51 protein-coding genes and 1 pseudogene (1 of these 52 running past the window's edge) are annotated in these 57,461 nt (G+C 57.4%); 31 read left to right on the top strand and 21 right to left on the bottom strand.

The window, feature by feature from the left end:
* The 7 genes and pseudogenes from PMI28_RS04360 to metC form a co-directional block, all read left to right on the top strand.
* Positions 1 to 77, top strand: the 3' end of a protein-coding gene (locus PMI28_RS04360; protein WP_007991118.1) for an aminotransferase class I/II-fold pyridoxal phosphate-dependent enzyme. It extends 1,135 nt beyond the left edge of the window; only the last 77 of its 1,212 coding nucleotides appear in the window; its start codon lies off the left edge, out of view; it ends in the stop codon at positions 75 to 77.
* Complete coding sequence (locus PMI28_RS04365) at positions 74 to 808, top strand: amino acid ABC transporter permease (protein ID WP_007991116.1); 735 nt, start codon at positions 74 to 76, stop codon at positions 806 to 808. Before PMI28_RS04360 ends, PMI28_RS04365 begins: the two co-directional genes overlap by 4 nt.
* The gene (locus PMI28_RS04370) at positions 798 to 1,586 is read left to right on the top strand and encodes an amino acid ABC transporter permease (protein ID WP_007991115.1); all 789 of its coding nucleotides are present in this window, start codon (positions 798 to 800) and stop codon (positions 1,584 to 1,586) included. The genes PMI28_RS04365 and PMI28_RS04370 overlap by 11 nt, the downstream gene beginning before the upstream one ends.
* A complete protein-coding gene (locus tag PMI28_RS04375; protein WP_007991114.1) occupies positions 1,573 to 2,409 on the top strand; it encodes an amino acid ABC transporter ATP-binding protein in 837 nt (278 codons plus the stop codon). The genes PMI28_RS04370 and PMI28_RS04375 overlap by 14 nt, the downstream gene beginning before the upstream one ends.
* Positions 2,410 to 2,426: 17 nt before the next feature.
* Entirely contained in the window at positions 2,427 to 3,023 is a 597-nt protein-coding gene (locus PMI28_RS04380; protein ID WP_007991113.1) for a hypothetical protein, read from the top strand.
* A gap of 12 nt (positions 3,024 to 3,035) precedes the next feature.
* Positions 3,036 to 3,134 (top strand): annotated as a pseudogene (locus tag PMI28_RS31475) (thiol:disulfide oxidoreductase); the annotation flags it as partial.
* A gap of 22 nt (positions 3,135 to 3,156) precedes the next feature.
* Positions 3,157 to 5,976, top strand: a complete 2,820-nt coding sequence (metC, locus tag PMI28_RS04385) for a cystathionine beta-lyase (protein ID WP_007991112.1) — start codon at positions 3,157 to 3,159, stop codon at positions 5,974 to 5,976.
* Positions 5,977 to 6,030: 54 nt separating this feature from the next.
* Here metC and PMI28_RS04390 read toward each other — a convergent pair whose 3' ends face one another.
* Positions 6,031 to 7,854 carry an NAD(P)/FAD-dependent oxidoreductase gene (locus tag PMI28_RS04390; RefSeq protein WP_007991111.1) on the bottom strand — a complete coding sequence of 608 codons (1,824 nt, stop codon included), beginning with the start codon at positions 7,852 to 7,854 and terminating at the stop codon, positions 6,031 to 6,033.
* 245 nt (positions 7,855 to 8,099) lie between these two features.
* Between PMI28_RS04390 and PMI28_RS04395 the strand changes: the two genes are divergently transcribed.
* Positions 8,100 to 9,995: a sigma-54-dependent Fis family transcriptional regulator gene (locus PMI28_RS04395; RefSeq protein ID WP_007991110.1), complete on the top strand. Its 1,896-nt coding sequence runs from the start codon at positions 8,100 to 8,102 to the stop codon at positions 9,993 to 9,995.
* A gap of 203 nt (positions 9,996 to 10,198) precedes the next feature.
* Here the strand turns inward: PMI28_RS04395 and PMI28_RS04400 are convergent, their stop codons facing one another.
* Complete coding sequence (locus PMI28_RS04400) at positions 10,199 to 11,065, bottom strand: patatin-like phospholipase family protein (RefSeq protein WP_007991109.1); 867 nt, start codon at positions 11,063 to 11,065, stop codon at positions 10,199 to 10,201.
* Positions 11,066 to 11,360: 295 nt separating this feature from the next.
* Between PMI28_RS04400 and PMI28_RS04405 the strand changes: the two genes are divergently transcribed.
* A complete protein-coding gene (locus PMI28_RS04405) occupies positions 11,361 to 11,576 on the top strand; it encodes a hypothetical protein (RefSeq protein WP_007991108.1) in 216 nt (71 codons plus the stop codon).
* Positions 11,577 to 11,623: 47 nt separating this feature from the next.
* Here PMI28_RS04405 and PMI28_RS04410 read toward each other — a convergent pair whose 3' ends face one another.
* The 6 genes from PMI28_RS04410 to PMI28_RS04435 form a co-directional block, all read right to left on the bottom strand.
* Positions 11,624 to 12,616, bottom strand: coding sequence for a LacI family DNA-binding transcriptional regulator (locus tag PMI28_RS04410; protein ID WP_007991107.1), 993 nt, complete (start codon positions 12,614 to 12,616; stop codon positions 11,624 to 11,626).
* 92 nt (positions 12,617 to 12,708) lie between these two features.
* Complete coding sequence (locus tag PMI28_RS04415) at positions 12,709 to 14,211, bottom strand: glycoside hydrolase family 32 protein (RefSeq protein ID WP_007991106.1); 1,503 nt, start codon at positions 14,209 to 14,211, stop codon at positions 12,709 to 12,711.
* Positions 14,208 to 15,353, bottom strand: coding sequence for an ABC transporter ATP-binding protein (locus tag PMI28_RS04420; RefSeq protein ID WP_007991105.1), 1,146 nt, complete (start codon positions 15,351 to 15,353; stop codon positions 14,208 to 14,210). Before PMI28_RS04420 ends, PMI28_RS04415 begins: the two co-directional genes overlap by 4 nt.
* A gap of 27 nt (positions 15,354 to 15,380) precedes the next feature.
* Positions 15,381 to 16,223, bottom strand: coding sequence for a carbohydrate ABC transporter permease (locus PMI28_RS04425; protein ID WP_007991104.1), 843 nt, complete (start codon positions 16,221 to 16,223; stop codon positions 15,381 to 15,383).
* The gene (locus PMI28_RS04430) at positions 16,220 to 17,182 is read right to left on the bottom strand and encodes a carbohydrate ABC transporter permease (protein ID WP_007991103.1); all 963 of its coding nucleotides are present in this window, start codon (positions 17,180 to 17,182) and stop codon (positions 16,220 to 16,222) included. Before PMI28_RS04430 ends, PMI28_RS04425 begins: the two co-directional genes overlap by 4 nt.
* Before the next feature lie 21 nt (positions 17,183 to 17,203).
* Positions 17,204 to 18,478: an ABC transporter substrate-binding protein gene (locus PMI28_RS04435; RefSeq protein WP_007991101.1), complete on the bottom strand. Its 1,275-nt coding sequence runs from the start codon at positions 18,476 to 18,478 to the stop codon at positions 17,204 to 17,206.
* Between the two features lie 166 nt (positions 18,479 to 18,644).
* Between PMI28_RS04435 and PMI28_RS04440 the strand changes: the two genes are divergently transcribed.
* From PMI28_RS04440 to PMI28_RS04460, 5 genes are all read left to right on the top strand, one after another.
* A complete protein-coding gene (locus tag PMI28_RS04440; protein WP_007991099.1) occupies positions 18,645 to 20,210 on the top strand; it encodes a carbohydrate porin in 1,566 nt (521 codons plus the stop codon).
* Between the two features lie 151 nt (positions 20,211 to 20,361).
* On the top strand, positions 20,362 to 21,270 hold the full coding sequence (locus PMI28_RS04445) for a carbohydrate kinase family protein (RefSeq protein ID WP_007991097.1): 909 nt from the start codon (positions 20,362 to 20,364) through the stop codon (positions 21,268 to 21,270).
* 481 nt (positions 21,271 to 21,751) lie between these two features.
* Positions 21,752 to 22,456 (top strand): transporter substrate-binding domain-containing protein, encoded by a 705-nt coding sequence (locus PMI28_RS04450; RefSeq protein ID WP_443200739.1) that lies wholly within the window; start codon positions 21,752 to 21,754, stop codon positions 22,454 to 22,456.
* Positions 22,453 to 23,298 carry an amino acid ABC transporter permease gene (locus PMI28_RS04455; RefSeq protein WP_007991092.1) on the top strand — a complete coding sequence of 282 codons (846 nt, stop codon included), beginning with the start codon at positions 22,453 to 22,455 and terminating at the stop codon, positions 23,296 to 23,298. Before PMI28_RS04450 ends, PMI28_RS04455 begins: the two co-directional genes overlap by 4 nt.
* A 37-nt stretch (positions 23,299 to 23,335) precedes the next feature.
* Positions 23,336 to 24,718 (top strand): LLM class flavin-dependent oxidoreductase, encoded by a 1,383-nt coding sequence (locus PMI28_RS04460; RefSeq protein WP_007991090.1) that lies wholly within the window; start codon positions 23,336 to 23,338, stop codon positions 24,716 to 24,718.
* Between the two features lie 579 nt (positions 24,719 to 25,297).
* On the opposite strand, the gene PMI28_RS30595 is transcribed toward PMI28_RS04460, so the two are convergent.
* Positions 25,298 to 26,335 (bottom strand): hypothetical protein, encoded by a 1,038-nt coding sequence (locus PMI28_RS30595; RefSeq protein ID WP_157395788.1) that lies wholly within the window; start codon positions 26,333 to 26,335, stop codon positions 25,298 to 25,300.
* A 253-nt stretch (positions 26,336 to 26,588) separates the two neighbouring features.
* On the opposite strand from PMI28_RS30595, the gene PMI28_RS04470 reads away from it, so the two are divergent.
* Genes PMI28_RS04470 through PMI28_RS04485 form a run of 4 tightly spaced genes read left to right on the top strand, consistent with a single transcriptional unit; the run spans position 26,589 to position 31,366 of the window.
* Positions 26,589 to 27,200, top strand: a complete 612-nt coding sequence (locus PMI28_RS04470) for a hypothetical protein (RefSeq protein ID WP_157395787.1) — start codon at positions 26,589 to 26,591, stop codon at positions 27,198 to 27,200.
* Positions 27,197 to 29,107 carry a hypothetical protein gene (locus tag PMI28_RS04475; RefSeq protein WP_007991084.1) on the top strand — a complete coding sequence of 637 codons (1,911 nt, stop codon included), beginning with the start codon at positions 27,197 to 27,199 and terminating at the stop codon, positions 29,105 to 29,107. Before PMI28_RS04470 ends, PMI28_RS04475 begins: the two co-directional genes overlap by 4 nt.
* Positions 29,104 to 30,024: an ATP-binding protein gene (locus tag PMI28_RS04480; protein ID WP_007991082.1), complete on the top strand. Its 921-nt coding sequence runs from the start codon at positions 29,104 to 29,106 to the stop codon at positions 30,022 to 30,024. The genes PMI28_RS04475 and PMI28_RS04480 overlap by 4 nt, the downstream gene beginning before the upstream one ends.
* Positions 30,014 to 31,366, top strand: a complete 1,353-nt coding sequence (locus tag PMI28_RS04485) for a hypothetical protein (RefSeq protein WP_007991079.1) — start codon at positions 30,014 to 30,016, stop codon at positions 31,364 to 31,366. Before PMI28_RS04480 ends, PMI28_RS04485 begins: the two co-directional genes overlap by 11 nt.
* 238 nt (positions 31,367 to 31,604) lie before the next feature.
* Here the strand turns inward: PMI28_RS04485 and PMI28_RS04490 are convergent, their stop codons facing one another.
* Positions 31,605 to 32,795 (bottom strand): site-specific integrase, encoded by a 1,191-nt coding sequence (locus tag PMI28_RS04490; RefSeq protein ID WP_007991077.1) that lies wholly within the window; start codon positions 32,793 to 32,795, stop codon positions 31,605 to 31,607.
* Between the two features lie 78 nt (positions 32,796 to 32,873).
* On the opposite strand from PMI28_RS04490, the gene PMI28_RS04495 reads away from it, so the two are divergent.
* A complete protein-coding gene (locus PMI28_RS04495; protein ID WP_007991075.1) occupies positions 32,874 to 33,746 on the top strand; it encodes a DNA-binding protein in 873 nt (290 codons plus the stop codon).
* Positions 33,747 to 34,302: 556 nt separating this feature from the next.
* Here PMI28_RS04495 and PMI28_RS0128895 read toward each other — a convergent pair.
* From PMI28_RS0128895 to PMI28_RS04505, 3 genes are all read right to left on the bottom strand, one after another.
* On the bottom strand, positions 34,303 to 34,554 hold the full coding sequence (locus PMI28_RS0128895) for a transcriptional regulator (protein WP_033063575.1): 252 nt from the start codon (positions 34,552 to 34,554) through the stop codon (positions 34,303 to 34,305).
* 23 nt (positions 34,555 to 34,577) lie between these two features.
* Positions 34,578 to 35,996, bottom strand: coding sequence for an amino acid permease (locus PMI28_RS04500; RefSeq protein ID WP_007991071.1), 1,419 nt, complete (start codon positions 35,994 to 35,996; stop codon positions 34,578 to 34,580).
* Between the two features lie 364 nt (positions 35,997 to 36,360).
* On the bottom strand, positions 36,361 to 36,783 hold the full coding sequence (locus PMI28_RS04505; RefSeq protein ID WP_007991069.1) for an Lrp/AsnC family transcriptional regulator: 423 nt from the start codon (positions 36,781 to 36,783) through the stop codon (positions 36,361 to 36,363).
* Between the two features lie 185 nt (positions 36,784 to 36,968).
* Between PMI28_RS04505 and PMI28_RS04510 the strand changes: the two genes are divergently transcribed.
* The 4 genes from PMI28_RS04510 (at position 36,969) to PMI28_RS04525 (ending at position 40,847) form a co-directional block, all read left to right on the top strand.
* Positions 36,969 to 38,021, top strand: coding sequence for an ornithine cyclodeaminase (locus tag PMI28_RS04510; RefSeq protein ID WP_007991068.1), 1,053 nt, complete (start codon positions 36,969 to 36,971; stop codon positions 38,019 to 38,021).
* 34 nt (positions 38,022 to 38,055) lie between these two features.
* Positions 38,056 to 38,994: a citrulline utilization hydrolase CtlX gene (gene ctlX, locus PMI28_RS04515; RefSeq protein WP_050548708.1), complete on the top strand. Its 939-nt coding sequence runs from the start codon at positions 38,056 to 38,058 to the stop codon at positions 38,992 to 38,994.
* 83 nt (positions 38,995 to 39,077) lie between these two features.
* A complete protein-coding gene (locus tag PMI28_RS04520; protein ID WP_007991066.1) occupies positions 39,078 to 39,305 on the top strand; it encodes a hypothetical protein in 228 nt (75 codons plus the stop codon).
* A 324-nt stretch (positions 39,306 to 39,629) separates the two neighbouring features.
* The gene (locus PMI28_RS04525; protein WP_007991065.1) at positions 39,630 to 40,847 is read left to right on the top strand and encodes a DUF3422 domain-containing protein; all 1,218 of its coding nucleotides are present in this window, start codon (positions 39,630 to 39,632) and stop codon (positions 40,845 to 40,847) included.
* Between the two features lie 349 nt (positions 40,848 to 41,196).
* Here PMI28_RS04525 and PMI28_RS04530 read toward each other — a convergent pair whose 3' ends face one another.
* The 7 genes from PMI28_RS04530 to PMI28_RS04560 form a co-directional block, all read right to left on the bottom strand.
* Positions 41,197 to 41,814, bottom strand: coding sequence for an RraA family protein (locus PMI28_RS04530; RefSeq protein WP_007991064.1), 618 nt, complete (start codon positions 41,812 to 41,814; stop codon positions 41,197 to 41,199).
* A gap of 3 nt (positions 41,815 to 41,817) precedes the next feature.
* A complete protein-coding gene (locus PMI28_RS04535; protein ID WP_007991063.1) occupies positions 41,818 to 42,207 on the bottom strand; it encodes a RidA family protein in 390 nt (129 codons plus the stop codon).
* A 59-nt stretch (positions 42,208 to 42,266) separates the two neighbouring features.
* Entirely contained in the window at positions 42,267 to 43,592 is a 1,326-nt protein-coding gene (locus PMI28_RS04540) for an OprD family porin (RefSeq protein WP_007991062.1), read from the bottom strand.
* 80 nt (positions 43,593 to 43,672) lie between these two features.
* On the bottom strand, positions 43,673 to 45,001 hold the full coding sequence (locus PMI28_RS04545; RefSeq protein WP_007991061.1) for an MFS transporter: 1,329 nt from the start codon (positions 44,999 to 45,001) through the stop codon (positions 43,673 to 43,675).
* Between the two features lie 176 nt (positions 45,002 to 45,177).
* On the bottom strand, positions 45,178 to 46,416 hold the full coding sequence (locus tag PMI28_RS04550) for a Zn-dependent hydrolase (protein ID WP_007991060.1): 1,239 nt from the start codon (positions 46,414 to 46,416) through the stop codon (positions 45,178 to 45,180).
* A gap of 22 nt (positions 46,417 to 46,438) precedes the next feature.
* The gene (locus PMI28_RS04555) at positions 46,439 to 47,368 is read right to left on the bottom strand and encodes a 2-hydroxyacid dehydrogenase (RefSeq protein ID WP_007991059.1); all 930 of its coding nucleotides are present in this window, start codon (positions 47,366 to 47,368) and stop codon (positions 46,439 to 46,441) included.
* The gene (locus PMI28_RS04560; RefSeq protein ID WP_007991058.1) at positions 47,365 to 48,120 is read right to left on the bottom strand and encodes a class II aldolase/adducin family protein; all 756 of its coding nucleotides are present in this window, start codon (positions 48,118 to 48,120) and stop codon (positions 47,365 to 47,367) included. Before PMI28_RS04560 ends, PMI28_RS04555 begins: the two co-directional genes overlap by 4 nt.
* Positions 48,121 to 48,319: 199 nt before the next feature.
* Between PMI28_RS04560 and PMI28_RS04565 the strand changes: the two genes are divergently transcribed.
* The 7 genes from PMI28_RS04565 to PMI28_RS04595 all read left to right on the top strand — a co-directional run bounded on the left by PMI28_RS04565 (position 48,320) and on the right by PMI28_RS04595 (position 55,534).
* Complete coding sequence (locus PMI28_RS04565) at positions 48,320 to 49,318, top strand: LysR family transcriptional regulator (RefSeq protein WP_007991056.1); 999 nt, start codon at positions 48,320 to 48,322, stop codon at positions 49,316 to 49,318.
* 193 nt (positions 49,319 to 49,511) lie between these two features.
* Positions 49,512 to 50,534 carry an amino acid ABC transporter substrate-binding protein gene (locus PMI28_RS04570; protein ID WP_007991054.1) on the top strand — a complete coding sequence of 341 codons (1,023 nt, stop codon included), beginning with the start codon at positions 49,512 to 49,514 and terminating at the stop codon, positions 50,532 to 50,534.
* A gap of 62 nt (positions 50,535 to 50,596) precedes the next feature.
* A complete protein-coding gene (locus tag PMI28_RS04575; protein ID WP_007991052.1) occupies positions 50,597 to 51,733 on the top strand; it encodes an ABC transporter permease subunit in 1,137 nt (378 codons plus the stop codon).
* On the top strand, positions 51,723 to 52,814 hold the full coding sequence (locus PMI28_RS04580; RefSeq protein WP_007991050.1) for an amino acid ABC transporter permease: 1,092 nt from the start codon (positions 51,723 to 51,725) through the stop codon (positions 52,812 to 52,814). Before PMI28_RS04575 ends, PMI28_RS04580 begins: the two co-directional genes overlap by 11 nt.
* Before the next feature lie 11 nt (positions 52,815 to 52,825).
* Positions 52,826 to 53,215 carry a RidA family protein gene (locus PMI28_RS04585; RefSeq protein ID WP_007991048.1) on the top strand — a complete coding sequence of 130 codons (390 nt, stop codon included), beginning with the start codon at positions 52,826 to 52,828 and terminating at the stop codon, positions 53,213 to 53,215.
* 160 nt (positions 53,216 to 53,375) lie between these two features.
* Positions 53,376 to 54,332, top strand: a complete 957-nt coding sequence (locus PMI28_RS04590) for an ornithine cyclodeaminase family protein (RefSeq protein ID WP_007991046.1) — start codon at positions 53,376 to 53,378, stop codon at positions 54,330 to 54,332.
* 89 nt (positions 54,333 to 54,421) lie between these two features.
* Complete coding sequence (locus PMI28_RS04595) at positions 54,422 to 55,534, top strand: CapA family protein (RefSeq protein ID WP_007991044.1); 1,113 nt, start codon at positions 54,422 to 54,424, stop codon at positions 55,532 to 55,534.
* Between the two features lie 22 nt (positions 55,535 to 55,556).
* Here PMI28_RS04595 and PMI28_RS04600 read toward each other — a convergent pair whose 3' ends face one another.
* Positions 55,557 to 56,291, bottom strand: a complete 735-nt coding sequence (locus PMI28_RS04600; RefSeq protein ID WP_007991043.1) for an amino acid ABC transporter ATP-binding protein — start codon at positions 56,289 to 56,291, stop codon at positions 55,557 to 55,559.
* A gap of 325 nt (positions 56,292 to 56,616) precedes the next feature.
* Here PMI28_RS04600 and PMI28_RS04605 point away from each other — a divergent pair, with 325 nt between their 5' ends.
* Positions 56,617 to 57,309, top strand: a complete 693-nt coding sequence (locus tag PMI28_RS04605; RefSeq protein ID WP_007991041.1) for a GntR family transcriptional regulator — start codon at positions 56,617 to 56,619, stop codon at positions 57,307 to 57,309.
* The last annotated feature ends 152 nt before the right edge of the window (positions 57,310 to 57,461 follow it).

Genomic DNA, 57,461 nt, shown 5'->3' with positions numbered 1-57,461 from the left:
CCACCGCGACCGACAGCGTCGGCGAAGCCGGGCGTCGCATTGCCCGGGCCTGCACGCAATTGCGGGGAGAAGCATGAGTCATTGGCTGGAGCTTTTCGTCCACTGGGCCGCCGGAATCGGCCTGAACTACAACTTTCTGCTGGATGCTTATCAGCGCGGTTCCCTGGTGCAGGGCGCGTTGACTACGGTGTGGTTGTGCCTGTTTACCATCGTCGGCAGTTTGCTCGCGGGGATCGGCCTGGCGGCGATGCTGACGTCGGGCAATCCGTGGCTGGCAAAACCAGCGCGGGTATTCGTCGAAGTCACTCGCAACACGCCGACACTGGTGCAGCTGTATTGCGCGTTCCTCGTATTGAACATGTTACTCACTCAAGCCATTGGTGCGGCGAACCCACTGACACCATTTGCCTGGGTGGTGATCGTGATCTCGTTGCACAAGGGCGCTTTCCATGCCGAGGCCTTGCGCGCCGGCATAGAGGCCGTGCCGGCAGTGACGCTGGAGGCGGCCAGTTCGCTGGCATTCAGCAATCGCCAGTTGTTGTGGAGCGTGCAGTTGCCACTGGCCCTGCGCTTCGCTTTGCCGTCGCTGATCAACAACCTGATCGACCTGGTAAAGATGACTGCCGTCGCTTCGGCGATTGCCGTCGGCGACATCACCTACGCGTCGATCATGATCTGGACGCAGAGCGATAACGTTCTGGAACTAATGATCCTGATCCTGAGCTTTTTCGGTCTGCTGAGCTTTATCGTCAATTGTGTGGGGCGCTACCTTGAAGCGCACCTGAGGATGCCTGGCTATGGCCATTGAATCGTCCGTCACCGTACCGGTGGCCTGGCCGCGTCGGCATGTCGGCAAACTTCTGCTGTTGGTCTGCATCGTGCTCTGGTTGGTGTGGTTCGACCCGCAAAGTCCGGTGTTAAAGGCGTTGCTGCAATGGTCTCCGGCCCTGGCCGCAGGCTTTGGTCAGAATATTCTGATCAGTCTGGTAGCCATCGCCCTGGGTTCGTTGCTGGGGTTGTTGGTGGGTGCGCTGGCGCTGTCGCCGCTGCGTCTGCTGCGCTTGCCGGCACGGATTTGGGTGCAAATTTTCCGCAATGCACCATGGCTGGTACTGATCTATTTCACTACCTATGTATTCCCCTTCGAGATCCAAATCGGCAGCGCTTACTTGTCGTTTCCGGATTGGGTCAAGGTGACGATCGGCCTGGCCTTGCCGGCGAGTGCCAACGTTGCGGAGATCTTTCGTGGCGCCATTGCGTCGATCCCGAGTACGCAGTGGGAGGCGGCACGCTCGCTGGCTTTTACTCGGGGTCAGATCTTTAGCTCGATCATCCTGCCGCAGTGCTTCAAGCGCATGTTGCCACCATGGATGAACCTGTATGCGGTGATCACCATGGGCACCGCACTGGCCTCGCTGGTCGGTGTGCACGACGTAATCGATACCGCCCAGATCGCCAGCAACACCGTGAACATCACCGGTTTCACCGTGGTGATTTACCTGAGCCTGCTGGTGCTGTTCTTCGCTTACTGCTACCCGATTTCCCGTCTTACCCAACGCCTGGAGCGACGTTATGCATTCTATTGAAACCGTCGTCGAGCCGCTGGTGAGCCTGCGCGATCTGCACCTGTCGTTCGCCAGTAACCCGGTGCTCAACGGCATCGACCTCGACGTGCATCGGGGGCAGGCGGTGTCGATCATCGGCCCGTCGGGCTCTGGCAAGTCGACCATCCTGCGCTGCATCACCGGGCTGTTGCAGCCCCAGCGCGGCAGCATCCGTGTCGGCACGACCGAAGTTCACACATTGGCGCAGGAAGCCCAGCGCATCGAGTTGCGCAAGCGCGTGGGGTTTGTCTTTCAGCAGTACAACCTGTTTCCGCACCTGTCGGTATTGGAGAACCTGGTCATTGCACCGCGCAAGGTGCTGGGACGCAGCCGGGCCGAGGCCGAAAAAGAGGCGCGTGCCTTGTTGGCCAAAGTGCGTATGGAGCACAAGGCCGATGCCTATCCGGGACAGCTGTCCGGCGGTCAGCAACAGCGCGTGGCGATTGCCCGGGCGCTGGCGATGCGCCCGGAACTGATTCTGTTCGATGAAGTGACCTCGGCCCTTGACCCGGAAACCGTCGGCGAGGTGCTGACGGTAATCCGCGAGTTGACCGAAGAGGGCATGACTTGCGTGTTGGTCACCCACGAGATGCGTTTCGCCGAAGAGATCAGCGACATCGTCTACTTCACCGAAAACGGCGTGATCGTTGAGCACGGCAGCGCCGCACAGATTTTTCAACGCCCGGCCAGCGAGCGCACCCGGGAGTTCCTGCGCCATGCATTGGGTGATCCGGGGCGCCGTCCTGTTGTCGCCAACGACCCTTATCTGCTGACCAACCTGGGTCGCTACAGCCTGTCCGTCTAAAACCGAGGAACCTGTTCATGAGTACCGAAAACCGTGCCGTCGTTATCGAAGATTTCCTGAAGAAAATCCGCGTCATTAACCAAAACGGCGTTGACCGCGCCGCACTGGTGGAAATTGTTTCCCTGCTCGAAGCCTTGGCCGAACGCCGTGATCTATTCAATTTCGACGAGTTTCCCGCGCCGGTGCCGGGGCAGGGCAGTTCTGCCTTTCGTTACCGTCTGAATGACGACGGAGACACACCGACGCTGTACCTGAACTCACTGTTGCCGGGCAAAAGTACGATCCCGCACAACCACGAAACCTGGGCGATTATCAGTGCCGTCGAAGGCCAGGAGATCAACTACGTTTACCGCCGTGATGACGAAGGTCGCGAGCCTGGTTTCACCACCTTGCACCTTGAAAAGGAAGTGATCGTGCAACCAGGCAGATCAATCTCGTTCTTGGGTGAAGACCTGCACGGTATTCGCGTCGAAGGCAAGCACGCGACCTTGCATTTTCACCTCTACGGTCTGCCGCTGGAGTCTCTCAATGGGCGCTATGGCGTAGAGGCTGACGGGCGCATTCTCAACTACAACGCCTCGCAAATGGCACCGTCGATCAAGGCTTACGCATGATCGATCTTTAGTGCCTGGCGCGAACGCCTCAAGGCGCGTCCAGCCATTCAGCGTGCGTACGCGAAGGGCCGCGAACTGGCGGCCAGTGAGCGCTCTCTGGCGCTTCAATAATTTTCTTTCCAGCGGGACTCCTATGAGCCAGACCGTAACCCCAGGGCAATTGCAGCAGTGGCTGTTTGATGGGCAGGAAATTGCCCTGTTTGATGTGCGCGAGCATGGTCAGTATGGCGAAGCCCATCTGTTTTTCGGGATCAACCTGCCCTACAGCCGACTGGAACTGGAGGTGCTGCGTCTTGCACCGAATCCCCAAGTGCGGCTGGTGATCTATGACCAGAACGGCGGTGATGTCGCTTCGCGTTCTGCCCGGCGCCTGCATGCGTTGGGGTATGGCAACGTGCACGTTCTGGAGGGCGGTGCGGATGGTTGGCAGGCCGCCGGTTATCAACTGTTCGCCGGCGTGCATGTCCCGTCCAAGGCTTTTGGCGAGTTGGTGGAAGAGGCCAGTCATACACCGCATGTCACCGCGCAACAATTGGCCGAATGGCAAACCCGGGGCGAGCCTTTAGTGGTGCTCGATGGCCGACCGTTCGATGAATACCGCAAGATGACCATTCCAGGTTCTGTGTGCTGCCCGAACGGCGAGCTCGGGTATCGCATCCATGACCTAGTGCCGGACGAAAAAACACCGGTCGTGGTCAACTGCGCCGGGCGAACCCGTAGCATTATCGGTGCGCAGACGCTGATCAACCTGGGCTTGAAGAACCCGATCTACGCGTTGGAAAACGGAACCCAGGGCTGGTACCTGGAAGACTTTCAACTGGAGCATGGCAGCGGCCGTCGTTATGCCGATGCGGTGTCCGTTGCACCACTAGCGGCGCAACGTCTGGCGGCCGCGCAACTGGCGGAACGGGCCGGTGTGAAAACGGTAACGGCTGCAAAGGTCGAGCAGTGGGCCACAGACGCCGGGCGCAGTCTGTTTTTGTGCGACGTGCGCACCGCCGAAGAGTTTGCCGCCGGCAGTTTACCCGGCGCTCAACACACGCCAGGCGGTCAGTTAGTTCAATCGACTGATCTGTATATCGGCGTGCGTCAGGCGCGGCTGGTGCTGATCGACAGCGATGGCGTGCGGGCGCCGATTGTCGCGAGTTGGCTGCGCCAATTGGGGTATGAGGCGTATGTGCTGGAAGGTGGTGTGAGCAGTGGCCTGGCGTTACCCGCGGGTAAAGTTCTCGCTCATGAAAAGTTGTCAACGATCACTGCACGGGCACTCTCTGATGCGTTGAAAGATAACGCCGTCGCGCTGATCGACCTTCGTCCGAGCATAACCTATCGCAAGGGGCACATTCTCGGCGCGAGCTGGTCGATCCGCTCGTTGCTGGCGTCACACGTCGTGGATGAACAGCGACCGCTGGTGTTACTGGCCGATGATCCGCAACTGGCTGCGCTCGCCGCACAGGAATTACCTCACGCCCAGCGTGCGCAGGTGCAGTTGCTTGACGGTGGGCTCGAGGCCTGGCGTGCAGCGGGTTTCGCCGTTCAGGAAAGCCCGGACACGCCATCCAATGATCGATGCATCGATTTTCTGTTTTTTACCCATGACCGCCACTCCGGCAACAAAGACGCGGCGCGTCAATATCTGGCTTGGGAAATCGGTTTGCTGGCGCAGATGAGCGACGACGAAATCGCCAGTTTCAAGCCATTACAACCTCCCGCTCGTTCGGATTCGCAGGTGCGTACGCGCCTGGTGCATTCGGCGCGGGCTCAGGGTGTCGGCGGCCGCGCAGTCAATGTGCCGGTCACTCGCTTAAGCACCGTGCTGTTCGACAACCTGGCGCAAATGCGTGACGCCCGAGCTCGCCGTGATAGCGAGCGTGTGCTGAGTTATGGAGCACGCGGAAATCCAACGGCGTTTGCCCTCGAAGACCTGGTCACCGAGCTGGAGGGAGGTTATCGCACTCGCTTGTTCGGTACCGGGTTGGCAGCGGTCGCGCAGACGTTTCTCGCTTACCTGCGCCCCGGCGATCATGTGCTGATCACCGACGCGGTATACGCACCTGTGCGGCGTCTGGCACGGGAGTTTCTTCAGCCATTCGGTATTCAGGTCAATTATTTCGCCCCGGACGGCCGTGACCTGGAGGCTCAATTGCAAGCCAACACCAAAATGGTCTACACCGAAGTGCCAGGCTCTTTGTTGTATGAACTGTGCGACTTGCCGGCCATCGCTGCCTTGTGCAAACCGCGAGGGATTTTGCTGGCCGTCGATAATACTTGGGGCTCTGGTTACCTGTACCGACCGCTGACACTTGGTGCGGACATCTCGATCATGGCGCTGACCAAGTACCTGAGCGGCCACAGTGATGTGGTCATGGGCAGTGTCTGCACCTGTGAAGCAGCCTGGCAGCCCATGATGAATATGAGCGATGCCTTTGGCGCGACCGTCAGCCCCGACGACGCTTATCTGGTGTTGCGAGGCGCCCGAACATTGGCGCCACGCCTGGAGGTGCATGAGCGCCAGGCATTGGAAGTCGCGCTTTGGTTGCAAGCGCAACCGCAGGTGAAACGGGTGTTCCATCCGGCCTTAACCGATCATCCTGGCCACGCCTTGTGGCAGCGAGATTTCACCGGCAGCAACGGCTTGCTGTCCTTTGAATTGAGCGAGGCGGACGACGCGTATGTCGAGCGCTTTATTGATGCACTGCAGCTATTCGGGTTGGGGGCTTCTTGGGGTGGTTTTGAAAGTCTGATCACCTTGGCCGATACCCAAGACCGTAACAGTGCGGCTGATCGCACAATGAATCCTGTGTTGCGGTTGCATATCGGCCTGGAAGATGTCGCGGCGTTGATCGAAGATTTGCAGCGCGGATTTAAGGCTTTGCATGATCAATCTGCTGATCAGCCCGGGCAGTCAAAGGAGTTAAGTGAGGAGTCTGCTGTTCACCGATATCTAAATTGAGGTGGCCACTCCATAGGTTGTGCAGCGCCCAGCCACGGCTGGGCGCCATTTGACTCAGCCAGTGTGGTGACTCTCGGCAAGGCCATAGACGGATGTGTCGATGCCTTCGAAGCGCGCTTTTAACTGCAGCGCCAGATACAGCGAATAATGCCGTGACTGATGCAGGTTGCCACCGTGGAACCAGAGGTTTTCCTGCTGTGTTGGCTTCCACATGTTGCGCAGTTCGCCCTCGTAGGGGCCAGGATCATTCGTGGTTCCGGAACCCAAGCCCCAGCAGCGGCCGACCTTGTCAGCGACTTCCTGGGAAATCAGCTTCGCCGCCCAACCATTCATTGAGCCATAGCCCGTGGCGTAGACGATCAGATCTGCCGGTAGTCGGCAGCCATCGTTGAGTACGACGGCATCTGCTTCGATGCGTTCGACACCCAGGCCAGGCGCGCTCTTGAGCTTGATCGTGCCATTAGCGATCAGTTCGGAGGCGCCGACGTCGATGTAGTAACCAGAACCACGGCGTACATACTTCATGAACAGGCCAGACTCGTCGTCACCGAAATCGAGCATGAAGCCGGCCTTGGCCAGGCGCTCGTAGAAGTCCTTGTCACGCTCCTTGATCGCGTCAAAGATGGGTTGATGAAAGCTTGGCATCACCTTGTAGGGGATCGAGGCGAACAGCATGTCCGCCTTATCAGTGGTCAAACCCGACTCCAGGGCGTCTTCGGAGTAGAGCCCGCCGAAGACGAGATCCATTAGGCTATCGGAACGCACGATGTGGGTGCTCGAGCGTTGCACCATGGTCACCTCGGCGCCGTTCTCCACCAGGTCGGCGCAGATATCGTGAGCCGAATTGTTCGCACCGATGACCACCGCGCGCTTGCCGCGCCAGGCGTCTCCGCCGGGATGGCAGCTGGAATGATGCTGCTGGCCATTGAAAACCTCGGCACCCGGATAACCAGGAACATTGGGTACGCCAGACATGCCGGTGGCGAGGATCAACTGGGTAGGCTGTAAAGTCACACGCTCGCCATCGCGCTGCACTTCAACCTTCCAGGTGCCACTTTGCTCGTCAAAACTGGCGCTCACGCATTCTGTACGCGGCCAATAATTGAGCTCCATGACTTTGCTGTACATCTCCAGCCAGTCGCCAATCTGGTCTTTTGGGGTGAAAACTGGCCAGTGATCGGGGAAGGGCAGGTATGGCATATGGTCGTACCAGACAGGGTCGTGCAGGCACAGCGACTTGTAGCGACCGCGCCACTGATCGCCAGGACGCTCGGCTTTGTCGACGATCAGCGTTGGCACGCCCATTCGCTTGAGCCGCGCAGCAAGCCCCAGCCCACCCTGGCCGCCGCCCACGATCAGGCAGTAAGGTTGTGTGTTGATGCCCAGCGAAGCTTCTTCATCACGACGGCGCTCCAGCCAGTTGCGTTTGTCGGCGTGGGCGTGACCATGACTGGCACCCATCGGACGACGGCGGCCACTGGGTTCTTCAAAACCTTTGAGCTCACGCATGGCCGTCAGCAGCGTCCAGCACAGGCCCTCCTTTAGACGCACGTAGCCTTTACCTCGCGCCGCATCGGTCTCCAGGCTGATCCAACCTTCGAGCACACCGTTATTGAGCGTCGCCTCACCTTCCAGTTTCCATCGCCCAGGACGAGTCTGATCGAGGCGTGTTTCGAGCATGTCCCGGATGGCAGGCTTGCCTTCCAGGGTCACCAGGTTCCAGCTGAAAAGTAGCAGGTCACGCCAGTGACACTCTTCGGCAAACAATTCCAGCGCGCCGTCCAATTCACGTTGGGCGAGACGCTCGCCGAGGTTCTCGACCCAGGCCGCGAGTTGAGCAGTTGGTGTTTGCAGAGGTGTTTCGATAGCGATGTTCATGGAGCCTCTCCCGATCTTGTTGTTTTAGTAACAACTTGCCCTGGAGCAAGCTCCGGGCCATCTTCATGAAAGCCCCGTTGCAGAGCGGCTGCCGCAGTAGTGCTCAGGCTTTGACTCGGATCTATGTCACGATTTCGGGAATGGCGGATGACAGTGTGTCACTCGGTGCGAAAAGCGCTCGTTGCGATCTTTTCATATAAGCTTCGAACAGCCCCGTGTCCTGACCGTAACGGAGAACAAGAACAATGAAGCCGGCCTTGATCAACGCCCATGCCCAACAAGTGCTCCAAGCCGTGCAGGGCACTCCAGCCAGCCATGGCCTCACGACTGACCTGGCTATCACACGGTCTTGGCGCCGTTGCCTGGATCAGCATCAGCTCGATCCCGCCAGCCGCCGCGCGCCTAATGTCGTTGAGCATCCACGCTTACAGGATCACCGCGCGCCACTGGAACACATCATCTCCGTGGCGCACTGGCAGATGAGCAGTTTGCACCAACAACTCGGGCGTGACGGCCATGTGGTGCTACTCACCGATGCTCGTGGCGTGGCGATTGACAGTGTTTTCAACGAATCCGAGGGCGCCGAGTTCCAGCGCTCCGGACTATGGCTCGGTTCGGTATGGAGCGAAGACTGCGAGGGTACCAACGGGGTCGGCACCTGCTTGGTCGAGCGACAGCACGTCACCATCCGTCGTGATGAACATTTCCGGGGTAAGCACGTCGGCTTGACGTGTTCAGCCAGCCCGATATTTGATGCCAGCGGCGAGTTGCTTGCCGTGCTCAACCTCTCATCGGTGCGGGAGGAACAAAGTCTTCAGCAACAGTTCAAGGCCATGGCGTTAACCAACCTGTCAGCCAAGTTGATCGAGAGCAGTTTTTTCTTGGGGCATGATCCGCAGCGATACTTGCTGCGCTTCCACCCTGAGGCAGGCTTCGTCGGGCTGCTGGGTGAAGGTCTGCTCAGTTTCGATGAGAGTGCCCGTATCAGTTCAGTCAATGACGCTGCGCTGGATCTGCTGGGCCTCAGCCGTGAGCAGGTGGTTGGGCAATCTCTGACGATGCTGATGGAAACACCTATCGATCAGGTGATGAGTCAGGCCAGCTCTCAGCCGAGTGTCTGTTGGCCAATGCGGCTGGTGGATGGACGCCTGCTCTACGGACAGGTGCGAGAACCCTTACGCCAGGTGCCTTCAGTCACTCCTGCAATCCCCAAAATCAACGACGTGCATGTGTGCCTGGAAGACCCGCGCCTGCAACGCGGTTTTGCTCGCGCATTGCGTGTTTTGGAGCGTGACGTTCCGGTGTTCTTACAGGGCGAAACCGGTACCGGCAAAGAAGCTTTTGCTGCGGCGCTGCATCGTGCCAGCTCCAGAGCGAGCCAGCCGTTTGTGGCGATCAATTGCGCGGCCATTCCAGAAACGCTGATCGAGAGCGAGCTGTTCGGCTATCGCGGCGGCAGCTTCACTGGCGCACGCAAGGACGGGATGATCGGTAAGCTGGAGCAGGCCCATGGCGGCATTCTATTTCTCGATGAGATCGCCGATATGCCACTGGCGTTACAGACTCGCCTGTTGCGTGTGCTGGAGGAGCGTCAAGTGGTGCCGCTAGGCGGCGCGACGGCACGTCCGCTCGACGTACGCCTTATCAGTGCCAGCCACCAGGATCTGCATGCCTGTGTGGCCGAAGGGCGTTTTCGCGAAGATCTGTTTTATCGCATTGCCGGGTTCGCCGTGCAGCTCCCGCCGTTGCGCGAGCGTTCAGACAAGGGCCGTTTGCTCGACCTATTGCTGCGCGAGGAAGCAGCAGGGGCCAGGGTTCGGCTGGAGGCGGGCGTCAGAGAGCGCCTGCTGACGCAGCCTTGGCCAGGCAATGTGCGGCAGCTGCGTACGTGTCTGCGCACACTGGTTGCGTTGGCGTTGGAGGGGCGTGTCACCCTGGACGACTTGGCGGAGTTGTTGCCGGCAGCGCCAGCGACAGCCGCGCTGGCCGAAAATCCGCTGGGCGTATCCGAACGGCAGACGCTGCTGACGTTGATTGAGGCGGAACACTGGCATATCGCCCATGTTGCCGCCCGCCTGGGAATCAGCCGAAATACGCTCTATCGCAAACTGCGTCATCACGGCATTTCACGACCCGGCTGAGTGCAGAATGACATCGTCGCTTTTCCTGCCGCTGTGGGCTTGGACTGAGGCGATAGAGGTCGAGCAGGAGAGGGCGCTAATGCTAGAAGCAACCATGTGTCGCTACTTCGGGCCAACTGGGCCCGGCTACGCTTTAGGTGTTCCTGATGGAGGTACAGTTGAGTGCCCCTGGCGCTTAAGCGCAGCACGCATTGAGCCATCACTCAATGCTCATGGGCATGTGAATGGATGGTCAGGGCACCCGGTACCTTGGTGCGTTCGAGCCCCCCACGTTCCAGCCACCGGAGAGTCTGCTCATAGGCGCGCTGCAGCAAAGACTCGGTCTGGTCAAAGTTGAACACCGAGACATCCACAGGGCACAAGGGCGGGACGATGTGCAGGCTGGTGAGAGTGCGGAAGTGTTCGATGTCACTCACCAACTGGCGCATGCTCATCAGGTTGACGGTGTGCAGGGCTAAGGCGACCAGGCCTCGGGGTGGCTGTGTCAGGGCGCAACTCACCCCGGTGGGGATTACCACGACGTTGGTGGCTCCCAAGGCTACGGCAGTCGAGATAGGTGTATTGCTTGCCACGCCGCCGTCAACCAGGAACTGATCGGCGATTTGTACGCAGGGGAACACCAGCGGGATGGCAGCGCTGGCCAGTAACGCCTGCTCGAGTTCGCCACTGGACAGAACCGTCTCGACACCGCTGAGCAGGTCGGTGGTGACGATGTACAGAGGCAGCGCCGCATCCTCAATGCGATGAATGGGCAGTGCCTGACCCAGCAAACGGTTCAAGGCCGCCGGCTGCAACAGAAAGCCACGCCGTTTGATCAGTCCCCTACAGGTATCAAGCCAGGACAGGGGAAAAATGTCCGTTTTACGCAGGCCACGCCAGAAACCGGCGAGTGCCTCAACGCCTTCGACATCGGGCCTTGCGGCGAAATAGGCGCCGTTGATGGCACCCACTGAAGCGCCAACCACCATATCGCATCGAACATTGGCCTCGACCAGGGCCCGCAACATGCCCACCTGCACCGCACCCAAACTGCCGCCGCCAGCGAATACGATTGCGGTTTTGGTCGCCATGGTCGAAGTCTCGGTGCGGCAATGCGTCGAATCAGTGTAGCTGACGGGGCAGCATTCCTTACGGGTGCTAACTACATGATCGAGACGCCGCAAGCCGGAAAGGCCCGGCTTGACAGTAGCGCTTTAGCTTCATCTCGGATCGGCGCTACAAGCGTAATCGCCCCCTCATGGGCGCCACTCTAACTAGCGTCAAATCAACCGGCGCCGGTGGCTCAAAACCAGTTCGTGCAGCTGAAACACTGACGAAACATTCCGGCCATATGATTCGCGTCACTGAAACCTGGGAGGGTTGGAGATGAATCGGCCATCAAGAAGTATGCGCAAACTGCTCGACGCCGTTGCCAGCAACAATGAGGCAGCGGCGCTTGAGGTGATGCGTGCTGCCGAGCAGCTTCAAGATGAGGTATTGCGCCAACGATTGCTCAACCTCATTCATCGACTCAACCAAGACGCCAATGATTTACGAATGGCGAGGGACGATATTCAGGGCGGAGCCATCAAGCTCGCGTGACCCGCGTCCACCACTTAAGGGTGTGCTATCACCACATTAACTAATTCTTATAGTGATGCCCTGACCACCAATGGACAATTAACTGGCTGGGTTCCCGATACCTCAATGGTCTCGATCAGGTGCTGGGCAGCCTTACGACCGATCTCGTAGTACGGCAGTTGCACCGTCGTCAACGGCGGGATGAACAGCTCAGCGATACCGATCATATTGTCGTAGCCGAGCACGGCGACATCGTCGGGGATTTTCAGACCTCGGCCCAACAACAGCTGATAGGCACAAAACGCAATGCGGTCGTTGCCACAGATCAGAATGTCGAACTGGGGACGACCATCAATGATATGCCGGTCGAGGATACCTGCGGTTTCACCATAGGCATCATGATCGGAAAGGTTGTATTGCAGGAGCGCGTCAGGCGCCAGTCCGAATGCCTGACAGGCACGCTGCAGGCCTTTTTGCCGCAGGCCCCAGGCCAGACTCTGTTTTGGCAGATTGATGCACAGAGGGCGCCGATAGCCCTGGCTCAAGGCATGATGTACCGCTCGATACTGCCCCGTTTCGTCGTCTGGCACATAACTCACCAAGCGACTGTCATCTGCCAGGCAATTAGCGAGTACCAGGGGTTTGCTCTTCAAGCGCTCGGGAATGTTCACGTGGCGAAACCCCATGGCGCTGAAGATCAACCCGTCGGGACGGTGCGACAACATCAGGTCAATGTTCTGGTCGGTGGGCGGGTTGCTCAACAGGTTGAGGATAAAGACATTCCAGCCGGCTTGCTGCGCGGTCTGTTCGATGGACAGCAGCAACTCGACCGCGAACGGTGTGGTCGCGGTGTCCAGCGCGAACACTCCGATGGTTCGCGACTGGAGGTTGTCGCCGCGCATCTTGCGCGCCGACAGGCTCGGTACGAACTGCAGTTCATCAATGGCGCGACGCACCCGCTGAAGGGTTTCGGGGCTCAGTTTTTCCGGATTATTGAGCGCTCGAGAAACCGTCATCAGGGACACGCCGGCCAGCTGTGCAACGTCTTTCACTGAAGTCATGCGAGGTGAGACCGGTCAGGTTGACGCAGAATCATGACACATGACCTGCGCTTCTCGCGACTCGTATGACGCTGCTCATAGCCATCCGCCGCTCACAGCCATCCAGAGCCGAGAGGCCATGCCCTGGGAATGGCGACACGCCCGCCACTCCCGCTCGCAATGAGCTTCACGCCCAGACTGCCAGGCTGGGGGTAGAGGCGACTGCTGAGGCTGAAGCGCCCGTTTTCGTCGAACACCTCGATGGACGAGCGATCGAGGAACACTCGCAGTTCCAGTCGCTCTTGTGTCGGGTCTATCGCCACGCTGCGTTGACCGGTGACTTGTGCACCCGAACGGTTGCGGTCAAGCACCAGACGCTGCAGTGATGCATCGTAGTAGAGCAGGGTTTCCTCATGACCATCATCGCTGCAGCGCAACGCGATTCCCAGGTGGCCGTCGGTGCAGCCGAGCAAATCCAGATGCACATGGATTTCGAGCCTGTCGCCATTCACTTCCCGCACCCATCGGGCTCCCGAACCATCCCACCAGGACGTGCCCGGCAATGGCGCCTTGCGCAGTGCGGTGAGCTCCCGTGCCGGATACACGCAAAGACGATCTGCATGCAGTTCAAGTTCGCGTGGCAATCCGAGCATGCCGCACCAGTGATGGGCCTGGCTCGGCATCGGGCTTTCCCACATGTCGAGCCACGCCCACACAAGGCGCCGACCGTCGGCGGCCAGTAGCGTTTGCGCGGCATAGAAATCGTGGCCGTTATCCAGCTCGATAAAAGGCCCGCCGGTGAAGTGCCATTCGCTGTCGAGTCGGCCCACTCGATAACCAGTCTGGTACTTGTTGAGCCGTTCGTAACCTTGGGATGGCATTCCTTGGGGGGAGTACAACAGCACATCGCATCCGTTCAGTCGAAACAGATCCGGGCACTCCCACATATAGCCATCGCCCTCGCTGCCGCTGGACACATAATCGAGGAACTCCCAGGCGTGCAGATCCGTGGAACGGTATAGCGGCAGTAGCGGTTTATCACCCAGACGCGCGCCGGCAATCAGGTACCAATAGTCATCCTCCTGCCATACCTTGGGGTCACGAAAGTGCATGATCGTGTCTTGCGGCGCGTTCTCGATGACGGCGCCATGCTTGACGAACCGAATGCCGTCAGTGCTGGTGGCCAGGCACTGGACTTGACGGATCAAGCGTTCATCACCCACTTCCCCCAGCCAGGTGTGTCCGGTGTAGATCAGTGCCAAGGTATCTCCACACACCACCGCGCTACCGGAAAAACAACCGTCACGATCGAAGTCATCGCCGGGTGCTAGCGCAATGGGTAGGTGCTGCCAATGAACCAGATCGGCACTCTTGGCGTGCCCCCAATACATCGGGCCCCATTTCGCTTCGAAGGGGTAATGTTGATAGAACACGTGATATTCGCCACGAAAGTACACTACCCCGTTAGGATCGTTCATCCAGCCTGCCGGGGGGGCAATATGATAACCAGGTCGATAATCGTGGATGACGCGAGTCAGACCATCACTCAGCGCATGCTGCGCAAGGTCAAGGGCGGAAGACATTGGGTCGTTCATAGGATTCAAATACACAGTCATAGGGCACCTGCTCGTGCCGAACGCAGAGAGACGCCATCCGGAAGGGTTTCAATGGCTTTTGGGTGGCGCCTCAAGACCGTGCCCTCGGCGTCGAACAGGTGCAGATTGTCGAACTCCAGTTGCAGCTCGACCCGATCGCCCACCCGCCATCCGGCGTTGACCTCACAGCGACAGATCAGTGGCTCGTCCTGACCTGTATCGAGGTGCACATAGGTTTCACTGCCCAGGTATTCGACCCCGGTCACGACGACGCCGGCAGTTCCCTGCGCCGCTTTGAGAGACACGTGTTCCGGGCGAATCCCCAGGCTCAGTGGGGCGTCCGCCGCCAGGTTCGAGCTGTCGAAGGGCAGGGAGGTCATACCCAGAACGGGAGTATCGACCAGGCTGGTTTCACCCGGGGCATGCAGGCGTGCCGCCAGAAAGTTCATTCTGGGCGAACCGAGAAAACCGGCGACAAAGCGGCTCGCCGGGCGCTCATAGAGTTCGCGCGGTGAGCCAACCTGCTCTACGCGACCGCCATTGAGCACGACAATTTTGTCGGCCAGGGTCATCGCTTCCACTTGATCGTGAGTGACGTAGATCATGGTCGAGCCCAGTCGATCATGCAGCCGGGCGATTTCGTTGCGCATCTGCACCCGCAAGGATGCATCCAGATTGGAGAGCGGCTCATCGAACAGCAAAATGTCCGGCTCACGCGCCATGGCTCTGCCCATTGCCACACGCTGACGCTGCCCTCCAGACAGTTCCTTTGGTTTGCGTTGCAGCAGTTTGTCCAACTGAAGGATTTGCGCCGTTTTCAGCACGCGCTCACGCAGGCTGGTCTTTTCCGTCTTGGCCAGTTTGAGACCAAAGCTGATGTTGTCGTAGACGCTCATGTGCGGGTACAGCGCATAAGACTGAAACACCATGCCGACGCCACGCTCGCGCGGCTCCAGGTCGTTGACCCGACGCCCGTCGATCAACAGGTCGCCGCCGCAGATCGAGTCCAGTCCGGCGATCAGTCGCAGCAGAGTCGACTTGCCGCAGCCCGAAGGGCCAACGAACACCACGAACTCACCCGCAGCGATCTGCAGGCTGACGTCGCGAAGAATCCGCGCGCCGCCCAATTGTTTGTTCACGTTGTCCAGTTTCAATTTGATCACGATGCTGTTCCTTGTCTTTGTTGGGCATCAACCCTTTAACGCGCCGGCAGTGAGGCCGGAAACGATTCGGCGCTGGAAGATCAGCACCAGAATCACCAGTGGGACGGTGACCAGCACCGATGCAGCCATCAACAACCCCCAAGGCAACTCATGGGGGCTGCCGCCGGAAATCAAGGCGATGGCGACCGGCACCGTGCGTTGGGTGTCAGTGAGGGTGAAGGTCAGGGCAAACAGGAACTCGTTCCATGCGGCGATGAAGGCCAACAAACCGGTGGTGACCAGTGCGGGCCAGAGCAGCGGCAACAGCACGCGGGTCAGCGTGACCCATGGGGACGCGCCATCCATGATTGCTGCTTCTTCCAGTTCATGGGGCAGTTGGCCCATAAACGTGGTCAGCACCCAGACGGTGAAGGGCAGGGTGAAAATCGTGTAGCTCAAGATCAACGCCAAGGACGTGTTGTACAGACCCAGGGCGCGGATCACTTCGAACAGCCCCGACAGTACAGCGACTTGGGGAAACATCGACACGCCAAGAACCATCATCAAGACCGTGCCACGCCCACGGAACTTCACCCTGCCCAAGGCATAGGCGGCGGTCACACTGAGGAACAGCGCCAGCGTTACCACACACAGCGCAACCACCAGCGAATTACCGATAGCCCGCAGGAATGAGGCTTGATGGAGTACCGCCGCGTAATTGGAAAAGTCGGGGTTATCGATCCAGTAGCTCACCTCGAACAAGGCGCTGGATGGCTTCAGCGACGTCACGATGGCGTAGTAGAAAGGGAAGACCGCATACAGCAGCAACACCCCGATCAGACACCAGAACCCGAGGCGCAACAGCGCTTTTTTCAACAGGCGCGGGCTCATGAGCGGACCTCCAGTTGACGGCGTCCGAGGTAGAGATAAAGCATGGCGATGACCGCAACCACCAGAAACAGCAGCGTCGAGGCGGCGCTGCCATAGCCAACGTCCTGGAACTCCACCAGGTGCTGACGGGCATAGACCGACATACTCATGGTGCTCGAAGAGTTCGAGGTCAGCACATAGATGACGTCGAATACCCGCAGGGAATCGAGGATGCGGAAGATCGCCGCCACCAGCAATGCGGGCATCAGCAGGGGAAGCGTGACACGCCAGAACACCTTCAGCGGATGAATGCCATCGACCCTGGCGGCTTCGTAGCAATCACTCGGCAACATCTGCAAGGCCGCCAGCATCAGCAGCGTGACAAACGGGACGGTCTTCCAGACATCGACGATGATCACCGCCCACATCGACAGGTCTGCATCGGCCGTCCAGGCCAGGGGCGCGTCAATCAGGCCGAGGCTCAGCATCAGGTGATTGATGATGCCGAACTGGTCGTTAAGCATCCATGACCAGATCTTCGCCGAGACAATGGTGGGAATCGCCCAGGGAATCAGAATCAACGCGCGCACCAGTGAGCGGCCGGTGAACTTGATGTTCAGCAGCAACGCCACCAGCAGCCCCAATACGACTTCCAGGCCCACTGACACCACGGTGAAATGCAAGGTGTTGCGCACCGCGTTCCACCATTGCGGATCGACCAGGATGCCCGACCAGCTGGAGCCGTTGTGGAACAGATAATTGCTCAAGCCGACGAAGGATCCGCCACTGGTATCCGACAGGCTGGCGTCGGTCAGGCTGAACCAGAATGTGCGCAGCAGCGGCCAGGCCGCCACCAGGGCCAGACACAGCAACATCGGCGTCAGAAACAGCCAGGCGGCGCGTACCCGGCGACGTTGTACGGGCGTTTCCCTGGTGAGCAGAAGCTCGTCACAGGGGGCATGGGTAGAAGAGACAGACATGGTGATTTCCTTCCTTGTGGCTTACCAGTTCCGGCGTTTGATGCGCGTGAGTTCGCTTTCCAGTTCGGCCAGCGCCTGATCGACAGGCAACTCGCCCGCCAGCACGCCATGCACTCGATCGAAGAACGCATTGGAGACTCGTGGATAGCGATCGGCGGTTATTGCGGCGGGGCGCATCACCCCATCGTTGAGAATGCTGTGCAACTGAGCGTAATAAGGCATTGCCGCGAGCAGTTCGGGATCCTGATACAGCGACTCGATCACCGGGTTATAGGCGGCAGCCAGAGCACGATGTTTTTGCTGTTGGGCACTGGTCAGGTAGCTCACCAGTTCTGCGGCAAGTTTTGGATGGGCGCTGTATCGCGACACCGCCAGCCCCCACCCACCGAGGGTGGAGGCATGGGTACCGGTCTTGCCGCCACGGGGCAGGGGAGCGACCCCGACCTTGTCTTTTACGGCACTGTCCTGGCTTTGTACCAAGGCCCAGACATAAGGCCAGTTACGCATGAACAGCGCATTTCCCGACTGGAATACGCCACGACCTTCTTCCTCGGTGTAGTTGAGTACGCCACGCGGGGAGATGTCACCCACCCAGCTTTTCGCCAGGGTCAAAGCCGTTCTTGAGGCTTGACTGTTGACCACGATGTCGCCTCGTGGGTTGACCATTGCGCCTTCCGGTTGGCTGCTGATCCATTCCAGCGCATTACACGTCAGACCCTCGTAGGCGCGCCCCTGAAAGATGTAACCCCACGCATTGGGGTTCCCGGCATTGCGCTCAGCCTGTTGAATATTCCTGGCGGTAGCAGTCATCTCCTCCCAGGTCTGGGGAACCTGCTGGTTGTACTTCTCGAGCAAGTCCTTGCGGTAATACAGCAGGCCCGAGTCGGTGAACCACGGCATCGTCACCAGCCGTCCGTTCACCGTGGCGTTATCCACCTGTGCCTGGAAGTAGCCTTGGGTCGCGTTGGCAGGAAGCACCTCGCGTAGATCCATCAAGTGTTTGGCCAGCATCCCTGGCCACACCATATCGATTTGAATGATGTCGATGTCGCTGGATTGCGCACTGAGGATCTGTTGATAGAACGACAACCTCTCGGTCGCCGAGTTAGGGGTGGAAACCACCTCGACGTTGTTGCCGGTCTGTTTCGACCACGCCTCGACAGCCTCCTTGCAGAGCTGCAACTCCGCACCCACCGCACCACACGAGATCGTTAAATCGGCTGCGCTCGAGAGGCATGGAAATCCGGCACAGAGGGTGAGTAGTGCGGCTGGAAGGAGAGATTTTAGCTGTTTCATAAAGCCTCTTTATTTTTGTTTTTAGAAAAGTTAACGTTAACATCGCCAAATGTAGCAGCGTATTTGCGATGAGGCATCCTTTTTTTCGTCAATTTTGACAATTCACAATTGACGAAAAAAGGCCGCTCGCGGGAACGGAAAAATAAAAACAAAACAGGGAATTCACATGCAGAAAGCATCAAGCTGGCTACTCGCAAGCGTGCTCGGCACCTCGGCGGTAACCTCTCAGGCCGCGACTCTGGAAGAACGCATGGCCGCGTTTGAAGCCCGTGCCAGCGCAGCGGAAAAGCGTGCGGCCGCAGCCGAACAGCAAACCCAGGCACTCGCCAGGGAATTGCAGCAGATCAAACTTGCCACTCCTCCCTTGCAGCCCGCCGCATCTACTGCGGCAGTAATTTCAGCGCCCGCTTTGGATACCCGACTGGCAAAACTCGAGGCCCGTCAGCAAAGCCTGGAGAAAGAGGCCAGTACCGGACACCTCACTGATGGGTTCAGCTTCAACGGCTACGCCCGCTCCGGATTGCTGATTAACGATGAGCTGGGTGGTGGTCGTGGCGGCCCTTATGCAACTCCTGCCGGTTCAGTCGGTGGTGCAGTCGGGCGACTCGGTAACGAAGACGACACCTACATGCGTATAGACCTGTCGAAAGAAATCTATGCGCAAAACGGCACCCGTTCCAAATTCACGGTCTCCATCGCCGACGGTGTGGAAAGCTCCAATGACTGGACGGCCGACGAAAGCAAACTGAACGTGCGCCAGGTATTCACAGCGCTTGACCATCTCGCTGCGTTCGAGGGCAATTCAGTGTTCGAGAACGCCACCCTGTGGGCAGGCAAGCGATTCGATAGAGATAATTTCGATATCCACTGGCTGGACTCGGACGTTGTCTATCTGGCCGGCACCGGGGGTGGAATCTACGATATGCAGATGAACAAGAATTGGCGTTCGAACTACTCTTTGATCGGGCGTAACTACGGGGATTTCAGTCAAGGCGGTATTAATGCCGATGTGGAAAGCTACATCCTGACCTCCAACCAGTTCTTCGAGGATGGTCAGTGGCAGTGGATGTTCAATGCCATCGGCGCAAAGAAAAACGATTTCGCTACCCGCACCAATGCAGCGGGTTTGACGCCTGCGGATTCCGGCTTGCACAGCATGCTGGCCAATCACCAGAAAAACTTTTTCGGCAGGGAAGGCTTCTTCAAAACGGCGCTGCTCTATGGGCAAGGTCTGGGGGCAGAGGTCAAGAACATCGGCTCAGATGGCGAACTCATAGACGATGCCCGCGCTCTGCGTCTGGCACTTTACGGTGAGACACCCCTTGCGCCCGACTGGCGTATCGGCCCCAGCTTGCTGGCCGAACAGAGCAAGGATAGATACGTCAAGGGTGACGACTACCGCTGGCTGACCCTGAATGTGCGCTTGGCCAATAAAATCAACAGCAATTTCGAGATGGCCTACGAAATAAGCTGGCAAACCATGAACCTCGACCCGAAGGACTATCTACAACGTAATGCGGTCGACGGTAACTTTTGGAAATTCACTGTCGCCCCGACATTCAAACCTGAGGTTGGAGATCTTCTTACACGTCCCGAATTGCGAGTGTTCGCAAGCTTCATGAACTGGTCTTCGGATCTGGACAGATTCAGTACCACAGACTCCTTTGGCATGACGGACTTCAAAGCCGGAGGTGTATGGCAATACGGTATACAAATGGAAACCTGGTTTTAATATTTGAACGCGTGCGGCCAACATCTGCTTTGAGGTTGGCTATGAGAACTTCAACAAACCCTGCCTTTCATCAAAGCGCATTGAGTAAGTGATTACCGGTTGAATCTGATCAGCCAGCAGTTCCCTACGACAAAAAATTGAGGAAATGACGATGGTATTGCCTCGTGCAGTAGTGTTTGGCGAAGCCCTGACCGATCTTGTCCAAGGCACTCCTGGACAGTGGATGGGCTACCCGGGTGGTGCTCCCTGGAACGTTGCACGAGCGCTAAGTCGCTTGGGTGTCAGCAGCGCTTTTGCTGGGTCGGTGAGCATGGATTCACTGGGTGACGAGATCGTTTCGCAGTCGGAAGCGGCAGCATTGGATATGAGGTTTATCCAGCGGGTAGACCGAGATCCTTTGGTCGCCATCGTTCCATCGAGCCATCCGCCAAGATACTTTTTTGCTGGAGATGCCGATCTGTTTTTTGATCCGGATCTGATGCCAGAAGGATGGATCAACCAAGCAGAGCTGTGTCATTTCAGCTGCATCAGTTTGGCTAGACAGCCACTCTCAGACAGGCTGGTTAAAATTGCTCAGCAGGCCAAAGAAGCCGGTAAGCGGATTAGCTATGATCCGAACTGGCGCAATTTAATGGATAGCCATTATCGGGAGCAGACCTTCCCTACGATGACTGCTCTTGCTGACATGATTAAGCTTTCCGACGAAGATCTTCGGCAAATTTATCCAGGGCTGACCGAGCACCAGGCAATGGATGAACTTCGCGCTCTTAATCCTCAGGCACAGATCCTTTTTACCCGAGGGGAACACGGGATGGTTCTCCACACCCCGGACATCCAACTCGAGCAGCCAGCTATTGCCGTGAAAGTGGAAGACACGGTTGGAGCAGGAGACGCTTGTATGGCTGGTTGGTTGGCTGCGGAGTTGCTGGGGATCGCAGACTTGAGAGCGCGCCTACGATTTTCAGCGGCTTGCGCATCCATATCTTGTCGCCATGCCGGAGCCCACGCTCCAGCGCTAGCTGATGTGGAAGGTTTACTGGAGCTGATAATACATACCTGACGATGGTTGCCGGCGCCGAGAAATTGTTTAAGGAAACTCTAAAAAAGACTTCCAGATTTGATGAAATATCCACCTCGCACGAACTGAACGGTTGAGCCAGGATGAAACAGATAGCCTCGCAAGCCTGGCGCAATGAAGCGTCATCTAGGGCATAGGCAATGCGAATGTAGGGGCCAAGACCAAAAGCGCTGCCATGCACCTGTTTGGGGTGTCGCCTGTGTTCTGCGTCATAGCGTTTGGTCAGTTTTCGCCATTGTTTTGATATAGCTCCAAAGGAGTTTGTTATTCCATAAAAACAGTACAATGTAATTTTATATTGCGTTTTAATCTAATCAGGCTTTTTCATCTGATTGGAGCGATTGTCTTGAAAAGTAAGGATTTTTTCACCTTTGGCTTGGCGTTATTGGCTTCCTGCTCAACGGCTTTCGCAGGTACCACCCTGGATCGCGTGGAGAAAAAAGGCGAGTTGACCGGCGTCTTGATGGAGAACTATCCGCCGTTCTCTTTTCTCAATGAGCAGAACCAGCTGGATGGCTTTGATGTGGATGTGGCCAAGGCTGTTGCACAACGCCTGGGCGTTAAACTGAAATTGGAAACACCGTCCTGGGATGTGATTGCCGCTGGCCGCTGGAGTGGACGCTATGACATCTGCGTCTGCTCGATGACCCCGAGCAAGGCCCGAGCAGAGGTGTTTGATTTTCCGGTCGAGTATTACCAGTCGCCAGCGGTCATCGTGGTGAATGCCAAGGACAAAGGCATCACGTCGGGCAAAGACTTGTCCGGCAAAAAAGTCGGTGTGATCAGCGCGTCCACTTACGAAGCCTATTTGAACAAGGATCTGGTAATCGAGGGCGCCGAGGACAAGCCATTGAGCTATCCCTTCGAAAATGTCCAGGTGGCTCCCTACGATAATGAAACAGTGGCATTCCAGGATCTGGCACTGGGCACAGGCGTTCGTCTGGATGCCATGGTCACCAACCTCATCACCGCCCGCGAGCGCATTGCCCAGGATCCTCGCTTCAAAATTGCCGGCGACTCGCTGTATGCCGAACCAAACGTAGTGGCGGTAGAGAAGGGCGATCCGCAATGGAATACCAAAGTCACCGAGGTCATTACTCAACTCAAGACTGACGGCACGTTGAGCAAGATTTCGCAGAAGTGGATCGGTGCCGACATCAGCCAATGACAGCCCTCAACCCACACCCAGCCAAGGCGACTGTCGCACCCGGAATCGAGACGCGCCGCTTTAGTCAATTATTTGGATTTCGCACTCGCCTGTATCTGACGTGGGCGGCGTTGTTTGGATTGTGCGTCATGTTCTTCATGAGCTTTGATCTGAAGTTCTCGATCATTCTGGAGAAATGGCCAAATCTGGTCGGTCTGCATCTGGGGCCAAACGGTTTCCTGCAAGGTGCCGCGCTGACGTTATTTCTATGCTTCTGTTCGATCTGGCTTTCATTGCTCCTTGGCTTTGTGACGGCGCTAGCGCGTCTGTCACGCAGCGCAGTGGCGTTCGGCATTGCCAGTTTCTATGCATCTTTTTTTCGCGGTACACCGCTGCTGATCCAGATCCTGCTGATCTATTTGGGCTTGCCGCAGTTGGGCGTCGTGCCAGGTGCAATCAGCGCCGGGATCATTGCTCTTTCGCTTAATTATGGTGCCTACCTGAGCGAGATTTTTCGCGCCGGCATCCTGGCTGTGGCACCTGGGCAGCGCGAAGCGGCGATGGCGCTGGGCCTCAGGCCGACGGCGACGTTTCTGTACATCGTTTTACCGCAGGCCATGCGCACGATCATTCCACCAACGACCAGTCAGTTCATTTCAATGCTCAAAGACTCGTCACTGATTTCGGTGATGGGCGTGTGGGAGGTGATGTTCCTGGCGCAGTCTTACGGGCGGTCTTCTTATCGCTACATCGAAATGCTAACCACCGCAGCCGTTATCTATTGGTTGCTATCCATCGGGCTTGAATTGATCCAGCACCGCCTTGAGCGCCACTACGGCAAAGGATTCAAGAATCAGCGGTGATCCGCCGCGATTAATGACTTTAATGACGGGAACCACCATGTCCGATCCAAAACCTCTTTTGTTTGCGCTCTATGAGCAAGCCAGTGTTGGCTGCGGCGGTGCGCCAAGCCTCTGGACGCACCCGGCTGACGAACGCCTGGCCATCAACTCGCTGGGCTATTGGTCGAACCTGGCGCGCATTGCCGACCAGGCGCACCTCGACATGCTGTTTTTTGGTGATGTCCTGGGTTTCTACGACGTGTTTGGCGGCAACGCTGATGCGGCGATGAAATGGGCCGTGGAAGCGCCGGCCAATGACCCGCTGATGATCATCCCGGCATTGGCGGCCGTGACGCAAAACCTGGCCTTTGGCGTCACCGTGACCACCAGCTACGAACATCCTTTTATCCATGCCCGACGCTTCAGTACGCTGGATCACCTCACCAACGGCCGGGTCGGCTGGAACATCGTCACTTCATACCTGTCCAGCGCCGCCCGCAACTTCGGCTTGGAGCAGATGATCAAGCACGATGATCGTTATGAGCGCGCCGAAGAGTTTCTTGATGTGGTCTACAAGCTCTGGGAGGGCAGTTGGGCCGACGACGCTGTGGTCGCGGACAAGACGCGCCAGCTCTACGCTCGGGGCGAGCGTGTGCGACCGATCAATCATGCGGGTGAGCATTACCGGGTGGCCGGGCCGCACTTGACCTCCCCATCGCCACAACGAACGCCTTTGTTGATTCAGGCTGGCTGGTCGGGGCGCGGTCGTGATTTTGCGGCCAAGCACGCCGAACTGATCTTCATCGCCAAGTCCAACCCGCAGGAGATTCGTCTGGGGCTAGAGGAAATCTGGGCCAAGGCCCAAGCACGTGGCCGTCAGCGTGAGGATGTGAAGTCGCTGACGGTATTACGTATCGTCACTGCGAAAACAGAAATTGAAGCTCAGCGTAAATTTGACGAACTGCAAAGCAACTATCACTTGCAGGCACAACTGGTCAGCTACGCGGGCGACACCGGTATTGATATCGGACGCTATGCGGACAGTGAGGCACTGTCGACTCACACCGAGGGCATGACCTCCTATGTGATGCATCCCGATGGCAGTGGCAAGCCCTTGACGGCCGGTGACGTCAAACAGCGTTTCGCCAATGTCACCCGAGGCAGCGATCTGATTCTGGTGGGAACGCCGCAACAGGTGGCTGAACGCATTGAGGAACATGCACGAATATCCGGCACCAGCGGCTACATGATTAATCCGCTGATCAGCCCGGGCAGTCTTGAGGATTTCGTCGAACTGGTGATCCCTGAATTGCAAAAACGTGGGCTATACCGCACCCAACCGCAAAGCGGTACTTTCCGTTCGCGGTTACGGGCCGACGGTTCGAGCCATTTACCAACGTCGGCTTATGGTGCCTCGTTTCGTTTCGATAACGATTTGTAGTGCTTAGTACACTCGGTAGGCCGTGGTAGATCACGTTCAATGATTGACGGCTGTTTTGTGTCATGGATTGCGTGTCGAGCGCGACATCCTGCAATACCTGGTAGACCTCGCGGGCTGCGAGGCGGTATTCGCGGTAACCCAATATCGGTGACCGTGAAGCAGAAATACAAAGCCCCGAAGGTTCGCGTCTTCGGGGCTTCTATTTTCGCCTCCATTTCTTAATGATTGGCGAAACATTCCGGCCATATGATTCGCGTCACCGAAACTTACAGGTGCGGCAGCAATCCAACTGCGAGGTCGATACAAATTTATTGCGGGACGCGGGTGAGCATCGGGGTGGATATTTCAAAAGCGTAAGAATTTGCAGAAATACTGAAGATTCCACAGTTCTCAGAACTAAATAATTGATCTTGTCTTTATAAAAAAATAATAAAGTTCAATGGTTTTTCATCGCCTGCTTGCACTTTTTCAATATGTTTGTTCGTGGCAATTCATGCCTGCACAGATTGCCTTTTTTGCCCGCAACTAAAGATTTATAAATGATTGAATTCGGAAGCGATGCTCTGATGCATTTTAATGTCAAAAGATACTAAACGGCCTGGTAAAGTTTTTTTCGATTATGGAGTTTATCTCCGCCATGTCATCGGCGCAGATTTTGTGGTGGGCTCCACCTGTGGCGATGTCTCGCGTGGTTCTACCTATACGAACCTTGGATGCGTTTTTGTAATAAAATGGCACATATTTCAATATTTTCTGGCGAGACCATCCATTGTCCACAAGGAAGAAGTAAAGACTGTAGCGAAGCGATCTCATACTGAATGCCGCTCCAATGTTTTTCATTATTTTATTGAAGCTATCTTGCACGGCTCGAGAACTGACCGGGCCCGGCAGCGCTTTTCGTGTGCTGCAGGGGAAGACATAGTTGTTGGAACTGCCTGCATAAGCCAACCAGACCTCGAGTGCCGCCAAAGGACAGAGTAAAGGAAGGCGACCTAGCTGAAAGGAGTATTTCGTTCCGCCTCCGTTCGCTTCGGTACGGTCAATGGTGATTTTGAGAAAACCGTCAGCCATCGTTACCTCGTTCCACCTAAGTTTACAAACCTGTAGGGTGGTCAGCCCGAACCAGAAACCAATAAGCAAAATTGCTCTGTTACGGCGGGCAACCAGTCCGGAGTAACGAATTGATCTCCCCACTTCGTCGCATTCTGCGTTGGGCGGCGTCTCGCGGCAGAAACGTCGTTCATGCGCATCGGCAAGGTACATTACATCAGCTATAGAGGGGGGCAGTTGAAGTGAAACTCGTGGACGCAATCCACGCCTGATTTGGCCTGCCAGAGCGATCACTGACGGGCACGTAGTAGGATCGGGAAAATCATTGTCCTGATGCCAGCGACCGAGTGCTGCGAGCGCGTGATCTATCCGTACCCCGCCATCACAGACATAGCAGTCTGCCAGATAAACACAGACTTCGTAGGCAAGCGCCGGCAAATCCCGACTTTGCGACTGAATGTAATGTAGCAAGGTCCTGCCGTACTGAGTTTTTAGGTCGACGGCGAAACCATCGTGTGGCTCACATTTTTGCCTGTTCATAATGCCCCGTTGTTCTGAACGTTGCATTGCTCTTTGTCAAGTTTAGTGTGTGCCTATACCGGAGCGCATAGACGCTGAGTTTTTGTTTTTTTTCATAGCCCTTTATACCGTCGTCTATACTCAGTGCTCGGTGCTGCCACCCCAATTAAAGGGAATTCACGCGAGGGAAAGGCTTGACACCCTACGACTCTCATCGGTCTTGGGGATGGCTATGCCTAATAAAACACCGGAAAATGCATTTCTCGCGCGGCTCCGTAGCAGGCGATCGACTCGAAGCTACTTGTGGTTGGTCTACAGCCATAAGATCCGTTCTGACCTCATTCTGGAAAGCAACCAGGAACTCGCTCACTGGCTCTTGAACCTTGAGTTTGATGCCCATGTTGTTGATTTTTGGATCCCTGCGGCAAGTGAACTGTATGGCGAACAGCGAGGGGGGCGTCGGACCCGGCCAGATGTAGTAGTGAGAAACGCCGACGGCGTGCAGGAGTGGCATGAGGTCAAAGCAGGACATGTTGATGAAGTAAATTCCAGCGAACAGATCATGATGCAGCGAGAAATATGCGCGAACAACGGCGCTATATATCGCTTATTCGATGAGTCTACGCGCATCCCCCGCCAGTATGAGCTAGTACCACGTCTTCGCCTGATGCACTTCATTGCAGTTGCGCGCAATCAACCCATCGTTGATCACGTGCAGATGACTACTCTCGATTACGTGAATCAAGTGAAGGCCGGGACGCTTGGTGGTTTGCTGCAAACCTATCCCGAGCTGGCTCCCACACACCTGATTAGCGCGATGGTACGCCTCATGATCGAAGGGGTTGTGGCACTGGAAATCGAGGGCACCACCCCCACGAGACAGACGGCCTGGTCATTGAAGGGGGCATTATGAAACGTGTCGCGGTTCCGCAGGCATTCAGGAACGGTGATTGGCCGCGTGTCGAGCCAGCATCAGTGTCACAGGCAGAATGGCCGGACTTCGCCAGCAAACGGCTCGCCGTGTCAATGTATATCGACGGCGCTTCAATGAAGGAGATCAAGCTGCGAACCGGAATGCCGGCCAATGAGGTCAACCGAAATGTGCAGCGCTTCTGCTCTATGGATGAGGAGGGGCATTACTTCGGTGAGCAGGCCTTGCTGGCGCAAGCGCGGGTTGTTTCCTATACGCGACGCAAGCCCATTGGTCCGAAACGAACCGAGCAGCAAGGGGGCCTGACCGGAGTGCTCAACATGCTCTTATCTGAGCACAGCGAAATTGAAGCTGCCATGATCGACATTCTCCGTACCCCGGGTGCGGTATGGAGTGATGCCCGAGGGGGCATGAGTATCTTGGTATCGAAATTTTATCAAACCCTGGAGAAGGCCGGAATTGTGTCCCCGTCCTGGCCGTTCAACACTAAGCACAAAGGTCGTACGTCGATACGGAAGTACTTGAAAGCACTACGGGCACGGTTCGCCGTCCAGTACATCCACGCTCACGGAGACGAGGCTGCCGTAGCTCACCTTGCGACCGGGACAGGCCATAAGCGCTACATCCAGGCGAAGCGGCCGTTCGATTGCGCTCAACTTGATGGCCATTACATCGACGCCATATTTGCACTGAGAGTAGAAGAAGCTCCGGGAGTCTATCAGTGGGTCGTGGTCGATCGGATCTGGTTACTATCGATGATCGATGCCTTCGCCAACGCCGTCCTGGCCTACAAGCTGGTACTGAGAAGTGAAGTCTCAGCGTCCGATGTGCGCGAAGTCATTGCCCAGGCTTGCCTTGGGCACTGGCGCCCGAGGGTGTTGGCCAATGAAGAATATCGGTACAAGCCGGGTGCAGGGCTGCCCTCGGGCGTCATCGAAGACTGCCAGGGCATCAGCTTCGGGGTGTTGTTTGCCGACAGCCACCTGTCCAACCTCGCCAAAAAAATCACTACCGTGGCACGCTGCGACTTCGGTTTCCAGGTGTGCATAGGCCCGGTGGGGCATTTTGAAACGCGGGCGGAGATCGAGCGCTCCTTTCTTGAGGTGGCACGGAACGTTCACCTGTTGGTGTCATCGACAGGAAGTCATCCTTATGCCGGCCGAGCCAAGGACGCCGAACAAAAGGCGGTGGACTACGAAATAGACCTCACGCTCATGGAGGATGCGATGGACGTGATGCTGGCCAACTACAATGCCCGGCCCAGCGAAGGGCTGGGACACTTTTCCCCGCTGGGTTACCTGGAGCAGTTCTTCCGCCAGGGCATGCTCATACCAAGGTACGGGGCTGATCAGGTAGAGCGATTGCAAGCAGACATGACCACACGCAAGGCCACGGTGCGTGGCAGTTGCGACAATGGACGTCGTCCTTACATCCAACTAGACCGGGTGCACTACACCAACGAGGTTCTGGCCGGTGATTTTGGCTTCGTCGGCATGGAGTTATTGATCGAAATTGACAATCGCGATTACCGGGCAGTCAAAGCGTACCTGGCAACTGGCGGCTGTCTCGGTTTTCTCCTAGCGCAGGGATTTTGGGGCGAATTCAAGCATACACCCTCCGTACGGCGCAGGGTAAACAGCTTGATTTGCTCAGGGGAGCTGCAAATCGATGCAGATAAAAGCCCAGTTCAGCAGCTCAGTGATTATTTCACCCAGCACGGGCAAGCTGGCGTGGCGTTGTCCATCACCCGGGAAGCTGCCACCCCGGAGGCAGATAATCCGCGCCCCCAAAAAAACCGGCCAGTGCGACCGGACTATTTTATCCAGGCGGATGCCGATTACGGTGAACTGCCCACCCCCGGCCGCGTGCTGAACCGAGGCGAGCGATGAGCTCCTCCGCACATCCCCTAGTCACCGACAGGGCGCAGATCATCACGCACCAGATGGTCCGTGTACTTCGATTAAGCCTCGATCGGGTGAGCGCCAGACGATCAGCCGTGCTGTTCGAAGGCAAGCCGCGGGTCGGTAAATCCCGTTGTGCAGAATTCGTCGCCGACCAGTTGAAGGTCCAGTTGCCGAACGTGCACGTAATGCTACACATCGCCCGTTACCGCGAACCCGGCAAGCGGCAGTCCGTGTTGACTGAGCTGTGTCTATCGGAGAACACCAAGCCTACATCACGTGGAGTAGATTACCTCCAGCACCTACTGGCTTATATCGAAGGGCATGTGACCGGTCAGCCTGCACCGCAATGTGTACTGGTTGTCGATGAAATTCAACATTGGCGTCCAAACGACTACCACGTATTGGCCGACCTGCACAATTACCTCCAGGTGGAAGGTATTACTCTGACGGTGATTGGTTTCGCGCAATCGGAGATCTATGAGCGGCTCACGGGGCTTCAGTTGGTATCGCACCATGCGATAGTGGGGCGTTTCTTCTCGGAAATCATCCCGTTCCGAGGCTGTCGCAACGTTGAGGAACTGACGACGATTCTAGCGGGATGCGACGATAACTCCGAATACCCTGTCGGGTCGGGCACCAGTTATACAGCCTTCTTCGTGCCCGAGGCATTTGCCGCCGGTTTCAGGCTGGCCCCGCTGGCCGGCTTATTTTGGAAGGCATTCGCTGAAAGTGTGACAGGGAAGTATGTCAACAATCTCCCCATGCAACATGTGCGCGAAGCGATCGTCGACCTGTTGCTGCTCATTGCGCCACATGACAGCGCCCTGTTCGAAACCGATGAAAAGCTGGTCAACGAGGCGGTGCGCCGCTCCGGTGTGCGGACATTTTGCGATGTACTATAAAAACGGTCTATTTTTCCCGGATTATTTTCCCTGGCCGTTTGAGCATGCCGTTGCCAGCCTGCACAAGGCGGCCGTGGTAAATGGCGTCAACGGTAGAGTGGTACTGGACACCTTTCCCCTGAAGAAGGCGCAGCGAGTCTCGAAAAAAGGCAAGGACGCTCATATCGAGAAGGCTTTAGGCGCGATTTACCATGACTCTCGGTTTTTTGTGTCGCTGACCAATTCCGCCAAACGCGCCGCCGCTTATTTTCCGAAGCATACGAACGGCACAGCCAAGTACTGCGCACAATGTCTGGCAGAAGCAGGATTCGTCGCGGCGTTCTTTTCACTGCGCTTTGTTGTCTGCTGTCCTTGGCACCAGCAACCGCTGAAACCGCTCTGTGAACGTTGCCTGGACGTTCGGAAATTCACACCCACGCCGTTCGGGAGTTCGGTCGGCTATAGCTGCCAGGACTGCGGCTACTGGGTGCCGAGCCGGGCAGCAATCTTTGCCGCCTGTCGTTTTCGTGGCGCCAGCCCCTTCATTTTTGCTTGCCGCGATTTTCTCACCAATACTGCCCGGCTGCACCGGCTGGGGGTATTGGACGTGCTCCATTTTGCAGTGGTAAGCGATGACCGTGCGCATGCCCTTGCCGCCGGGGGCGTCATGCAGGAGGCACTTCCTGACCACACTACAAAAATATGGCTGAAGGAATTCGAACTGGGCGGTCCGCGTCCGGCGTGCAATTTTCCAGATGAAGACTACCGGCGGTTTGTCGGCTTTCATCAGGGGCGCCTGCTTAATGCGCATCGCGACTGCCCATGTCGTGGCGTTCTTTCGCTACCTGATTTGGGTAATTCGCCGCGCAGCGTCTGTGTGTATAACGCGGCATTGTCTCTGTTTCGGCAAAAATTTGAATACCTGATGAGTGATCAAGCGGTGCCGCGCCTATCCGAACGGGCCTCACTGGAGTTGGCCAAACTCAATATGGCGCCCAAGGTGGCGAGAGTGTTTTTTCAGAGTGTGTTCTACCAGCTTGTCGCCCGCTTATGGTTCTGGAGTCGTTCGGCGTCGCGGTTTGTCGCTCATGTTGATCTTCAGCATTTTTTTGCGGTATTGGAGGTAGGCAGAAACCAGACCATGTTGGACCGCCTCCTTGGGGAGCGGCTGCAAGGGCGCTATCGGTGTCTGTTTGACCTTCCCGCTGACCGTGCGTCCTTGCGCCGGCTTATGGGGCCTGTCCAGAACGCGCAAGCGCTCGTTATCCGTAATTTCGGTACCTGTGCCGAGCTCAGCACCCCGACAACTACCCCCACCCTGTTCTACGGCTCCCTGAGGGCGACCGCGATGTTTTATTTCTAGCCGAGATGCCTGGCAACGCCGGACCAGGTGTCATCGCTCACGTGTCTGGGAGGAAAGGCGAATCTTTGATTTGGTCGCCTTCACCCGCGTGTCTGCAAGTCTGGTGGCTGGATAGGTGTTGTTGCGACATGGCCGAAACGTGCCTGGGAAGTGCGCACGCCGACAACCAGCCTCCAGTCTGGCAATGCCTTTCTGCGGCAATTCGCAGAGCATCCAGGGCATGGGGGGACGACAACACTCAAACTTCGCGCGCGGGGTCTGTTGCGACGTGTTCCTTGCTATCCCGCTCGGCGGGATGCACGGCGAGATCGGTTCGATGATCCTTCGGCGGAGCGCCCAACTGCGTTGCAGGCTCTAGCAGCTCACTGGCGCGGCTGCCCAGCAACGAACCGGCCTGAAAGTAGCCCATGACGGTGCTGACGCTGCGGTGTTCGGTCATCGCCATCACTTCGCCGAGTGGCACGCCCTGGCGTCCGGCCTCGGTGACAAACCCCGAGCGCAAACTATGCGCCGCCCAATCCCCCTCCAGTCCGGCCAGTTTCGCCCGGCGCTGCACGATGCGTGCGACCTGATCGGCCGACAGCGCTATAGTCCCGACCTTGCCACCCTTGTACAGTCGACGAAACAGTGGGCCGGTATCGGCGGGAGCCACCGCCAGCCAGGCGGTGAGGGCGTGGGCTGCGGGGCCGCGCAGGGGTTTTTCACGGCGCACGCCGCCGGTCTCGGTCTTGGTCGCGCCCAGGGCATACAGCCAGGTGTCGGCATCCAGCTGGCGCACATCGCTCACCTGCAGGCCCACCACCTCCGAACGCCGCCGGCCGCCGCCACTCCAGGCCAACAGCAACAGGGCGCGGTCGCGAACACCGCGCACGCCGTCGTCGCAGGTGGCGAGCAGCGCCTGCAACGGTTCCAGCACGATCGCGCTCTTCTTGCGCACGTTGACGCCCTGACGCGACTGCGCCTTGCGCGCCTCGCGCAGCAGGGTCTTCAGCGCCGACGCCTCGGTCGGACTGTCCCACTCCTTGATCCGATGCCATTTACCCAACACCGAAAGACGGTGGCTGACCGTATTAAACGCCAGCGGTCCCACCTTAGCCTTAACTCGGGCGGTGACCAGCGCGGCGTCGATTGACGGCGGCAGCAAGTGCGCCCATCCGCCGTTTTCCAACGGCCGGGCCAAGTGGTCCAGGACGAACTGAATCGCTACCGCCGGCGGCAGCGGGGTATTCCCGAGTACCTGGCCGTAACGCAACTGCAGCCACGCCGACCAATAGGCGAGGGCGCTGCGATAACTGCGCACCGTATTGGCCGCCGTACCGGCGGCGATAAAGGCCGCCGCGGCTTCCTGCGCGTTGAGCGCCAAGGCATGCGGATCCAGCGGGGTTTCGTCGACCAAGGGCAACTGGACTGTAATATTTAATACGTTCAACGTATGATAATTCCAATATTCGAAAAATAAGATCGGATAACATTCAATTATCAGACCTAATATACTCGGAGGTGAGGCATGGCAGTAGGGGTGCCGGAAAACGCGGTGTTCGCTGCAGCGGATGCGGTGCTGGCCCGCGGCGAGCGGCCGACGGTCGAGCGGGTGCGTCTGGAGTTGGGCCGCGGCAGCCCGGCGCGGGTCGGTGGCCTGCTCGATCAATGGTGGGGGCAGCTGGCTGAGCGGCTGAGCGGCGAGACCCGTCTGCCGGCCTTGCCGCCCGAGGTGTCGCAAGCCTTTGTCGCGGTGTGGCAGCAAGCCATCCATCTGGCGCAAGGCGTAGTCGAACAGACTATGGATAAGCAGCGTCTGGTGCTGGATGCCGAACGCGAGCGGGTGGCGGCTGTCGAAGACCAGGCGCGTCAGGATGCGGCGCAGTTTCGCCAGCAGGCAGCGGAGGCGGTGACCGGGCGCCAGGCGGTCGAGTTGCGCCTGGCCGACCTGGAGCTATTGCTGACTCAGCGCCAGACGCAGATCGAGGATCTGCTGCAGCAGCGTGAAGATTTGCTGCTCGAGCGCCGTGAAGCCCAGCGGCAGCACCAGACGTTACAGCAGGAGCTGCAGGCGCTGCGGCTCAAGGCCGAGCAGGAACGCGTGGTGCAGGAGAGCTACGTCCGCGGCGTGGAGGATCGTGCGCACCGCGAGGTCGACCGCGCCCGGGAGGAGGGCAAAGCCGTGACGGCCCAATTCAAGGAGGCCGGGCGGCATGTCGAGCAGTTGCAACGGCGGTTGGAGTCGACTCAAAACGAGCTCAGTCAGACCCAGCAACGTGCTGCAGCACAGCAGGCTCGTTCCGAAACGCTGGAGCAGCAACTGACGCAGCTACGTCAGGCTCCCGCGCCCAAGCGTAAGCCAAGATCCCGAAAACCTGCGGCATCAATGTCCAATCCCTGAAGGTAGACGACACCAAGTTTGTGGGAATCCCCGCGGACATCATTGGCGTCCGTTTTAAATTCGATATGGAAGACCCCGATTGGCGCGAGAAAGCCGACCGAGAGATTGTTGAAAAATTGATTGAGAAGCTAACCTGAGAGTTCTCCGACGAGGCCGTGGATATCACTGATGGTCGATTGGAGCCCCAACGGTGATATCAAGAAGGTGACTTGGCCGAACGCTTACCGTTCATATGCTACCGCGTAGGAACGATTCATATGCGAGAAGGCCAATCACCGCTTCACTCAGCTGTGCGCTGTGAACGGCAGCTAACCCAATCCGGCCGTTCAGTTCCGGCATCCAAACGAATGTGTGGTCACTGAGGGAGTCCAGTGAGGCAGGGCAAGGCACTGTGGAGCTAAATGTGACTCGCATAGAGATTGGAGGGTTAAATGACTCGTTCAAGAAACCTAACCCCCATCTCCATTGAGCAAATTGTCTTAATCCTTGATGGTCGGTCCGCAAGATTGACTTGGGGCTTGCTGATCCTGGTCGTCGCTGGTCATTTACGAGGTGCCTATTCCACGGTCTTTTTCATTGGCTGGTCAACGTTCAACAGTTTCTGTCGACTGAGGTGGCTGTTATCAGCGTCGATGTCCACCTCGTTCAGCAGGTCTGATGCGCTTGAGCCGTCCTCGACCCGGTGTAGCCAATACAGCACTGCCTTCTTCATGAACCAATGCGGTGTTCGATCCAGAGTTGCAGCGGCCTGCTTGATCCTCTTTCTGGTTGAAGGGTCGAGCTTGATGCCTGACGTCGATGAGCTCACTCGCATCTTTCTTTCTCAATATCTCAAGAGGCTGTGGTGGCTACCGGGTACGCAGTCGCTTTCGCATTGTAGCGATAGGCAAGCAGCAAGCCGATGTACCAGGTGGGCATCACGTACAGGGCGGTGCGGGTATCCGGTTCCAGTGCAAGAAGGCACAGGACGAACATCAGGAACGCCAGGGAAATCCCTGCCGTGAACTTGCCACCAGGGAGCTTGAAGGTTGAGCGCACGTGGGCTTCGGGGTTGCTGCGGCGGTAGGCGAAGTACGACAGCAGAATCAACGACCAGGTGACGATAACCATGACAGCCGAAATCGTCGAAACCAGGGTGAAGATCACCATGATGTCCGGGATGGCGAATAGCAGCGTCAGCGCAATCGCCATGCAAAGGCCCGAGAACACCAGTGCGCGGGCCGGTGTGCCGGAGCCCGATAGGCGTCCGAAGGCCTGCGGTGCCTGCTTGTTGTGAGACAGGCCGTAGAGCATGCGGGAGCCCGAGTACACGCCGCTGTTGGCCGAGGAGGCCGCCGACGTCATCACTACGAAGTTGATCATCCCAGCGGCAGCCGGCAGGCCGCCCAGCAGGAACAGCTCGACGAAGGGGCTGCGGTTTGCGGGCACGTTGGCCCAGGAGATCACGCTGATGATGCATGCAAGCGCAGTGACGTAGAACAGCAGGATGCGCAGAGGGATGGTGTTGATCGCCTTGGGCAGCGTTTTCTCCGGATTGTGGGCTTCAGCTGCGGCGGTGCCGAGAAGCTCTGTGCCAACGAACGAGAAGATGGCGATCTGGAAACCAGCAAGGAAACCCAAGATGCCATGCGGCATCACGACGCCGGGCGCTACCAGGTGGCTAAAGGACGCGGTTACCCCGGCAGGGGACGTGTAGGACGTGGCCACCATCACCAGCCCGGTGACGACCAGGGCGACGATGGCGATGATTTTGATCAGGCCGAACCAGAACTCCACCTCACCGAAAGCCTTCACGGCCAGCATGTTGAGTACCAGGAGCAGGAACATGGTGCTGAAGGCTGGAATCCATGTGGGTAGGTTTGGATACCAGTATTGAAGAAACCCTGCGACTACCACAACGTCACCGACGGCGACTACCACCCAACTGAGCCAGTACGACCAGGCCAGTATGAATCCTGCGCGTGGCCCGAGGTAATGGTGGACAAGCTCTGCGAACGAGCCCATTTCAAGGTCGGCGAGGAGCATTTCTCCCATCGCCCGCATGATGCAAAAGACGAAGAACCCAATGATCGCGTAGACCAGGATGATTGAGGATCCGGAGAGCGCAATCATCTTCCCTGACCCCATGAAGAGACCCGTGCCGATGGCGCCGCTGATGGCAATCAGCTGAATATGACGATTTTCCAGCCGCCTTTTAAGTGTTCGTCCGTCGCCGTGAGTCGCGTCTTGCGAGTTGCAGGTTTGATGCATAACTGACCTCTTATTTTTTTTGAGAAAACCTCTACCTCCTTCCTTATGGAAGGTGATTTATGTGGGCATAAGTAATGTTGCACCTCATAAAACGGAGGGTTTGGTTAATACGCAGACGAGAAAAGCAAATTCCAGCGCAAGGGCCTGACCAAACTGTCAGGTGATTGAACTCTAGAGACGCGGTGTGCTTGTTACCGTTGTTGGATCCTGCCCCGGTCGCCTAGAAGTGCCCATTTTGCCAGCCATAGTTGTCAACCGGAACGCTACAAAATGTTATGCGCGAAGGCCTGGCTTATCACTTTGCATAGCCTGTGTTGCATTTTGATAAGTCGCGCAAAACAAGGTACGAGTGGCCCAATTCGGACTACATCTTGAAGGTCGACAGCAGGATGCTGGTTTCAGTGTTGTCGATGTACTGAATGGAGCGAATGGTGTTGAGCGCCTTGTCAAAGGCCTCAAGTGTTTCGGCCCGAAGCTCTGCCATCAGGTCCCATCGGCCGTTGGTGGTATGGATGGCGACTACGTTGGGATGCCCCCGTAGTGCGTGTTTGACCTCGGCGGCATGATGGCCACTGATAGCAATACTGGTGATTGCCCTGACCCCTCGCTCTATCGCATCGGACTGAAGGCGGATCGTGTAGCCCATGATGACGCCGCTCTCTTCGAGCTTGGTGAGGCGATTCTGCACAGTGGCCCGAGCGACCCTCAGCTTCTTGGCCAACGTCATAACAGGGGTGCGGGCATTGTCCCGCAGTAGAGCGATGAGCTCCCGATCAATGTTGTCCATGATGCGCACGCTATCCAGATTGCTATTTTCAGTGAGCAAAGTGTCTAGAAAACTGCGAAATCTGGCAACCTGTACGCTTCATTTTGTATCAGCCTTTCATCAGAATTTTGGAGGTGGCAAGAACTCTTACTTGGCGCCCGCTAAGCACTACTTCAAGGCGGGCGCACTTATTTAGGTGCTTAGCAATGACGCATTTCATCGACGTCCCCACGATGTCTGACCTGGTTCATGACATTGGCGTAGTTCAGTTCTTGGGTGAGCTTTCCGAGGTTATTCGCGAAGACTTCAAGCGCTGGCCGGAGTTCGACAAGTCTGCCCGCGTGGCAAGCCATTCAGATGTCGGGGTGATTGAGTTAATGCCCGTGGCGGATCACAGCCAATATGCGTTCAAGTATGTAAACGGCCATCCCTCCAACACCTTCAAAGACCTTCATACCGTGATGGCATTCGGGGTGCTGGCTGATGTCAACACGGGCTACCCCGTGCTGCTTTCTGAGCTGACGATTGCGACGGCTTTGCGTACCGCCGCTACCTCGCTGATGGCCGCCAAAGCACTTGCCCGTCCAGACGCTCGAAAGATGGCGTTGATCGGCAACGGTGCTCAAAGTGAGTTCCAGGCACTGGCCTTCCACAAGCACCTCGGCATCCAGGAGATCGTTGCATACGACACCGATCCTCTCGCGACGGCGAAGCTGATCAGGAATCTCCAGGAGTACCCCGAGCTCAAAATCACCCGTGCGCAGAGTGTTGCCGAGGCGGTACGAGGTGCGGACATCATCACCACCGTCACCGCAGATAAGGCCTACGCGACCATCATCACGCCCGAGATGCTCGAGCCGGGGATGCACCTGAACGCCGTTGGCGGTGACTGCCCGGGTAAAACCGAGCTCCATGCCGACGTCCTTCGCAAGTCCAGGGTCTTTGTGGAGTACGAGCCGCAGACCCGTATTGAAGGCGATATCCAGCAGCTTGAAGCTGACTCGCCCGTCGTCGACCTATGGCGTGTTCTCACGGGTGATCAGGAAGGCCGCCAGAGCGTAGAGCAGGTCACGGTGTTTGACTCCGTGGGCTTCGCTCTCGAAGACTATTCGGTTCTGCGTTACGTGCTTCAACAGGCTGAAAAACGTGGGATGGGTACGAAGATTGATCTCGTTCCGTGGGTAGAGGACGACCCGAAAGACCTGTTCAGCCACACCCGTGGCCGCGCCGCCAAAAAACGCATTCGACGCGTTGCATAACTCTAAAATCAGTCCCCTATATCGGTATTTCTTGATGGCATTTCCAACGCGTTCGATTCAAGCGCCCGCTGCAGTAGTGATGGTCAGGCCACACGCCTTCACCCCTAACCCGGAAACGGCTGCAGATAACTCCTTCCAGAGCTCAAATTCTGATATCGCTGCGCATGCCCTTTCTGAGGTTGCGCGTGATGAGGTCACTCAGGCCGCAGAGCGGCTGGAAGCTGAGGGTGTGCGGGTTCATCTCTTTGATGACTTCGGTGAGAAAAACACCCCGGACTCCGTCTTCCCGAACAACTGGTTCTCGACCCACCCAGGTGGTCACATCGCGATCTACTCGATGTACTCACCGAACCGCCGTCGGGAGAGGCGCGCCGATGTCATCGAGATGCTCAAGCAGGAGTACCGGGTTCAGGACGTGATCGACTACTCGGGCCTTGAACAGGATGAGCTGTTCCTTGAGGGCACCGGAGCCATGGTGTTCGATCACATGTCCAGGGTGGCGTACACGGCTCGCTCGAACCGAGCTGATCCGATTGCCCTGGAGCGGTTCAGCACCCACTTCAACTTCGAGCCCATGGTGTTCGACACGGCGGACGAGAAAGGGGTGCCGATCTATCACACCAACGTCTTGATGTGTGTCGCGACTGAATTCGCCCTGGTGGGTTTCGGCACATTCACGAAAAAGGCTCGTGCTGAAGAGGTTCGTATGCGTTTGATGGAGTCAGGTCGAGATGTCATCGATCTGACCAACCAACAGATCAACGAGTTTGCCGGCAACGCAATCGAGCTCTCTGGTCGAGACGGTCGAATCCTGGCCCTCTCGCGCAGAGCCTTCAACAGCCTCACGGCAGAGCAGCGTCAACGTATCGAGCGGTCGGCCAGGTTAGTGCCGTTGGACGTTCCGACCATTGAAATGGCCGGAGGCTCTGTTCGCTGCATGATCGCAGGTATCCACCTGTCTCCTCGAAAGTAACCTCAACGAGACGTACATCATCCCCACCCTTGTCAGGTGGTGATGATGGTCTTTAGCTTGCGGAGCTGTCGAGGCCTTGGAGCGTGTTCGCGACGTTGATGCTCAAGGTCATTCGCGCACAGGGGCCAACCGAGCGCTTCAGTCGAGCCAATCGTGTGGGGCTTGAAAAAGGCGATTTGCTGCGTCTGGTCACTGCCAACGGCGGTGGTTGGGGGCAGGCAAAAGCGCGGAGCCTGGAGGCTATCCAGGATGATGTAAAAAACCAATACATCTCGGTCGAACAAGCCCGGCGCTACTATCCCGAGCAGTAGTCATCGGCATAGCTGAACCGGAGCTTGTGAGTGACAGCGCCGGCAACGGAATCGGTATGAGAGGTGCTTGCCAGGGACGGCAGTGCTTCTCTACTACTGAAGGAAACTCGATTACTCATTCGCGTCTCGCTCTTTCGACTCCAGACCGGGTTCCCCACGGACGGCGCCGTACCTTGCCAACGTTCATGGCCTGGCAGTGACTTGTGAGTTCGACAAACTGTCCTACCCACAACAGCAGTCGATAATGCCCTGAAAGCTTCGGCATCTGGCTCGGGTGGGCATTCATCGCAAGCGGCAAAAACAACTCCAACATGGCCATACAACATGCACCCGTTACGACTAAGCCTGCACAACGAACTACACGCGCGCCCGTCACTGTATTTCGATGAGCCGGCCCATGTGTTTCATCTGGCCTTCCTCGGCAGCGATCAGGCGTGCAATGCATTCCTTGAACAATGCTGCCCTGGCACCCTCGACCTGAATGCCGCCCAAGGTATTACCCGACTCGATGGCCATGCACTGAAATGGGAGCGCCATGCCGAGTTTTTCACCCTGACACTGGTGGTCACTTCATCCTCTGATGACTTGTCCTGGACAACGCTGCCCGAGGTGCTGGCGTCAAAGGTCGAAGTGCATTTGCCGGCCCTGATCAACTCGGTGCAGATTGTAGTGCGTGGTGAAACCGGCCTGGATCTGTCCCGGTACGGCTTCAAGGATCCGAGCGGTTCGTGCGTGGGGGGTGGCGATGCCATGGTCTGGAGTGATTTTCGCCTGAGCGAGGAGGGCAACAACCACATGTTGTTCGTCAACCGGCGCCTGAATGCCTACCGCCAGGGCCGGATGATACGCCGCCTGCTGGAAATCGAGACCTACAGGATGATGGCCTCGTTATCCTTGACCATGGCCAAAGACTTGAGCGCGCAGCTCGATGTTTTCGACAAGACCCTGGTCACCCTTTCCGAACGGAACGCCGACCCGGACGGCAGTAATGCGAAACCCCTGCTTGCGGATATTTCCAACCTTTCTGCTCAAGTGGTGAGCAGCGCTGCGAAAACCCGGCACCGCTTCAGTGCCACGCAAGCCTATGCGCAATTGGTGTTCGAACGTTTGGGGGAGCTGCGGGAAAGTCACGTAGGTGATTGCCAACGCCTGGGCGTATTTATCGAGCGCCGCTTCAAACCTACCGTCAGGTACTGCACCGCCACCGAACAGCGCCTGGAGCACCTGGCCGAAAGCGTGGCCAATCTGGGCGATCTGTTACAAGCACGGGTTCAGGTCGAAATGGAGGAACAGAACTCGGAAATCCTGAAAAGCCTGAATGCTCGCGCCGATGCCCAGATCAAGATCCAGCGCGCAGTGGAGGGGCTGTCGATTATTGCCATTACCTACTACCTGCTCAGCTTGCTCAAGCTGGGTTACTCAGGGGTTCACCTGCTTGGCGTTGAGGTGACCCCGCGAGAGGCCATGCTGGTAATGGCGCCGCTCGCGATCGGTATTCTCGCGTTGATTGTGCTTCGCATCAAGAAAGTCAAAGAGCATTGAGACGATGACCGTGCAGTCTTAATTTACCAGTGCATATGGTCTTAAACACCCGGGAAAGCACACACATTATTGAATGTCGCTGAGTGACTGCTTATGGTTGTGGATTGAACCGGTCGACGCAACAGATTGGCTAAATCGTTCAGCGGGTTTAGTCGATTTTGTTGGTGCCAACGTGGTGTTCGTGAAGATACGCGTCGCTCCTTAGCCGTCGTACACTGCTTCTGCGTTACACAGAACTAGCAGCCGGAGAAACAAATCGCTGGATAAACAGGTCTCACTGACCGATCCAGGTGCCCACTCCATGTTGACTCGCGGCACCGGAATCGTTGGCTACATTACAAGCAACCAATCACTGAACACGCAGTACGGATGCTATTGACTCTCCGGCTTCAAGGCGATCCAGCAGACCGGGTTCTGCACGATCACTGGCCAGTGCCTGGTCGATGACTGCGGCAAGTGCCTGACTGTCGAGTATCAGTAAGCCGTTATCGTCACCCAGCACCAGATCACCCGGGTTCACCTGAACCCCGCCGCACTGGACCGGGACATTCAAGCGGCTCTCGGCGTTGCCGTGCAGCTTGGTGGTCAGCAGGTTGGTACCGCGGGCGAAAATGGGCAGTCCGGCTTCGCGCAGTTCAAGGATATCGGTCACCAGGCCATCGACCACGATGGCTCTGGCGCCTCGCGCTTGAGCCGCACAGGCGGTGACCGTACCGACGCAGGCGTGACGTCGATCACCGTTCATGTCAATCACCAGCACGTCGCCGTCTTGCAGGCTTGCCAAGGCGCGGTTGACGGCAATGGCATCGGCATCGATGACGCTCAGCGTCACGGCACGACCTACCACCTTGACGGCGCTCAGCATGGAGCGAATCTCGGTGCTGACAAAGCCGTCTTCGAGCAGATGCCCGAGGGTGGCGAAGCTGACCTGATGGAGCTTTTCAAGCAATTGAGTAGAGGCGTTCATGGCTTACCTCTGCGGCGCGCAGTCAATGAGTTCGGCCACGCAATCTATTTCCAGTGCCACCCCCCAGAGTGCCACGCAGACTGTGGTGCGTGCCGGCGGCGCATGGCCGAGCACCTCGGTATAGACCCGGTTGAAGGGCTCCAGTTGAGCAGGATCGGTGAGATAGCCGTTAACCTTGATCACGTGATCGAAGTCCGAGCCTGCCGCGATCAGGATGGCTTCCAGGTTGCGCAAGGTCTGGCGCACTTGCTCTTCGAAGCCTTCGGGTTGCTGGTCCAGTCCGCCTGTGGCGGGTATTTGACCGGCAGTGAACACCAGATGGCCGCTGACCACTGCCTGGGAGTAAGGACCGACCGGACCGATTGTGCCGGGTGCTGCCTGGATACGTTTCATGTATGAACCTCGCTGAGAATAGAGGCCCGCCGACCCGGCATGGGCGGCGGGCCGGTGAATCAGAACAATGCCAGGGTGTAGCTGACGATCAGACGGTTCTGGTCCTGATTGGCGTCGGCTTCGGAGTGCAGAACGCCATAGCGCCAACCGAAACCCAGGCCTGTGAACGTGCCGTCCTGGATAACGTAATCCAGGGCCAGGTCACGCTCCCATTCCTGCTGATCGCTACCAGAAGTGGTCTTGATCTGGCTGCCTTTGAGATAAACCATCGACGCGCGAAGGCCCGGTACGCCCGAGGCGGCGAAGTCATAGGCGTACTGGCCGAACCAGGTGCGTTCGCCGGCCCGGTTGAAGCTGGTGAGCATGCGGTCGGTGAACAGATACAGGCTTGCGCCACCGGCCCCTTTGTCCACCAGGGATCCCTGGTTGAGCTGGACGAAGTTGCTGCCGTCGGAAACGCTCTGGTAACCGCCGGTCAACGCGTGGCCACCAAGGCTGTAGGTGAAGAGGGCGCTCCAGGTGCGGTTGTCGATTTCACCGGCACCGTTTCGGCTATAGCCACCGACCCGGAAACCGTCAGCCCGCCCGCTGGCCGTGCTGTTGGCGCCGTCGGAAGATGTATCGAAGTAGCGCAGGTCGGTCTTCAACGACTGGCCTTCGCCCAGTGCGAGCACATGCTGCAGTCCGAAAAAGTGCTGGGTGTAGTAGTCCTCGAGATTGGCCAGGTAATACTGTGCGATCAGGTCTTTAGTGACTTTGTAGTCGGCACCGGCGAAGAGAAACCGGTTGCTCTCCTGACGCCCACCGCTGACCGCCAACCCGGTGCTATCACTGGAACCACGCCCGGTAGCGTGCTCCAGACGGCCGGCGGTCAAGGTCAGCTTGTCGAGATCGCTGCTGGTAATCTGGCCGCCTTCAAAGGTCTGTGGCAACAGGCGACCGTCGTTCGCTATCAGGATCGGCAGCTTGGGCGTCAGCGTGCCGTAACGCATTTCGGTCTTGTTCAAACGGGCTTTGGCGGTCATGCCCAGACGGCTCCATTCATCGGCAGCGCCATCACCATCAGTCGGGATCATCGAGCTGCCGCGATGGCGGCCCTGGCCGCTGTCCAGTGTCAGCCCCACCAGCCCCAGCGCATCGACGCCGAACCCGAGGGTGCCGTCGGTGAAACCGGAGGTGTAATTGAGCATGAGCCCCTGCGCCCATTCCTCGGTCTTGCTCTGACCGGCACTGCCGGGCCGGTCGCGGTAGTCGTTGTTGAAGTAGAAGTTACGCAGGCCCAGTGTGGCCTTGCTGTCGCTAATGAAATCAGCCGAAGCGACCTGGCTCAGGGTCAAAAGGCAAGCGCCGGCGCTCATGCCAAAAAGGTGCAGGGTTTTTTCCATGGTGTACGAATCCAGAGGGTGCGTGAATGGCAGCAGGATCAAGTGCAGGTGGATTTATTTTTGTTGTGGGTCACTTGGTGCTATTCAGCCCGCCCAGCGCTCAAGTCGCGCTTGAAGGTTTCGGTCAGCAGCAGCAGGGCAATCAGGGAGATGACCGCAGAGCCGACCAGGTACCAGGCCACTGACGAGCCTTTGCCGGTCATCGCCAGCAGGGCCGTGGTCACGATAGGCGTGGCCGCGCTGCCCAGCAGCCCGGAAAGCATGTAAGCCACCGATAGGCCGGAATAACGCACACGGGTGCCGAACAGTTCGGCGAGGAAGGTTGCGATGGGCCCGTAGTTGGCGGCGAACGCGGTCATCAACAGGCCATAGCCGAGAAACACCAGTGGCAGCTCGCGAGTATCCATCAGCCAGAACATCGGGAAAGCGACCAGCGCTTCACCGACGATACCGGCGATGATCACCGGCTTGCGGCCGAAGCGGTCGGACAGTGCGCCGAAGGCTGGCAAGAGCACGATGCACAGCGCGCAGGAGGCCAGTACCACGCTGAGCATGATGGTGCGGCTGAAGCCCAGGGTCTGGGTTCCATAGGTCAGGCCAAAGGCGACAATGATGTTGAAAGATGCGCCGGTCGACATGGTTGCCACGCCGCCGAGCAGGACTTGCTTCCAGTATTTGCTGAAGACTTCGGCCAGCGGCAGCTTGATTTGCGGCTCGCAGGTTTTGGCCTTGTGGAACGCAGGGGTTTCGGTGATGTTGAGGCGGATGTACAGGCCCACGGCAATCAGCAGCACGCTGGCCAGGAACGGGATGCGCCAGCCCCAGGCAAGCATGTCTTCAGCGGGCAGCAGCCAGGCGATCGCGAGGAAGGCCAGGTTGGCAATCATGGTACCGGCCGGTACGCCGATCTGTACCCATGAGCCATACAAGCCACGCTGGTTGGCGGGGGCATGCTCGACGGCCATCAACACCGCACCACCCCATTCACCGCCCAGGGCCAGGCCTTGAATGATCCGCAGGGTCAACAGCAGGATCGGTGCCCAGATGCCAATGCTGGCGTAATCCGGTAACAGACCGATGGCAAAGGTTGCCGCGCCCATGGTCAATAGCGAAATCAGCAGCATCGATTTGCGCCCAAGCTTGTCGCCATAGTGGCCGAACAAGGCAGCTCCGACGATGCGCGCACCATAAGCCGAAGCAAAGGTGCCGAACGCCAGAAGGGTGCCGATCAAGGCATCGAACGCCGGAAAGAAGATCTTGTTGAACACCAGTGCCGAAGCCGTGGCGAAAACAAACAGGTCGTACCATTCCACCGTGGTGCCAATGACGCTGGCGACGGCGACTTTTTTCATGTTGACGCTGGGTTCGACCGTCAGGGTAGCGGTCTGGATGCACGCGGAGCTGTTCATGCCTTTTTTCTCCAAGTTGAGCGTCGGGCTCAGTGGATTGATTTATTGGTTGGCAGTGTGAGTAACGGTGATGCTGTAGCTCGAGATCGGTTTTATTGTTTTTCAGGCACAAGCGGGTCCTGCCTCCGAGGTCGTGTGGATGACGCGACCTCAGAGGTTCGGTGTTGCTTACATAATCAGTCGCTCAGATGCCGAGCTCGCTGCAGTACCGCATTGAGCAATACGTCGCAGCCCATGCGGACATCGTCAGGCAAGGCGTCTTCGGCTTCGTTGTGGCTCAGGCCACCGACACAGGGAATGAAAACCATCGTGGTCGGGCAATGCCTGGCGAGGTGGATGGCGTCATGCCCGGCACCGCTGACGATGTCTTGATGGGGGTAACCCAGCAACTGGACTGCCGAACGCACGGCAGCCACGCAATCGGCATCGAAGGGTGTCGCGGGGCTGAGCCAGTGACGACTGATCGCCAGACTCAAACCGCGCTTGTCAGCCACGATTTGCAAACGCTCGTATACGGCTTGCTCCATTGCGGCAATCTGCTGGTCTTCGTGGTGGCGCAGGTCGACAGTAAAGTTGATCCGGCCAGGGATGGTATTGCGCGATGACTTGGCTATCTCCAGCTGGCCCACTGTGACCAGCCCCTTGGGCGCGAAGTCTCTGGCGATGGATTCCAGCACGCTGGCCATTTCCGCGACGCCGAACAGGGCATCCTTGCGCAACGGCATGGGTGTGGTGCCGGCGTGGGCACTGACACCGCCAACCTGTACATCCAGCCAGCAGATCGCCTGGCCACCGGTGACGACACCCACCGGCAGGCCGTTGTCTTCCAGGATTGGGCCTTGTTCGATATGGGCTTCGAAGTAAGAATCGAAGGCTCGCTGCAGGGGCAGTTCACCACTCTGGCCTATATCGGTCAGGGCCTCAGCGACGCTGATGCCATTGGCATCACGGGCATCCAATGCCGTTTGCAACGGCAGAATGCCAGTGAACACCGCCGAGCCGAACATGGCCGGAGTAAAGCGCGCACCTTCCTCGTTGGTCCACACGGCAATTTCGATGGGCCGGCGGGTTTCGATGCCTTGTTCATTCAGGCAACGCACCACTTCCAGTCCGCTCAGCACGCCGTAGATACCATCGAAGCGGCCACCTTTTGGCTGGGTGTCCAAGTGGCTGCCCATGACGATTGGCGGCAGGCTGTTGTCCTGGCCTTCGCGGCGGGCGAAAAGGTTGCCAATGGCGTCGAACGCGATACTCAGGCCGGCCTCACGGCACCAGCCCATGAACAACTCGCGACCGGCCAGGTCTTCCCTGGAAAGGGCCAGGCGACAGTTGCCACCGCGCTCGGTGGCACCAACTTTGGCCATGTCCATCAGGCTGCTCCACAGGCGCTCACCGTTGACCTTGGATACTTTCATCATTCACCTCTTGTCGCGTGTCTTAATAGCCCAGGGACGTATCGACCAGGTTGTTCAGGGGTTCGCCTCGCGCCAGCCGGCGCGCGTTTTCGGCGATCTGGCTGGCAATGCAGTCGTGGGACGCCGCCGAGGCCATGTGTGGCGTAACGATTACCCCGGGCATACACCACAGGCGATCATCGACCGGTAGGGGTTCATGCTCGAAGACGTCGAGCACAGCGCCGCGCAGCTGACCGCTGCTCAATGCCTGTTGTAGATCGTCAATGCGTACGTGCTGACCGCGACCGCAGTTGACGATCACCGCACCAGGCGCCAGGGCCTCGAAGGTTTCAGTGCAGAGAATGCCCTGGGTAGCCGGGGTCAACGGCAGCAGGTTGATCAATAGATCGAGGCCTTGGAGAAAGCCGCTGAACTCCCGATCGCCGCTGTGGCAGACCACGTTGGGTATGTTTTTGACACTGCGCGCCCAGCCGCGGACGCTGTAGCCGGCACTGGCCAGGTCTTCGGCAATGGCTGCGCCCAGCGAACCCAGGCCCATCACACCAACCTTGAAGTCCTTGGCCTGAATCTGTATCGGGCGCTGCCAGTGCTGGTCAGGTTGTTGCTGCAAGACCTGATCGAAACGCCGGTGATAGTGAATCACCGCCCAGCGTACGTACTCGGTCATGCCTTGGCGGTGCGCGGGATCGACCACTCGGCACACGGTCAAATTCGGGCAGCTGGGATCAGTGTGCAAATGATCGACACCCGCGGCGACCGAATGCACCAGTTGCAGATTGGGCAGCGCGCCCAAACTGTTGGCCGGCGGGAACCAACATGCGGCGACTTGTGCTTCACTGGCGACCGGGTCATCGGCCAGTACCACCCGTATGTCCGGCGCCTGACGGGCAAAGGCCGCCTGGAGCTGGCCGAGCAGGATGCTGTCGCGCGACAGCAGTACGATCGTGTTCATGAGCAATAGGACTCGCGCTGGTCTTCAATCAAGGTCAAGGCGGCATTCCAGCTCAGGCCCATGATCTCCTCGGCTTCGTCGCGGCCGAACTGTTCTGCAGTGTGTTGGCAGACTTCTTCGCTGGGGTAGACCAACTGGCTGCCACCGGCCAGCGCCGCGACCTGCGCCTGGCAGGCGCGCTCCAGGAAGTGGATTTCGTGGAAGGCTTCAGCCACGTTGCCTCCGGCTGCCAGCAGGCCATGGTTACGCAGGATCATGGCCTTGTGTGGCCCCAGGTCGGCGACCAGTCGTTCACGCTCGGCCAGCGACAGCGCAATGCCTTCATAGGTGTGATAAGCCAATTTGCCGTAGAACTTCAGCGCATGCTGGCTGATCGGCAGCAAGCCTTGCTCCTGGGCGGCGACGGCCATACCGGCTGCGGTATGGGTATGCACCACGCAGTTGAGATCCGGGCGGGCCATGTGGATCGCCGAATGAATCACGAAGCCTGCGGCATTGACACGAGTACGCTCGTTCGCACCGCCCACCACCTGACCGTACTGGTCTATGCGCACCAGGTCGCTGGCTTTCATGCGATCGAAGATCACGCCGTAGCGGTTGATCAGGAAGTGGTGTTCAGGGCCTGGAATGCGCAGGGTGATGTGGGTGTCGATCAGGTCGGTCATGCGAAAGTACGCAACCAGTCGATACAGTGCGGCCAGCTCGCAGCGTGCCTTCCACTCGGTGGGGTCGAAGTTGTCGGGTGTGTACATATGAGTTCCTTGTTAATGCGCAAATTGGTTTGCGGTAACGGTGGCTGGCCAAGAGGGTGCCGCCCCATTCATCACCCACCGAAATGCCCTGGATGACGCGTAGCTCTGGCGCCTTCGTGCTTTATCTCGTAGCCTCTATAATTAAGCAATTTGCTAATTCTTAAGCGCTGATTAAGCCACGCTAATAATGGACATCAAGATGAGCAGCAAAAACTCAAATGAAGAGCTGATGCAGGCTAGATGGGGAGGGCGGCGTTTCCTCAACGATCGTCTGGATTGGAATTTATTGCGCACGTATCTGGCGATTGGCCAGGAAGGGAGCATCAGCCGTGCTGCGGCGCGGTTGTTCATCACCCAATCGGCCGTTAGCCAATCGCTCAAGCGGCTGGAAGAGCAGTTGGAGTGCGCCTTGATTTCGCGCAAGGGACCACGCTTCGATCTCACTGAGGCAGGAGAAGAAATACTGCGAATTGCCGAAGAGATGTATGGCAACGTGTCGCGCATCGGCTCGGCCATCGAAGGCCCCCAGGATGATGTGGTGGGTAAGGTGCGTCTGCTCTCGATCAGTCGGGTGCAATCGACGGTCTATGATGATTTTCTCGCGAATTTTCATCTCAATCATCCGCGTGTGGAGTTGGAAATAGAGGTTCTGCGCAGCTCCGACATTCTCAGTTCGCTGATGCAGAAGACCGCCACCGTTGGTGTCGGTTTATGTCGTATCGCTCAACCCAAGCTTGAGCAACGTTGTCTGATACGTCAGCGATATGCCTTCTTTTGCGGAAAACGGCATCGCTTTTTTGGCGTACGGGGCCTCGATCTGGCTGAGCTGCAAGGGGAAAATTTTGTCAGCTTCACGAGCGACCAGATTGGCGGCAATCTTTCGCCGCTTACCGTGTTTCGTGACCAACAGGGCTTCACCGGCAAGATCGTCGCTTCGTCATCAAACTTTGAAGAAATCCGCAGGTTGGTGATCGCAGGATTTGGTATCGGCTGTTTGCCGGAGCACCTGCTCGATGTTGACCTGTACAACGGCATGCTCTGGCGCCTGCCGCCCAGGGACGGTGTCTCCGATGTGGACATTCACTTGCTGTGGAACCGCGAGCAAAAAATGACCCATGCAGAAACCGTATTTCTTGAAAGTTTCCAGCATGCCATTGCAGTTGCAGAGCAATCCGTCGATCAAGAACCCGGCAAGTAAGACTGACTGTTTGATTGGCATCATCGGTGATTGGGGTCTGCGCATTGCGACCCACACCGGTGATCAGTCACCTCGCATCGCACCCGATCTAAACTCAAAATAAATTACTGACGTCACCATTCTTGTGGCTTGACAGCCGCTCTTAAAGTCATATAGCTTGAAATCGTATACTTTCTACCGAGTGGAGAAGCTGATGACACGTCTAAGAGTTCTTTTCGCATCTACCGCAGCAGCCCTAGGGCTTTCATTGGCAGTTTCTGCACCGGTACAGGCCGATACCTTGTCGAAAATTCGAGAGCGGGGAGTGCTTGTCTGTGGTGTGCACCCTGGCCTGGTCGGCTTTGGTGCGCCCAACAGTGCGGGTGATTGGCAGGGGTTCGATGCGGATTTCTGCAAAGCATTTGCGGCGGCGATATTCGAGAAGCCGAAAGTCAAGTTCGTCCCGCTGTCCGATCAGGCACGTTTCACGGCGCTGCAGAATGGTGAAGTGGATGTCCTCTCCCGGAACAGCACCTGGACCCTGACGCGCGATACCACGATGGGGCTGCAATTTCCGGTGGTGGATTTCTTCGACGGCCAAGGCTTTCTGATCAACAAGAAACTGGGCGTCACCAAAGCGGCAGAACTCGATGGCGCTACGGTCTGCATTCAGCAGGGCACAACCAGCGAGTATGTAGTTCGCAATTTCTTCGATAAGTTGAAGATCACCTTCAAACCTGTGGTGATCGAAAGCGGGACTGAGTTTTTCTCGGCCTTTTTCGCAAGCCGCTGCGATGTAATCACCAGCGATGTGTCGCAATTGGCGGTTATCCGGCTCAACTCGGGCAACCCTGAAAACTACGCCATCCTTCCTGATGTGATCTCGAAATCGCCAATGGGTCCGGTCGTCCGGGGCGATGACAAGCACTTTGCAGACCTCGTCAAGTGGACAGTCTTCGCAACCTTTACTGCAGAAGAACTGGGTATCACCAAAGAAAACGTTAAACAAATGCTCACCAGTAACAACGAGGACATCCGGCGCCTTCTGGGTGTAACGCCTGGTGTAGGGGCAGGGTTGGGTCTCAAGGATGACTGGGTGATCAATGTCATCTCCGCGGTAGGCAACTACAAAGAAATCTTCGAGCGCAACGTGGGTGCAAACACGCCCTTGCAGATGAAGCGTGGCCAGAATTCGCTGTGGTCGGACGGTGGTCTGCTGTACGCCCCGCTTTTCTGATCCGTGATGTGAATGGCTCAAACGCCGCATAGATGGCGAATCAGAAACGAGAGGTGAAGGTCATGTCGGCAAGAGATGGCGCAGTTAAACACCAACACCGGGCAGTCACGGTATTGGTCCAGCTTGTAGTACTCACGGCTGTCGTGATTGCGGTTTGGTATTTCGGGCACGTGATCAACGAGCGCCTTACACAGAAAGGGATCAATACCGGGTTCAGCTTTCTGTGGACTCGCGCCGGCTTCGACCTCAGTGAAAGCATGATTGCTTTCAGCGGTGACAAGTCATATGCGTACGCCTTGCTCGCGGGGTTTTCAAACACGTTGAAAGTGGCGCTCTGCGCCATTGTGTTCTCCGTGCTGATCGGGGTATTGGCGGCGCTGGCTCAGTTATCCAAATTCGGCCTGGCCAGACGAATTGCCAAAGTGTATGTCTCGACGATCCGCAATACGCCGCTGCTGCTGCAGTTGTTCTTCTGGTTCGCTGTTTTTACTTACGGTTTACCGGTAGTCCGGGAGGCTCTGGAACCGGTACCGGGCCTATTCATCAGCAATCGCGGGATCAATTTCCCGTGGCCGACCCCCTTTGCATTGACGGCGATTGTCGCGATCTTTTGCACCCTCGTGGCGTTTCTCTTGAGAAGCGTGAGGACCGGTGGCAGCGCACTGAAAAATCCGGGTGCCTTACTGATACTCCTGAGCCTGATTGCTTTTGTGTCCACGGCCTATGCCCTGTGGTCCGGGCAAATGACATTTGAGTGGCCCACGGCAAGCAAGTTTTCAATCGGCGGCGGCGGGCATTTTTCTCCCGAGTTCATGAGTATGTTCATCGGGCTCTCGGTGTACACGGGCACTTATATAGCCGAAGCGATCCGTGGGGCGGTGCAGTCCATTGCCCAGGGACAGATTGCAGCAGGTTATGCGCTAGGCCTGACGCACTTTGGCGTGCTGCGTTACATCGTGATGCCACAAGCGTTCCGGATCGCGATGCCGGCGGTAGTCAGTGAACTACTGAACCTGATGAAAAACAGTTCGCTCGGTGTTGCCGTGGGATACCCGGAACTGGTCTCGGCGGGAAATACCGCCATGAATCAAACGGGGCAGGCCATCGAATTGATCAGCATTTTCATGCTGGTTTACGTCACGGTAAACATTATTACGACGCGGGTAATCGGTCTTTGGGAGAAACATTATGTCTGGTGATCTGAATAATGGTGTCCAAGTGTCGATTCCCGCCCCCTTGACGCTAATCCAGCGCCTGAAAGGCCTGGGCTCAGGCATGCCAAGCCGGATTGTGCTCGGCGCACTGTTTCTTTGGGGCGTCGTCTTGGTTGGCCCAGGTATCTTCAAATGGTTGTTGCTTGATGCAACCTTCAGCGGCGATGCCGCGCTATGCCACCAGAACGGAGGCGCTTGCTGGGCGTTCATCGGCACCAAACTCAATCTCATCCTCTTCGGGGCCTATCCTCCCGAGTCGCTTTGGCGTCCGATCACCTTCGTTGCATTGATCGCGGCGGTTGCGCTCTGGTGTTTGTTTCGGGTTCGTCATCACACAACAGCCATTGTTCTGTGGGTACTGGCCGCGTTGATTGGTTATCTATTGATGAGTGGCGGACTGTTCGGTCTTGAGTCAGTGGATCGTGCGCGTTGGGGTGGACTGCCGATCACCCTGCTGATCAGCATTGCCGGCCTTGTTTGCGCGTTCCCTTTGGGTGTGCTGCTGGCGTTGGGTTGTCGGTCGCAGATGCCGCTTGTCTCTGTTCCCTGCCGGCTTTATGTGGATCTGATTCGCAGTGTTCCGGCGATCACCATTGTCTTCATGACCTTTGCCATCATTCCATTGATACTTCCGGACGAGCTTATTTTCGACAAGCTTTTTCGGGCAGGTATCGGTCTCTCGCTGTTCACCGCCGCTTACTTTTCCGAAGCCTTGCGCGGTGCCCTGCAAGCACTTCCAGTCGGTCAGCGCCAAGCGTCGGCAAGTTTGGGGTTCGGCTATTGGGGCAGTCATGCCTACGTGATCTTGCCGCAAGTCATCGCCCATTCGCTGCAACCGATTGCCAACATCGCCATCGCGTTCGTCAAGAACAGTTCGCTGTTGATGATCATCGGACTTTTCGATTTGCTTGGATCGGCAAGATCAAGCCTTTATGACGAAAACTGGCAAGGGTTCTACAAGGAGCTCTATCTGTTTGTCGGTGTCATCTACTTCGTTATCTGCATGTATATCCAACACTACGTCGCGTCGATTGAACGTGAGCGTAGGGCCCGCCTGTATCAATAATGGATGCCTCCATGAAAGAAATAATCGAAGTACCGTTTTTATCTGACGCGCTCAGGCGTTTGAATACACCGACCTCTTTGCTGATTCGCTCGGGTTCGATGCTTTATACCTGTGGCCTGCCGCCACTCGATCCGCTGACCGGGAATATTGTTCGAGGCACGATTGCTGAACAGACTCACGCTGTATTGCAGGTGATGAAAGTTGTTCTTGAATCGGCAGGGTCCTGCCTCGATAACGTCGTGAAAACCACGATCTTCGTGACCGATCCATCGATGATGGATGAGGTGAACGCCGTGTATCGCGAGTACTTCCCTGAAAACCCACCTGTCCGGTCATTCGTTGCAGTCAAGCCCTGGCCATTTCCGTTTGATATTGAAATCGATGTCGTCGCCCATCATTAGAAAACGGAAGTGGCGGGTTGTATTTTGTAAGAACTAACAGTTCTCTTGGTCGCTACAATCTAATTAACTGGTTGTTTTAATAATCTTCCCCATGAACTCGAACTGAGTTGTTTCGACGTTTAAGGTTTTCTGTCAGATGCTCGATGAAGGAATGTATTCGATGAATAATGACATTGCCGTACTTGATTCAACTCAAGTGGCCAAACTGATCGGTCGGATTGATGTGTTGTCCGCAATGCGTCGTATGTTCCTGGCGTTGGGACAGGAAAAGGCTGTGCAACCTCCACAACTGCGCAATCCGTTTCCCAACGGGCAAGGCAACTTTATCAGCTACCTTGGAACGCTTGCCGAGGAGCGGGTCTTTGGTGCAAAGCTCTCACCCTATATCCCGCGTCCGGAAGGGGCCCTGGTGACGGCCTGGACGTTGATGATGTCGATGGATGACGGACAACCACGCTTGCTCTGTGATTCGGGGCAATTGACAGCTGAGCGAACAGCGGGCACGACAGCGCTCGCCGTCGATTTACTTGCGCCCTCGCAGGTCAGCAAACTGGCCGTAGTGGGAGTAGGGCGGCTGGGTCAAGCGCATGTCCGGCATGTTTCGGCATTGCGCGAGTGGGGGGATATCAGGTTGTACGCACCCAACATTGACGCTCTGCCAGTGTCCGAGCAGCAGGCACTCCGGGACCTCGATCCGCGCGTCAGCATTCATACCGAGCTGGCCAGTGCCGTTGATGATGCAGATGTCATCCTGCTGTGCACCTCGGCCGGTCATACGGTGCTTGACCCTGCAGTGCTGAAAAAGCCTGCGCTGATCACGTCCATTTGTACCAATGCCCCACTGGCGCACGAAGTACCTCCTGAATCCCTGCTGAACATGAGCGTCTATTGCGATTACCGGGCTACAACGCCCGACAGTGCAGGGGAAATGCGCTTGGCAAAAGACCAGCATGGCTGGCTGCCCGAGAGTATTTACGGGGATTTGCCCGAACTGATGACGGGGGCCGCCCGACTTCCCGATCCCGAGCGCCATACCTTCTTCCGCTCAATCGGACTGGGGCTGGAGGATATCGCCATTGCCAATGAGCTTTATCAGTTGCATATGAAGAACAACTGAGTAGAGGCTTAGAAGTCGTTCTGCCTATTTCAGCGTAATAATAAGCCGGGGGATGGAAACATCCCCCGGCTTATATTCGGGAGGGTGCCATGGCAGCTGTTACCGATACGCTTAAGCTGTTTCTCTGCGGCGACGTCATGACTGCCCGCGGCATTGACGCGGTACTGCCGCATCCTGGCGATCCGCGGCTTTACGAAACTTACGTCAAGAATGCTGGCGATTACGTCCGGCTGGCAGAACGAGTCAATGGTTCGATTCCCCGCCCGGTCGATTTCACCTATGTCTGGGGCGCTGCGCTGGATGAGTTCGAACTTCGCCAGCCACACGCACGCATCATCAATCTGGAAACTGCGGTGTCCCGCCGCGGACGACCGGAGCCAAAGGGCATCAATTACCGCATGAGCCCGGAGAACTTCCCGGCCATCAGCGCAGCCGGCATCGACTGCTGCGTGCTGGCCAACAACCATGTGCTGGACTGGGGGGCTGCCGGCCTGGCCGATACGCTGGAGACCCTGGCGAGCAATGGTATGTGCAGCGCCGGCGCCGGGCACAACCGGCAATCTGCCGAAGCGCCCGCCGTGTTGCTGCAGCCTGGCGGGCGGCGCTTGCTGGTGTTTGGCCTCGGCGCACCCGACAGCGGCATTGCGTCGGACTGGGCCGCCACGGATAAGGGCGCGGGCGTCGCGCGGCTGGAGGATCTGTCGATGCAAAGCCTGCGCAATGTGGCCAAACGGATTCTCGTGGGCAAAAAACCGCGGGATCTGGTGGTCGCCTCCATTCACTGGGGCGGCAACTGGGGGTTCGATATCCCGCGCGAGCAGCTCCGGTTCGCCCATGCCTTGATCGACGAGGCCGGAGTTGACGTGGTGCACGGGCATTCCTCGCACCATGTCAAAGGCATCGAGGTGTACCGCGAACACCTGATTCTCTATGGCTGCGGTGATCTTCTGAACGATTACGAAGGCATCGAGGGCTACTCAGCCTTTCGCGGCGACCTGGGGCTTCTATATTTTGCCTCGCTGGACCCGGGCGGGCACCTGCAGTCGCTGGACCTGATACCCACCCGGCTGTGTCGCTTTCGCATCTGTCGCGCTGAAGGGGATGACCGTCAATGGCTGCACGACACCCTTTCTCGCGAGTGCGCACGCTTGGGCAGCCGCATCCAGCCGGGCGCGAAAAATGCCTTTGAGTTGCGTTGGTGAGCCCCCTGGCGACTCCGCGTGATCAATGTTGCAGGATCTTCGAGAGAAAGTCCTTGGCACGCGGGGAGCGTGCTTCGGGGGTGCCAAAGAACTCTTCTTTTTTACAGTCTTCAATGATTTTCCCTGCGTCCATGAAAATCACACGGTCACTGACCTTCCTGGCGAAGCCCATTTCGTGGGTGACACACATCATGGTCATGCCCTCGTTTGCCAGTTTTATCATCACGTCCAAAACCTCGCCGACCATTTCCGGGTCCAGGGCCGAGGTAGGTTCGTCAAACAGCATCACGATCGGGTCCATGGATAATGCACGAGCAATTGCCACACGCTGCTGCTGACCGCCTGAGAGCTGCCCCGGGAACTTGTCCTTGTGGGCGCTCAGGCCAACACGATCGAGCATTTTCAGTCCACGCTTGAGCGCCTCGTCCTGGCCACGGCCCAGCACCTTCATCTGGGCGAGCGTCAGGTTTTGCGTCACGGACAGGTGCGGAAACAGCTCGAAGTGTTGAAACACCATGCCGACCCGGCTGCGTAGCTTGGGCAGGTTGGTTTTCGGGTCCGAGAGGCTGATACCGTCGACGACAATTTCGCCTTTCTGGAAAGGCTCCAGTGCATTTACCGTCTTGATCAGCGTTGATTTGCCAGAGCCGGAAGGGCCGCACACCACGACGACTTCACTCTTTTGAATGGCGGTAGAGCAGTCGCTCAGTACCTGAAAGTTACCGTACCACTTGGAAACATTTTTTATGTTGATCACGGTGGTTGTCCTGATGTGGTTGCAGATGGCGCAAGAGGGACGAGGACCTGATCGCAAACGGCTAACCAGGGTGCATTAGTCTCTTCCTACTGTAGAAAGTATACGATTATTGATTCGCCAACGACAACAACAAAGCGATGAATCAGGCTCTTATTTCAGATGAATGGGGAGAGGGGTTGGACTGCTGCTTGAGGGGGGACCAGGCTGCGGATGCCGTCCTTGTTCGTTTTCGTATAATCGTATACCGTCGTGCACAACGATGTTGTTACTCGTATCTGCCAAACCCAGACACGCCTTTAAATCGCTCCTGGCCACTTAGTGTCATATGTCTAACCAATCACCACTGAAATACATTGCAGGTCTGATTCCGCTGGCACGTGTGTCCGCACCGCAATTTGTTGCGGCCGTTATCAGGGAAGCCATCGTCACCGGCGCGCTTTCCGGTAGCGAACCTTTGCGTCAGGACCTGATCGCAACAGAACTCAACACCAGCAAGGTGCCGGTTCGCGAAGCGTTACGTGAGCTTGAAGGTCAGGGACTGGTGCAGTTCCTGCCAAACCGTGGCTTCATGGTGACGCAGCCCTCCCTGCATGAAATGAACGAGTGCTTTGAATTACGGGCGGTTCTAGAGCCGTTGGCCGTCCGCCATTCGGTACCGCTCTCGACACCCGAGCAACTTGATGCTGTCGAGCGCATCATCGATGAGTTCGAGAAGGTTCATGATCCTCTCCTGAGCAGTCAGTGGAACCTCACGCTGCATACGGCGCTTTATGCACCTGCGCAAATGAAACACCTGGAAAATATGATCATCCGAGCGCACACCATCGCGCAGCGATACACGCATATCTACATGCAGCTGCGCTCGGCGGGGATTGATAGCCAGGACGAGCATCGTGCGATCCTCGCGGCATACCGGGCAAAAGATGTGGAGGCGGCCGTTTTGTTGATGACAACGCATCTCAAGCAAGCGTCGGATGAGGCGGCTGAGTACCTGAAGGACCACTTTGAGCAAAACTGATCGGGGACTCGGGGCATTTAGAGCTCATGCCGGCTAACGTGCGAAAGCTCGTGTCTGAAGGCAAAAAAGAAGGTGCCCGCGCACCTGATGCCAATCAGTTAAGCGGTAACGCGATCTGTAGCAGCTGCCGAGCCCGCGAGGCTGCGTTCGGC

This window comes from Pseudomonas sp. GM48 (genome assembly GCF_000282335.1).
GTDB lineage: Bacteria > Pseudomonadota > Gammaproteobacteria > Pseudomonadales > Pseudomonadaceae > Aquipseudomonas.
Note: the sequence above shows the minus strand (reverse complement) of the source record. Positions and strands in the feature narration are given on the sequence as shown.

Excerpts from the sequence above, each read along its gene's own strand:
- PMI28_RS04365 (WP_007991116.1), top strand. The coding sequence starts at position 74 with ATGAGTCATTGGCTGGAGCTTTTCGTCCACTGGGCCGCCGGAATCGGC.
- PMI28_RS04370 (WP_007991115.1), top strand. The coding sequence starts at position 798 with ATGGCCATTGAATCGTCCGTCACCGTACCGGTGGCCTGGCCGCGTCGG.
- PMI28_RS04375 (WP_007991114.1), top strand. The coding sequence starts at position 1,573 with ATGCATTCTATTGAAACCGTCGTCGAGCCGCTGGTGAGCCTGCGCGAT.
- PMI28_RS04380 (WP_007991113.1), top strand. The coding sequence starts at position 2,427 with ATGAGTACCGAAAACCGTGCCGTCGTTATCGAAGATTTCCTGAAGAAA.
- metC (WP_007991112.1), top strand. The coding sequence starts at position 3,157 with ATGAGCCAGACCGTAACCCCAGGGCAATTGCAGCAGTGGCTGTTTGAT.
- PMI28_RS04390 (WP_007991111.1), bottom strand. The coding sequence starts at position 7,854 with ATGAACATCGCTATCGAAACACCTCTGCAAACACCAACTGCTCAACTC.
- PMI28_RS04395 (WP_007991110.1), top strand. The coding sequence starts at position 8,100 with ATGAAGCCGGCCTTGATCAACGCCCATGCCCAACAAGTGCTCCAAGCC.
- PMI28_RS04400 (WP_007991109.1), bottom strand. The coding sequence starts at position 11,065 with ATGGCGACCAAAACCGCAATCGTATTCGCTGGCGGCGGCAGTTTGGGT.
- PMI28_RS04405 (WP_007991108.1), top strand. The coding sequence starts at position 11,361 with ATGAATCGGCCATCAAGAAGTATGCGCAAACTGCTCGACGCCGTTGCC.
- PMI28_RS04410 (WP_007991107.1), bottom strand. The coding sequence starts at position 12,616 with ATGACTTCAGTGAAAGACGTTGCACAGCTGGCCGGCGTGTCCCTGATG.
- PMI28_RS04415 (WP_007991106.1), bottom strand. The coding sequence starts at position 14,211 with ATGACTGTGTATTTGAATCCTATGAACGACCCAATGTCTTCCGCCCTT.
- PMI28_RS04425 (WP_007991104.1), bottom strand. The coding sequence starts at position 16,223 with ATGAGCCCGCGCCTGTTGAAAAAAGCGCTGTTGCGCCTCGGGTTCTGG.
- PMI28_RS04430 (WP_007991103.1), bottom strand. The coding sequence starts at position 17,182 with ATGTCTGTCTCTTCTACCCATGCCCCCTGTGACGAGCTTCTGCTCACC.
- PMI28_RS04435 (WP_007991101.1), bottom strand. The coding sequence starts at position 18,478 with ATGAAACAGCTAAAATCTCTCCTTCCAGCCGCACTACTCACCCTCTGT.
- PMI28_RS04440 (WP_007991099.1), top strand. The coding sequence starts at position 18,645 with ATGCAGAAAGCATCAAGCTGGCTACTCGCAAGCGTGCTCGGCACCTCG.
- PMI28_RS04445 (WP_007991097.1), top strand. The coding sequence starts at position 20,362 with ATGGTATTGCCTCGTGCAGTAGTGTTTGGCGAAGCCCTGACCGATCTT.
- PMI28_RS04450 (WP_443200739.1), top strand. The coding sequence starts at position 21,752 with ATGGAGAACTATCCGCCGTTCTCTTTTCTCAATGAGCAGAACCAGCTG.
- PMI28_RS04455 (WP_007991092.1), top strand. The coding sequence starts at position 22,453 with ATGACAGCCCTCAACCCACACCCAGCCAAGGCGACTGTCGCACCCGGA.
- PMI28_RS04460 (WP_007991090.1), top strand. The coding sequence starts at position 23,336 with ATGTCCGATCCAAAACCTCTTTTGTTTGCGCTCTATGAGCAAGCCAGT.
- PMI28_RS30595 (WP_157395788.1), bottom strand. The coding sequence starts at position 26,335 with ATGCAACGTTCAGAACAACGGGGCATTATGAACAGGCAAAAATGTGAG.
- PMI28_RS04475 (WP_007991084.1), top strand. The coding sequence starts at position 27,197 with ATGAAACGTGTCGCGGTTCCGCAGGCATTCAGGAACGGTGATTGGCCG.
- PMI28_RS04480 (WP_007991082.1), top strand. The coding sequence starts at position 29,104 with ATGAGCTCCTCCGCACATCCCCTAGTCACCGACAGGGCGCAGATCATC.
- PMI28_RS04485 (WP_007991079.1), top strand. The coding sequence starts at position 30,014 with ATGTACTATAAAAACGGTCTATTTTTCCCGGATTATTTTCCCTGGCCG.
- PMI28_RS04495 (WP_007991075.1), top strand. The coding sequence starts at position 32,874 with ATGGCAGTAGGGGTGCCGGAAAACGCGGTGTTCGCTGCAGCGGATGCG.
- PMI28_RS04500 (WP_007991071.1), bottom strand. The coding sequence starts at position 35,996 with ATGCATCAAACCTGCAACTCGCAAGACGCGACTCACGGCGACGGACGA.
- PMI28_RS04505 (WP_007991069.1), bottom strand. The coding sequence starts at position 36,783 with ATGGACAACATTGATCGGGAGCTCATCGCTCTACTGCGGGACAATGCC.
- PMI28_RS04510 (WP_007991068.1), top strand. The coding sequence starts at position 36,969 with ATGACGCATTTCATCGACGTCCCCACGATGTCTGACCTGGTTCATGAC.
- ctlX (WP_050548708.1), top strand. The coding sequence starts at position 38,056 with ATGGCATTTCCAACGCGTTCGATTCAAGCGCCCGCTGCAGTAGTGATG.
- PMI28_RS04525 (WP_007991065.1), top strand. The coding sequence starts at position 39,630 with ATGCACCCGTTACGACTAAGCCTGCACAACGAACTACACGCGCGCCCG.
- PMI28_RS04530 (WP_007991064.1), bottom strand. The coding sequence starts at position 41,814 with ATGAACGCCTCTACTCAATTGCTTGAAAAGCTCCATCAGGTCAGCTTC.
- PMI28_RS04535 (WP_007991063.1), bottom strand. The coding sequence starts at position 42,207 with ATGAAACGTATCCAGGCAGCACCCGGCACAATCGGTCCGGTCGGTCCT.
- PMI28_RS04540 (WP_007991062.1), bottom strand. The coding sequence starts at position 43,592 with ATGGAAAAAACCCTGCACCTTTTTGGCATGAGCGCCGGCGCTTGCCTT.
- PMI28_RS04545 (WP_007991061.1), bottom strand. The coding sequence starts at position 45,001 with ATGAACAGCTCCGCGTGCATCCAGACCGCTACCCTGACGGTCGAACCC.
- PMI28_RS04550 (WP_007991060.1), bottom strand. The coding sequence starts at position 46,416 with ATGAAAGTATCCAAGGTCAACGGTGAGCGCCTGTGGAGCAGCCTGATG.
- PMI28_RS04555 (WP_007991059.1), bottom strand. The coding sequence starts at position 47,368 with ATGAACACGATCGTACTGCTGTCGCGCGACAGCATCCTGCTCGGCCAG.
- PMI28_RS04560 (WP_007991058.1), bottom strand. The coding sequence starts at position 48,120 with ATGTACACACCCGACAACTTCGACCCCACCGAGTGGAAGGCACGCTGC.
- PMI28_RS04565 (WP_007991056.1), top strand. The coding sequence starts at position 48,320 with ATGAGCAGCAAAAACTCAAATGAAGAGCTGATGCAGGCTAGATGGGGA.
- PMI28_RS04570 (WP_007991054.1), top strand. The coding sequence starts at position 49,512 with ATGACACGTCTAAGAGTTCTTTTCGCATCTACCGCAGCAGCCCTAGGG.
- PMI28_RS04575 (WP_007991052.1), top strand. The coding sequence starts at position 50,597 with ATGTCGGCAAGAGATGGCGCAGTTAAACACCAACACCGGGCAGTCACG.
- PMI28_RS04580 (WP_007991050.1), top strand. The coding sequence starts at position 51,723 with ATGTCTGGTGATCTGAATAATGGTGTCCAAGTGTCGATTCCCGCCCCC.
- PMI28_RS04585 (WP_007991048.1), top strand. The coding sequence starts at position 52,826 with ATGAAAGAAATAATCGAAGTACCGTTTTTATCTGACGCGCTCAGGCGT.
- PMI28_RS04590 (WP_007991046.1), top strand. The coding sequence starts at position 53,376 with ATGAATAATGACATTGCCGTACTTGATTCAACTCAAGTGGCCAAACTG.
- PMI28_RS04595 (WP_007991044.1), top strand. The coding sequence starts at position 54,422 with ATGGCAGCTGTTACCGATACGCTTAAGCTGTTTCTCTGCGGCGACGTC.
- PMI28_RS04605 (WP_007991041.1), top strand. The coding sequence starts at position 56,617 with ATGTCTAACCAATCACCACTGAAATACATTGCAGGTCTGATTCCGCTG.